Here is a 57,671-nt window from a genome sequence, read left to right on the forward strand (position 1 = left end):
GGATCAGGCAGATGTCGCGACGGTCTTCGCCACGGCTCTGGTGGTACGCACGGATGGCCAGCAGGCCAGCGTACTCACCTTGTGAACCGGCGTTCGGTTGCAGCGAGATCGAGTCGTAACCGGTGGCAGCGCAGAGCATGGCCTCCAGTTCGTCGGTCAGTTGCTGGTAGCCGGCGCTTTGCTCGGCCGGGGCGAACGGGTGCAGCGCACCGAATTCAGCCCAGGTGACCGGGATCATTTCGCTGGCAGCGTTGAGCTTCATGGTGCACGAACCCAGCGGGATCATGGTTCGATCCAGCGCCAGGTCCTTGTCGGCCAGCTTGCGCAGGTAACGCATCAGCTCGGTTTCGGAGTGATAACGGTTGAACACCGGGTGGCTGAGGATCGGCGACTGGCGAACCAGCGAGGCCGGAATCGTGCTGACGATCGACGCGGCGAGGGCGGCGAAGTCCGGCAGAGCCTTGCCGTCGGCCAGCAGCTTCCACAGGGTTTCAACGTCGGCTTGCGAAGTGGTTTCGTCGAGGGACAGGCCCAGACGCTCGCCATCGACCACGCGCAGGTTGATCTGTTGGGCGTGTGCCTGTTCGTGCAGCGCAGCGGTTTGCGCGCCAGTGGCCAGAGTCAGGGTGTCGAAGAAGTTCGCTTGTTCAACCTGCAGACCTAGAGTGCTCAAGCCCTTGGCCAGAATCGCGGTCAGGTGATGAATGCGCTGGGCAATCTGCGTCAGTCCCTTGGGACCGTGGTACACGGCGTACATGCTGGCGATGTTGGCCAGCAGCACCTGCGCGGTGCAGATGTTCGACGTGGCCTTCTCGCGGCGGATATGTTGCTCGCGGGTCTGCATGGCCAGGCGCAAGGCCGGCTTGCCGAAACGGTCCACCGAGACACCGACCAGACGCCCAGGCATGTCGCGCTTGAACGCATCTTTAGTGGAGAAGAACGCAGCGTGCGGGCCACCGAAACCCAGCGGCACGCCGAAGCGTTGTGCGCTGCCGATGGCGACGTCAGCACCGAATTCGCCCGGAGGGGTCAGCACCGTCAGCGCCAACAAGTCAGCCGCGACCGCCACCAGTGCGTTGGCAGCGTGGAAGCGCTCGGTCAGTTCGCGGTAATCGAACAGGTCGCCGTTGCTCGCCGGATACTGCAGCAGGGCGCCGAAGAAGGCGCTGACGTCGGTCAGCTCGCGCTCGTCGCCGACCACGACGTCGATGCCCAATGGCTCGGCGCGGGTACGTAATACATCCAGGGTTTGCGGGTGGCAATGCACGGACGCAAAGAACGCGTGGCTGCCTTTGTTCTTGCTCAGGCGTTTGCAGAAGGTCATGGCTTCGGCAGCGGCGGTGGCTTCATCCAGCAGCGAAGCGTTGGCAATCGGCAGGCCGGTCAGGTCGCTGATCAGGGTCTGGAAGTTCAACAGCGCTTCGAGACGGCCCTGGGAAATTTCCGGCTGGTAGGGGGTGTAAGCGGTGTACCAGGCCGGGTTTTCCAGCAGGTTGCGCAGGATCGGCGACGGCGTGTGTGTGCCGTAGTAACCCTGGCCGATATAGGTTTTGAACAGCTGGTTCTTGGCCGCGATGCCTTTGATCAACGCCAGGGCGTCGGCTTCGCTCAAACCGTCGTCCATGCCCAGGACGCTGGTGCCTTTGATGCTTTCCGGGATCACGCTGGCGCTCAAGGCTTCCAGGGAATCAAAGCCGAGGCTGTTGAGCATGGCTTGCTCATCGCCGGAACGCGGGCCGATGTGGCGGGCGATGAATTCGTTGGCAGTGGTGAGATTGATTTGAGTCATGTCGGCGCTCCTCAGGCTTCGGCGTTGGCTTTGATCAGACGGTCGTAGGCGTCCTGATCCAGCAGTTTGGCAACAGCCGAAGGATCGACTGGCTGGAAGCGGAAGAACCAGCCTTCGCCCATCGGGTCTTCGTTGACCAGCTCAGGGCTGCTGTCGAGCGCCGGGTTCACTTCCAGCACTTCACCGTCCAGCGGCATGTAAACGCCGCTGGCCGCTTTTACCGATTCCACGGTAGAAGCTTCAGCGCCTTTGTCGTAGGACTGCAGCTCGGGCAGTTGTACGAAAACCACGTCGCCCAGGGCGTTTTGCGCGAAAGCGGTGATACCGACTGTGACGGTGCCGTCAGCTTCGGTGCGCAGCCATTCGTGATCTTCAGTAAAACGCAACTCGCTCATGGAAACTCCTAAGGGGGCCAGACTCGTCTGGTGGACGCGATTGAATGCTTGGGCAAAGCCCTGCTTTATGGGGGGTTACTTAGCAATATCGCGGCCAACGTTGTTTAATCCTTATAAATCAGGCGTTTAAAGGGTTTTATAAAACGGTGACGATTGTTCTCTGTAGCGATATCGCTACAGTACAGGCAGAAGAAGAAACGCTATGGGGATCAAAGCTTTGCAATACGGGGGGGTGAGGCGTTTGTAGCGATTTCGTTCCACTGTAGCGCTTTCAGTACAAGTGGAGGTCGTTTTTCAACACGGTTCTAAGACAACCTAAACCTTGTGGGAGCCGAGCTTGCTAGCGATGGCGGTATGTCAGTCGAAATCAATGTTGACTGGCATACCGCCATCGCGAGCAAGCTCGGCTCCCACAGGGACGTTAGCGCCTGCAGAATTGAGTTTCAGCTCAAGCCTCAAGGCTTGTTCGGAATCCCATACTTGCGCAACCGATGGGCAATCGCGGTATGTGAAGTCTGCAGGCGACTGGCCAACTGCCGGGTCGAGGGATAGCTGACGTACAGTTTTTCCAGCAGGGATTTTTCGAACTCGTCGACGGCCTGTTCCAGGCTGTCGATATCGTTGTCGCTCTGACGCGCCACCGAGGTGCCGGCGATGTCCAGATCGCCAATGTCCACCAGACTGCTTTCGCAAATCGCCGCGGCGCGGAAGATCACGTTCTGCAGCTGCCGCACATTGCCCGGCCAGCGGTTGCCCAACAGTGCCGGATAAGTGCCCGGCGCCAGGCGACACACCGGACGCTGGATTTGCGCACACGCTTGCTGCATGAAGTAGCGAGCGAGCAGCAGAATATCCTGACCCCGTTCGCGCAGGGGCGGGACTTCGACATTCAAGACATTGAGGCGATAGAACAGGTCTTCACGGAAGGTGCCTTCGCTGACCATTTTTTCCAGGTCGCGGTGCGTCGCACTGAGGATGCGCACGTTGACCTTGACCTCGCGATCACCGCCCACGCGCCGGAAGCTGCCGTCGTTGAGGAATCGCAGCAGTTTCGCCTGCAGATAAGGCGACATCTCACCGATCTCATCGAGAAATACCGTGCCCTGGTTGGCCAGTTCCATCAGCCCTGGCTTACCCCCGCGTTGCGCGCCGGTAAAGGCGCCAGGGGCATAGCCGAACAGTTCGCTTTCGGCGAGGTTCTCCGGCAGTGCCGCGCAATTCAACGCAAGAAACGGTGAACTGTGCCGGGCACTGATGGCGTGGCAGGCGCGGGCTACCAGTTCTTTACCCGTACCGGTTTCACCTTGAATCAGCAGGGGGGCATCGAGGGCGGCAACTCGTTGGGCGCGCGCCTTGAGCGTACGAATTGCCGGGGACTCGCCGAGTAACGCATCGAAACCTTCGGCGTGATCATGGTGCAATGCCGACAGGCGTTCGCCGATGCGATTGGGTTGATACAGCGTCAGCAGGGCGCCGGCGTCGGTGATAGGCGTGGCGTCCAATAACAGGGTCTGGCCGTTGACGGTGATCTCGCGCAGCGGCAGGCGAAATCCCTGTTCAAGCAACGCATCGAGCAGGGCCGGATCGGCAAACAGCTCGGCGACGCTTTCACCGGCCGGTTCGCGCCCATACAGCGCAATCATTGCCGGATTGGCCAGCAAGACGTTGCCGGCACTGTCGAGGGCCAGCACCGGGTCGGTCATGGCGGCGAGCAGGGCATCGAGCTGCAGGTGCCGGCGCTGGCCGGGCAGAATGTCCACCACGGTCACCGCTTGCACACCGCGCACGCTAAACAGAGCGTCGCGCAGCTCCTCAAGCACTTCCGGACTCAGGGTCGGGGCGTCGATATAGACGTTGGGCGGCACCATTTCCACCGCGTCCAAATTGAGATTGCGCCCACCCAGCAAGGCCAGGACTTCCTGGGTAATGCCGACTCGGTCGATGAAGCTGACGTGGATACGCATGGGGCGGTTTTTGATTCTGGCGTGCGGAGGGACGCAAGTATGCCTTGGGGCGTGCCAATGGTGAAATCCGGCAAGGATTTGCGAAGGAGCAAAGCCTGCTCGCGGTCAGTGATAACTGTTGCTCTTACTGGCCCTATCGCGAGCAGGCTCGCTCCTGCATTGGATCATGTCGTACACAAAATTTGCGTGCGCTGGAGATCTGAATGTGGGAGTGAGCCTGCTCGCGATAGCTATCTCAAGATCACCACCACTGCGCGCGATGTGAGCCTAATTCAGAGGCAGGAAGCTCCCACTGCACCGGCGTACCGGTGATTTTCAGCGGCACCTGCAATCGATGCGCTGGACCCCAAGGCGTCTGCTCGACCAGTATCCCCTGATCGTTCTCGTCTTCCGCGCGCAAGGGTTCATCCGTCCCGGCGCCGGCTTCAATCAACAACTTCGCCGTGCGCGCTAACGACAAGCGTGCTGATCCTCCCGTTCCCAGCAACCGGATCGCACTGGCCGCCATCAAATACCCGGTCGCGTGATCGAGCGCTTGCAAAGGCAGCGGCGTTGGCTTGTCTGCGCGCTTGCAGTGCATGCCCGCCTCGGCGATGCCGCTGCTCATCTGCACCAGGCTGTCGAAACCTCGGCGGTTGCGCCACGGGCCGCTCCAGCCATAAGCATTGAGGCAGACGTCGACCAGGCCTGGCGCCAATCGCTGGCGTTCGGCGATGCCGTAGCCGAGACGTTCCAGGGCATCGGCGCGGTAGCCGTGGAGCAGAATGTCGGTGTCCTTGAGCAGGTGTTCGAAAACGGCGCGATCCGCCGGGTCATGCAGGTCCAGGCGAGCGCAGCGTTTGCCCAAAGTCACTTCCGGAATCACACCCGGTTCATTCCAGGTGAGCGGGTCGATGCGCAATACATCGGCGCCGAGGCCTGCGAGGAAACGGCTGGCAACGGGGCCGGCGAGGACGCGGGTCAGGTCCAGTACCTTGATCCCGGCCAAGGGTCTCGCCACCGAACCACGCCATGGTTTTTCAGGTGAATGACCGTTGTTTTCGAAGTGAACCAGAGGCTCGGCGTTGACTGCCTGACCTTGGGGATGCGCCTGCCATTGAGCCCAGGTTCGCATTTCGGCCGCACAACCACCGGCGTCGACCACCGCCTGTTCCAGATCGGACTTGGCCCATCGCGCCACGTGGCTGGCCATCGCGGCGCGGTTGTCGACGGCGCCGAGCACTGTTTCAGCCGCCGCTCGGTGATGAGGCGCATTGGTGTGCAGGCGGATCCAGCCGTCTTGGGTCGCGTAGTCGCCCGCAACCGGGTCCCACATCGGCGGAACACTCCAGCCCAATGGGCGAATCGAGGTGGCGAACCAGAAGGACGCCAGACGTCGATCGACTTCAAGGTGGGGGAGGCGGCCGGTGTGCTGCTGCAATAGCTCGCTGACAGCTTGGCCTGCGGTGGCAACGCTGGCGCAGGCCAGGTCGGTGACCGCGAACGCCGAGGGCAGCGCGCCGCTCGACGTGAAGGCAATCGGGGTATGAGGCAAGCCGAGTGCGGCTTGAATGGACGTGAGTAAATCAGTCATCGAAGGCCCTCCGGAACGAGAGCCCGATCATAGAACAAATCAGATGACAGGCCGGATGAAACCTGTGGGAGGTAAATCAGGCGTGAAATCCTTGTAGGAGTGAGCCTGCTCGCGATCGCGGTTCATCAGTCGACATCACTGTTGAATGTAAACGCGTTCGCGAGCAGGCTCACTCCTGCAAAGGAACCGCGTCGCGAACTTAAACGCGGAACTGATCCATCAGTTTCATCTGATGGGTCGTCAGCGAATTCAGGTGGCTGCTGATTTGCGCCGATTCGGTGGCTTGCCCGGTCAGGGTTTCGGTGACGGTACGGATGGCCGAGACATTGCGGTTGACCTCTTCGGCCACGGCACTCTGCTGTTCGGCGGCGCTGGCGATTTGCAGGTTCATGTCGCTGATCACGGTGACCGCATCACTGATTTTGCTCAAGGCCTGAACCGCTTGCTGGATCTGTCCGGCGTTGCTGTGGGCCTGGGTCTGGCTCGAATGCATGGTCGCCACCACGCCGCGAGTACCGGTTTGAATGCGCTCGATCACACTGCGAATTTCTTCCACCGAATCCTGCGTCCGTTTGGCCAGGTTGCGCACCTCATCGGCCACCACCGCAAAACCACGACCGCTCTCGCCGGCACGGGCGGCTTCGATGGCTGCGTTGAGGGCCAGCAGGTTGGTTTGTTCGGCAATGCTGCGGATCACTTCCAGCACCGAACCGATCTGCTCACTGTTGACCGCCAAGGCTTCGACTTCAGTCACTGCCTTGCTGACTTCGTCGGCCAGCTGATTGATGTCCCGGGTGCTGCGCTCGATGATCGACATGCCATCGCGGGCCGATTGATCGGCACCCTTTGCTGCATTCGCTGCGTTCGATGCGCTGTTGGCGACATCGTGGGCGGTGGCGCTCATCTCGTTGGAGGCGGTGGCCACCTGGTCGATCTCGCGGAACTGTACTTGCATGCCTTCGCTGGTGCGGCGGGCGATTTCCGAGGACTGATCGGCGGTACCGCGGGCATCGGTGATGCTCTGTTTGATCTGCGCGATCGTCGGTTGCAGCTTGTCGAGGAAACGGTTGAACCAGCTGACCAATTCCCCCAGTTCGTCTTTCTTGCTGTAGTGCAGGCGTTGGGTCAGGTCGCCGTCGCCACTGGCAATGGCCTTGAGCATTTCAGCGACGCTGTTGATCGGGCGAGTCACCCCGGAGGCGGTGAGCCAGATCAGCAGGAGGCCGACCAGCCCGGCCGCCACAGCCACCAGCACGGCTTTGATCGTGCCGCTTTGCTGGGCGTCATCGAGTACGGTTTGCAGTTTCACCGAGTCGGCCAGCAGCACTTGTTTCGGCAGATCGATCACGATGCCCCAGGCCTTGGAATCGTCAATCGGGCTGACCGGATAAACCGCGCGGATCAACTCGCCCTGTTCGAGAATCTTCGGGGTGCCCGCATTGAGCAGTTGCAGCACTTCCTTGCCGTCAGCGCCGAGGGTGTCACCGATGCTTTTACCGACCTTGCTGGCGTCAACACTGAAACCTGCGAGCACACCGGTGCCGGAGACGATCAGCATGTGGCCGGCGCCGTCGAACAGGTCGCGCTGGGAATCAACGGCCGCGGCTTGCAGGGCGTCGAGAGCAATGTCGATACCCACCACGCCGATGGATTTTCCGTCCACCAGCAGCGGCACTGAAATGGTGGTCATCAGCATTTCCTTGCCACCGACCGTATCGGCATACGGGTCCAGCAGGCAGGTGCGTTTGCTGTCACGAGGGCAGGTGTACCAGCTGTTGTAAGGGGTGCCGTTGATGTTCTGCGTGGTCTTGGTCATGTCATCTTCGACCATGATCGTGTTTAACCCGGCGCCGCCGGCACGACTCCAGTAGGTGGCGAAACGTCCGGCTTCGTTGGATTGACGGGCTGCGTCATTGGCGAACTCGCTGTCCTTGCCGTCCAGGCCATTGGGTTCGAACGCGAGCCAGATGCCGAGCACTTTACTGTTGCGTTCGAAGGCGGTTTTCAGGCTCTGATTCAACTCCTCGCGCACCGCGCCGGCGTCAAGCGAACGCTTGGCAGCCATGTTGCGCATGTCCTTGATCTGATCGGCCAACGCCGTCACCACCGTCAGACTTTCGCCGAAGGTCTTCTGCACCCGCACGGCTTGCTCTGCTGCCTTGGCCTGCAGCAGGTCCTGCACGCTGTCAGTGAGCATTTTGCTGCTGGAGGCGCTGATCAGTTCATCGTTCTGATTGGTCTGGTAGATGTTCATGCTGACGATCAGGGCGACCACGCCAAGCAGGCACAGGCCGGACAGCAGAACGATTTTCAGGCGGATGGAAAGAGAGTCGAACATAGGGCGAACTCGCAAATGGATGAAGTGTTGGCTATGAGTCGAGGTCGACCCGGTTCGCCAAGTCCATTCAGCGCCATTGGAGAAACATCGGCGTGGGGGAAGTTTGCATGAGTAAAAGCCGATGAACGGTCGTCGCAAGCGTTTGCGCGGGATTTGCGGGCGGTTGGCGGGCGCGCGTCGGTCTGGGCGAACGGGAATTTGATGTGAGGGAAGCGGGCAAAAGAGGGGCTGCTTCGCCACCCAGCGGGAGTGAACTTCCTCGTTACAGAGGGGTGTGGTTCAGGAGGGTTGTGGTGAGGATTCCGGTCTTGACCAGATCCACAGATTGCCCAGGCTCATGCCGGCGATGGCGAGGTAAACCGGCCAGCCGTGGTCGAGCATGATCAGCATCAAACCAGCGCACAGCAACATGCTGACGGTGGCACTGACCTTGGCCCGGCGCGCGATGATTTTGCCGTTGCGCCAGTTGCTGAGTATCGGTCCGAACAGCCGATGGTTCTCCAGCCAGGCACTGAGACGCGGCGAACTCCTGGTCGCGGCCCAGGCAGCCAGCAGGATGAACTCGGTGGTCGGCAGGCCGGGCACGACAATGGCGATCAAGCCTATGCCCAGGCTGACGTAAGCCAGCAGGCCGAAGAGGACGCGCACGAGTTTTGAGGAGGACGGTTGAGACATTTGGCTCGGAAACGCAGGTGGGACGAAATCGGGATCTTACAGGTTGAGGCAGCTCCTTGTAGGAGTGAGCCTGCTCGCGATTGCGATTGTTCAGTCAACATCACTGTTGGATCTAAAACCGCTATCGTCGGAACGCCGCCCGGAGCAGGCTCACTCCTACAAGGGGATTGGTTGTGTCAGGCGGGTTCGGCTACGTTCGAGTAAGCCTGCTCCAGCAACACAGTAAAGCGGTTGAAGGCGTCTATCGCGCCTTTATCCAGCTCCGCTTCTTCCTGCGCGCTCAGCTCCAGTCCGTCGAGTGTTTTGACGAAGCTTTTCCAGCCTTCAGCGCGGCCGCCAGCCGGTTCGGCGAGGTGGCGAGCGCCAAACGTTTCGCTCAAGCCCAGACCCACTGCGCGCTTGATCAGGAAGGCCGCACCCAGCTTCGACCCTTCGGACACGAACAACCAACCCAGCGCCTCGGCTTTGGACGGTTTTTTCACCGCGCCGGCGACAGGTGCCGGGACTTCGGTGTCCAGATCCGCCAGGTCAGCCTTGGCCGCTTCGGCACGGCAGCGAGCCGGCAGGTCCGGGACGATGGCGGTCAATTCGGTATCGTTGTACAGCGGCACCAGTTCTGACTGGAACAAGTATTGCGCCACCACGAAACGGGCGAAATTGGCCTGGGTTTCGAACGGTGCGTGGGCTTTGACCAGCGCATCGAGTTTGGTGTGAGGCTCGTTGGTGATCTGGTTCAAGCGTTGCGAACGCAGAGCAGGGCGTTGAGTGGTGTCCTGAGTGGTCATGAGAAGTCCTTGAGGGAAAGAGGCGCTTGGTAACGAGACGAACGGGGAGGCGCCGGACAGTAAAAAAACCTCATGACGCCGCCTTTTAAACGACCGCGCCATGAGGTGGACAGGATCAGATGTCCCAGACCAGATTCACCGAGAAGTTGCGACCTGGCTGTGTCAGGCGGTCGAGGTTCGCCGGTTGAGTCACCGAGGCTTCGCCCACGCTGTCGTAGCCGCGTACGTCATCCCACTGCCAGTACTTCTTGTTGGTCAGGTTGTACAAACCGGCGTTGACGGTCACGTCGTCGGTCACTTTGTAGAAGCCCGCCAGGTCGAGCACGCCATAGCCCGGCGTCTTGAACTGGGTGCTGGTGCCGTCAGGCGTATTGAAGTTGGTGCTGTCGACCCGGTCCTTGCGCTTGACCAGTGTCCAGCTCATCAGCGCACCGTATTTGTCCTGGTCGTAACCCAGGCCGAACACGCCGGTCAGCGGGTTGATGCTGTTCAGCGGTTCGCCGCTGTCATCGTCGCGACCGTAGAGGTAGGACAACGAACCCTGCGTGTAGAGGCCGTTTGGCGCCCCGAACGTATCGAGGTTCAGGCGACCCTTGAGCTCCAGCCCCTTGATGGTGGCGTGCTTGATGTTGTTGCTCTGGAAGGTGAGTTCGTTGTAACCGGGGGTGATGGCGTTTTCGTTGATGAAATCGCGGTACTTGTTATAGAACACCGCGACATCGAAGGTGCCTGCTTCAAACTGTCCGCGCAGGCCGGTTTCATAGCTCTTGCTCTTCTCCGGCTCGAGGTCCGGATTAGGCGCGACCTGATAGCCGCCGTTGATGTTTTCGAAACGACCATAAAGGGCTTTGGCGGACGGTGTTCGGAAGCCTTCCGCGTACTGGCCGTACCAGGTGTAGTGATCGTTGAACTGGTAAGTGGTGCCGAACTTCGGCGACAGGCGATGCCAGGTCTTGTTGTCATCGTTCACTTCGCCGTTGCCGCTCTGGTCGGCGGTGGCCAGGAACTCATCGGTCAGGCGTGGCTTGAGCTGGGTGTAGTCGTAGCGCAGGCCGGGCACGAAGGTCCAGTTGTTCCAGCTGATCTGATCCTGGGCGAACAGGCTGTAGGTGTTGATGGTCGGGTCCGGGAAATCGCTGGCCGGGGTCAGGGTATCGGAGGCGCTTGGAGCACCGACGGCGCGGCAGGCACCGAACACGGTCAGGCACGTGCCGCTACCGGTACGCAAGCCCGTAACTTTGTCCTGCTTGATGGTGGTGCCGTAGGTGAAGACGTGATCGGTGTCGGCGATGGCGAACGCCTTGTCAGCCTGAACATCGAAGACCCATTGGCGATCTTTGTAGGTGGTGTCGCGGTTACGCAGAACGGTCCGCGATGGCGCGTAGATTTCCTCGGTGCTCTGATCGGTCTTGGCTATCTGGTAGTTCAGCGACCACTTGATGTTGTCCGCCAGAACGCTGTCGAGGCCGAAGCTGTGATCAAGGCCGAAGCGCTCGCGGGTGACGGTGTCGTTGCCGCTGCGCGCTTTGTAAAAGCCGAAACCGCGCCCCGCATTGAACGGACCACCGACCGCACTCAGCTGATTGGTATCGCGATCGTCCTTGTAGTGTTCATAGGTCAGCCCGAAGCGTGCGTCGTCGGCGTAGTTCCAGCCGAGCTTGGCCAGAATGTTGGTGGTGCGCACGTCTTCAGGGTTGGCTTCGGTGCGGTTGAGGCCGGTGCCGCCGGTTTCACCGTAGGACTCGGTTTCATGGCCGTTGCGCTGGCTCAGGTGCAACAAACCGTCGAAGTCACCGGTACGGCCGGCCACGGTGCCGGACGTCAGCCAGCTCTCGTCAGCCGAGCTGTAACCGGTCTTCAGGCGCGCGCCAACGTCTTCGCCGGCTTTGATGATGTCGTCCGGGTCCAGTGTGTAGTAGCTGACAGCGCCACCGATGGCGTTGCTGCCGTAAAGCACGGATGCCGGGCCGCGCAGGATTTCCACGCGCTTGACGATTTCCGGGTCGACATAGTTGCGGTTGGTCTGAGCATAGGGACCGTTGAAGAAGCCGTCCGGGACTTGTACGCCATCGACCTGGGTCAACACCCGGTCACCGTCGATGCCACGGATGTTGTACCCGGTGATGCCGGAGCGCTGACCCGCGCCGCCCACGGAAACGCCGGGCTCGTAACGCACCAGATCCTTGATGGAATTGACGTTGTTGCGGTCCAGTTCTTCACGGGTGTGCACGGTGACCGTGCTCGGCACGCTGCTCACGTCCTGTTCCTGACGAGTCGCGCTGATGGTCATCTGTTGCAGGTTGAGCGAGCCGGTGTTGGTGCGCAGCTCAAGCACGATGTTGTTGTTACCCAGTTTGCGATAACTCAGGTTGGTCCCCACCAACAGGCGATCAAGGGCTTTTTCCGGCGGCAAGGAACCGCGCACACCCGGGGAGGCCACACCCTGCGCGAGCTCGGCGGAGAACCCGACCTGCCACCCCGTCACAGTGGTAAACGCGTTGAGTGCCGACACCAGCGATTGCTGAGGAATGGCGAACGAGTAATCGCCCATGTTGCGGGTCGATTTCTCGGCGGCGGTGGCGGCCATCAGCGGCGCGCTGCCGGCCATCAGGATGGCTGCGGTCAGCAGCGACAGCACGCGTGAAGGTGAAGAGGACTGGCGGGTAAGGCGAGAGGACATCGATAGCGCTCCGTGTCGCACGAATCTTTATAGGTGCTGATTTGCATTTAGAGATGCGAATCAATTGCATTGGCTATAACGAGACGAACGAGCTTCAGCTATCGAGTAAAAATAATTCTCATTTAGTTCAAGATCACCAACGCAGGGAATTCCTGAAGGCGTGCCGAGGTGATGTGGGCGAGTGAACGCACCACGTCCAGCGGCTGATCGAGCCGGTAATTGCCGGTGACGGCGACGTCGGCCAGTTGCTCATTGTTGTTGATGATCCAGCCGGGGTAGTAACGGCGCAGTTCAGCCAGCACCTGGCTCAGTGGGCAGTTCTCGAAGACCAGCCTGCCCTGGACCCAGGCCAGCTCGGTGGCGACGTCGAGTTTGGCCGGACGATCAAAGCCGTTGGGGCCGATGCGGATACTTTCCCCGGCGGACAAACGAATTCGTGCATCGTCACGGGTGGCGCGCAAATCGACATCCCCGCGCTGCACCTGGACCTGTGCCACGCCGTCGAGGTAGCGCACCGCAAATGCTGTATCGCGCACGCTGGCCTTGACCGGGCCGGCGTCAATTTCCAGCGGTTTGCCCCGATTGGCCGGCACCTCGAAAAACGCCTCGCCCTGATACAAACGAGCCACGCGTTGCTGATCATTAATGGTGCTGGAAAAGGCCGAGTTGGTGTTCAGCAGGACTTTCGAACCGTCCTCCAATTGCAGTCGCTGGCGTTCACCGACCACGGTCAGGTGATCGGCCTGCAGGCGCATGGGCAGGTTGCTGAAACTGAACAGGCCGAGGATCAGGACGGCCGCAGTGGCCAGGGGTTTCCAGTGCGGGCGCAGGCGCGACAGCACCGTCACCTTAGGCGGTCGAGCGGCCAGTGTTTGCGCGCATTGCACCACCTGCGGGCCGTCCCAGATGGCCTGGGCTTTGGCAAACGCTTGGGCATTCAAGGGATCGGCAGCAAGCCAGTCTTGAAACTCTCGGGTCTGATCCTCGCTCGGACTGCCCAGCACGATCAGCCAGTCCAGGGCCTGGTCCATCGCGCTTGCGGAGTCCTGCGCCGGGGCGGGCGGAGGCGGGCGGCGGGTGTCCGTCACGGTGTTTCCTCGGCAGTGTCTGTGCACCGCTGTTTTTTGGATGGAGCATGAAAAGGAGGCAAGGGTAGCAAAGCCTCGCCAACTCAGTCGCCGTTCAGACGTTCGGCAACACCGATGCAGATTGCCATGATCAGCTTCAGTTCCTTTTGCACGGTGCTCAACGACACGTCGAGCTTCTGGGCAATTTCCAGATAGCTGTGCCCGTGCAGACGGCTGAGAATGAAGATCTGCTGCTGGCGGGCGCTGAGTTGGTTGAGGCTCACGTTCAAATGCTCCAGCAACTGTTCGGCATGAGCGGCGTCCTCGGCGCTGCTGACCGGGGCGGCGACACTTTCCACCACGTCCATCGGCACGTCGTCGAGCAGGGTGCGGGACTGAATGCGGCGCGCACGCAAATGATCCAGCGCCAAATTGCGGGCTGTCTGGAAAACAAAGGGTTCAAGGTGATCGATGGCACGCTCACTGAGCGCCCGCGTCACTCGCAGGTAAGTCTCCTGCAAGAGGTCTTCGGCGGTGCTGTGATTGTTGACCATCCGCTCCAGCGTGCGCAGCAGCGAAACCCGCTGGGCGATGAAGACGTGATTGAAGCGCGACTGACTCACGGGAGAACCTGATCCATTTCGAGCGAATGATAATGCTTATCATCCGCTCGAGAGGTCAAGCACAGAATTGTGAAAGACTGCGCGATGCCTGCAGTGGGCCGTGGTGAGTCTGGTTTAGCGGAGCATTACTCCGCGTTACACAACGCCAGGCAGTTATCGAGCATGCGGTTGGAGAAGCCCCATTCGTTGTCGTACCACGCCAGCACCTTGAGCAGCTTGCCGCTGGATTTTGTGTGATTGGCATCGAAGATCGACGACAGCGGGTTGTGATTGAAGTCACTGGAAACCAGCGGCAGGGTGTTGTAGCCCAGAATCTTCGAATGCTGGCTGGCTTCCTTGAGCAGGGCGTTCACTTCGTCAGCCGAGGCTTCGCGCTTGAGCTGTACGGTCAGGTCCACCAGCGACACGTTGATCACGGGAACACGCACTGCCATGCCGGTCAGTTTGCCGGCCAGTTCCGGCAGCACCAGGCCGACCGCTTCTGCGGCGCCGGTCTTGCTCGGGATCATGTTCTGGGTAGCCGAACGAGCGCGATACGGGTCGGTGTGATAGACGTCGGTCAGGTTCTGGTCATTGGTGTAGGCGTGAATCGTGGTCATCAGGCCGCTTTCGATGCCCAGTTCGCGATGCAGCACCTGGGCCACCGGGGCCAGGCAGTTGGTGGTGCACGATGCGTTGGAAATGATCTGGTGGGACTGGCGCAGAATGTCGTGGTTCACCCCATACACCACGGTGGCGTCGGCGCCTTTGGCCGGGGCGGAGATGATGACTTTGCGCGCGCCGGCCGTAATATGCGCGGCGGCTTTGGCCCGGTCTGTGAAAAGACCGGTGCATTCGAACACCACATCAATTTTTTCGGCTGCCCAAGGCAGGTCTGCCGGATTGCGAATGGCACTGACGGCAATACGGTCGCCGTTGACGGTCAGGCTTTCCTGGTCATGCTGAACATCGGCGTCGAACGTGCCGTGAACAGTGTCGTACTTGAGCAAATGCGCATTGATCGAGCTGTCACCCAAGTCGTTGATGGCGACGATCTGCAAATCCTGACGATAGCCTTGGGTATACAGTGCACGAAGGACGTTGCGGCCAATCCGGCCAAAACCATTGATAGCAATTCGTAGAGTCATTTAAATGGGCCGCCGTCGTTTTGTTGTTGGAATTACAAGATTATTCGCATAAAAATAGAAAACAAGCCTTTTTAATGGCAATATTTTGTTCAATCTACAACGAGTGACCTGAATCAACTGGTCCGAATGATCAAGAAAACCGCCTGTCATCCCAATCACAGCGGTGCTTGTTCAGCATAGACAATCAGGTCGCCACATCCGTTAGCCTGGAGTTCTACACATGCATCCCCGCGTCCTTGAGGTCACCGAACGGCTTATCGCCCGTAGCCGCGCCACGCGTGAGGCCTACCTTGCACTGATTCGCGGTGCGGCCAGCGACGGTCCGATGCGCGGCAAGCTGCAATGCGCCAACTTCGCCCACGGCGTCGCCGGTTGCGGCACCGACGACAAGAACAGCTTGCGGATGATGAACTCCGCAAACATTGCAATTGTTTCGTCATATAACGACATGCTGTCGGCGCATCAGCCGTACGAAGTCTTCCCTGAACAGATCAAAAAGGCCCTGCGCGAAATCGGCTCGGTCGGTCAGTTCGCGGGCGGCACACCGGCCATGTGCGACGGCGTGACCCAGGGCGAGCCCGGCATGGAACTGAGCCTGCCGAGCCGTGAAGTGATTGCGATGTCGACGGCCGTGGCGCTGTCGCACAACATGTTTGATGGCGCGCTGATGCTGGGCATCTGCGACAAGATCGTGCCGGGCCTGATGATGGGCGCCCTGCGTTTTGGTCATCTGCCGACGATCTTCGTACCGGGCGGGCCAATGGTCTCGGGCATTTCCAACAAGCAGAAAGCGGATGTGCGCCAGCGCTACGCCGAAGGCAAGGCAACTCGCGAAGAGCTGCTGGAATCGGAGATGAAGTCCTACCACAGCCCTGGCACGTGCACGTTCTACGGCACCGCCAACACCAACCAGCTGCTGATGGAAGTCATGGGCCTGCACCTGCCGGGCGCTTCTTTCGTCAACCCGAACACGCCGCTGCGCGATGCGCTGACCCGTGAAGCCGCTCATCAAGTAACCCGGCTGACCAAGCAAAATGGCGATTTCATGCCCATCGGCGAAATCGTCGATGAGCGTTCGCTGGTCAACTCGATTGTGGCCCTGCACGCCACGGGCGGCTCGACCAACCACACCCTACACATGCCGGCGATCGCCATGGCGGCGGGTATTCAACTGACTTGGCAAGACATGGCCGACCTCTCTGAGGTGGTGCCGACCCTGAGCCACGTTTACCCGAACGGCAAAGCCGACATCAATCACTTCCAGGCGGCGGGCGGCATGTCGTTCCTGATCCGCGAGCTGCTGGAAGCCGGGTTGCTGCATGAAAACGTCAACACCGTGCTCGGCCACGGCCTGAGCCGCTACACCGTGGAACCGTTCCTCGATAACGGCGAGCTGGTCTGGCGCGAAGGACCGACCGACAGCCTCGACGAAGAGATTCTGCGTCCGGTGGCGCGTGCGTTCTCGGCAGAGGGCGGCTTGCGTGTAATGGAAGGCAACCTCGGACGTGGCGTGATGAAAGTCTCCGCCGTAGCGCTGGAAAACCAGATCGTCGAAGCACCGGCAATGGTGTTCCAGGATCAGCAGGACCTGGCCGATGCTTTCAAGGCAGGTTTGCTGGAGAAAGATTTTGTCGCCGTGATGCGCTTCCAGGGGCCGCGCTCCAATGGCATGCCGGAACTGCACAAGATGACGCCGTTCCTCGGTGTGTTGCAGGACCGTGGCTTCAAAGTCGCGCTGGTGACTGACGGGCGCATGTCCGGTGCCTCGGGGAAAATCCCGGCCGCTATCCATGTCAGCCCCGAAGCCTATGTGGGCGGCGCTTTGGCGCGGGTGCAAGAGGGCGATATCATCCGCGTCGATGGCGTCAAAGGCACTCTTGAGCTTAAGGTGGACGCCGACGAATTCGCCAAACGCGAACCGGCCAAGGGCCTTCTGGGCAATAACATCGGCAGCGGTCGCGAATTATTTGGCTTCATGCGCATGGCCTTCAGCTCGGCGGAGCAGGGCGCCAGCGCCTTTACTTCTGCCCTGGAGACGCTTAATTGAAACTGGCTTTGGTCGGTGACATCGGAGGAACCAACGCGCGTTTTGCGTTGTGGAAAAACCAGCAGCTGGAATCTATCCAGGTGCTGCCGACCGCGGACCACACCAGTCCGGAAGAGGCCATTGGCGTCTACCTTAGCGGGCTGGGGTTGAAGCCGGGTTCGATCGGTTCGGTGTGCCTGTCGGTCGCCGGCCCGGTGAGCGGCGATGAATTCAAGTTCACCAACAATCACTGGCGCCTGAGCCGCGAGGAGTTCTGCAAGACCTTGCAGGTGGACCAGCTGCTGCTGGTGAATGACTTCTCCGCCATGGCGCTTGGCATGACCCGTTTGCAGCCGGATGAGTTTCGAGTGGTGTGCGAAGGTACGCCGGAGCCGTTGCGGCCCGCGGTGGTCATTGGTCCGGGCACCGGCCTGGGCGTTGGCACCTTGCTGGACCTGGGAGAGGGCCGTTTCGCCGCATTGCCGGGCGAGGGCGGTCACGTCGATCTGCCTTTGAGCAGTCTGCGGGAAACCCAGCTATGGCAGCACATCTTCAATGAGATCGGGCATGTCAGCGCCGAAACGGCGTTGAGCGGCAGCGGCTTGCCGCGTGTTTACCGGGCGATTTGTGCGGTGGACGGCCATGAAGCGGTGCTCGAAACACCGGAAGCGATCACCGCGGCCGGGTTGGCGGGTGACCCGATTGCGCTGGAAGTGCTTGAACAGTTCTGCTGCTGGCTCGGCCGCGTGGCCGGCAACAACGTCCTCACCACCGGTGGGCGTGGCGGCGTGTACATCGTGGGCGGGGTGATACCGCGGTTTGCCGATTTCTTCGTTGAAAGCGGATTTGCCCGGTGCTTCGCCGACAAGGGTTGCATGAGCGATTATTTCAAAGGCATTCCGGTGTGGCTGGTGACGGCGCCGTATTCCGGATTGATGGGCGCGGGTGTGGCGCTCGACCAGGCTTGAGACCGTAGCGCCCCTATCGCTGGCTTGCCAGCGATGGGGCCCTCACAGATAAATAGAATCATGATCGATCAGGCATAATCCGCCCCATTCAAATAACAAGGACGCCGCCCAGTGAGCTCAGTCAACAAGTCGATTTTGTTGGTCGATGACGATCAGGAGATACGCGAGTTGCTGGACACCTACCTGACCCGCGCCGGGTTCCAGGTGCGTACCACGCCCGACGGTGCAGGCTTTCGCCAGGCCCTGAACGAGGCTCCGAGCGATCTGGTGATCCTCGACGTGATGCTGCCGGACGAAGACGGTTTCAGTCTGTGCCGCTGGATTCGCCAGCACCCGCGCCAGGCGCAGGTGCCGATCATCATGCTCACCGCCAGTTCCGACGAAGCCGACCGCGTGATCGGCCTCGAACTGGGCGCTGACGACTACCTTGGCAAACCTTTCAGCCCCCGTGAATTGCAGGCACGCATCAAGGCCTTGTTGCGCCGTGCGCAGTTCGGTCAGGAGCGCTCCGGCAGTGAAGTGCTGGCCTTCGATGACTGGCGGCTGGACATGGTCAGCCATCGGCTGTTCCACATCGACGGTGAAGAAGTGATCCTCTCCGGCGCTGATTTCGCGTTGCTGAAACTGTTCCTCGATCACCCTCAGGAAATCCTCGACCGCGACACCATCGGCAATGCCACCCGGGGGCGCGACCTGATGCCGCTGGATCGCATCGTCGACATGGCGGTCAGCCGTCTGCGGCAACGCCTGCGCGACACCGAAAAACCCCCTCGACTGATCCGCACCGTGCGCGGCAGTGGCTACCAACTGGCAGCCAACGTGGTTGCCAGCAATGGTCACTGAGTTCTTCCGTAAGCTGGCCGCCCGGGTCCCGGTGCCGCGTTCGCTGCTCGGGCGGATGTTGCTGCTGACCTTGTTGGCGGTGCTGTTCGCTCAAACCTTGTCGAGTGTGATCTGGGTGTCGCAATTGCGCGCCACCCAGCTCGAAGGCCTGGTCACCAGTGCCCGCAGCCTCGCGCATTCGATGACCGCCAGTGTCAGTTACTTTCGCTCGTTGCCGGTGGCGTTCCGGCCACTGGTGCTCGACCAGTTGCGCAGCATGGGCGGTACCCGCTTCGTCGTGACCCTCAACGACAAACCCCTGGGCATGGAAGTGCTGCCGATCACCCCGCGCAAGGAAGCCGTGCTCAAAGCAGTGGACGAAGTGCTGCGCCAGTCCCTGGGCCACGACACCGATATCTCGGTGACCTTCGTCAGCCCCGAAGACCTGCGGATCTTCAACAGTGGGTTGAAACTGGATGAGTTGCCGCGTTCCTGGGCGCATTACGCGTTGACCCTGGAACCGGTAAACCCGCCGGTACTGGTCACGCAGATCCAGATGGCGCCGGGCGAGTGGCTGTACATCGCCTCGCTATTGCCCGAACCCTACACCAGCCTTGAAGAGCAGGGCCTGCCTGCGCAACAGGTCTGGTTCATCGTGCTTACCAGCGGTTTTCTGCTGTTGTTCATTGGCCTGCTGGTGCACTGGCAGAGTCGTCCGCTCAAGCGTCTTGCACGCGCGGCACGGGACATGTCGCTGGGGGCAGAAGTCGAGCCCGTGGCAGAGGGCGGAGGCAGTGAAGTGGTCGAGGTGGGCCGCGCCTTCAATGCCATGCGTGAACGCATCAGCCGTTACCTGACCGAGCGCAGCCAGTTGTTCAGCGCGATTTCCCATGACTTGCGCACACCGATTACCCGGCTGCGGCTGCGGGTTGAATTGCTGGAAGACGAGCAGCTGCAAGCCAAGTTCGGCCGCGATCTCGACGAGCTGGAGCTGTTGGTCAAAGGCGCGCTGCAATGCGTGAAAGACACTGACATCCACGAGAATATCGAGCCGGTGGACCTGAACCACGTACTTGATTGTCTCGTGGAACCGTACCTGGCCCCCAATGGCAATGGCCGGGTCACTCAGCATGGACGGGCGCTGGCGGCGTATCCGGGTAAGCCGTTGGCGCTCAAGCGCTGCATTGGCAACCTGATCGACAACGCGTTGAAGTACGGACAGACCGCGCATTTGCACATCGATGACGATGAAAGTGCGTTCATCCTGCATGTCGATGATGAGGGTCCAGGCGTTCCCGAGCAGCGGCTGGAGCAGGTGTTCGAACCGCATTTTCGGTTGGCGGGACAGCAGCAGGGTTATGGGCTGGGGTTGGGAATTGCGCGCAACATTGCCCATAGCCATGGCGGGGAAGTCAGTTTGCAGAACCTGCGTGAAGGTGGGTTGCGGGTGACGTTGCAGTTACCGCGTCCTATTGATTAACACTAACCCTGTGGCGAGGGGATTTATCCCCGTTGGGTTGCGAAGCGGCCCCAAAAAAAGAGGGCCTGCTGCGCAGTCCAACGGGGATAAATCCCCTCGCCACAGGAGATCGCTTGTCGCAATCACTGGGCGAATGTCACAGGCTGGTGACATTACTCGCCCCCTTCGTTACAAGCCCGTCCCCGCCCGTTGTTTAGACTGCCCCCAGTCATAACAACAAAAAAGGCACCCCATGCACACCTTCCAACCCGCCTTCAGCAGCTGGCTGAATGCACCTGCCCATCAGCAATGGCTCGCCGCAGAAGGCTTGCGTCTGCTGGCGTTTGCCAAGGCATCCAGACTCCCCGAAGGCTTTGGCAACCTCGATGAAAAAGGCTGTCTCGCGGCTGACGCCCACGCTGAAACCATGAACACCGCCCGCATGACCCACAGCTTTGCCATGGCCCATATCCAGGGCTTGCCGGGCTATGCCGAGCTGGTGGATCACGGCGTAAAAGCCCTCAGTGGCCCATTGCGTGATGCTGAGCACGGGGGCTGGTTTGCGGCCGCACATCATCGGGATGGCAACACCGGCAAGGCCGCTTACTTGCATGCTTTCGTCGCGTTGGCGGCGAGCTCTGCGGTCGTCGCCCAGCGTCCCGGCGCCCAGGCGTTGCTCGATGATGCGATCGACATCATCGACAAGTATTTCTGGAGCGAGGAGGAGGGCGCCATGCGCGAGTCCTTCAGCCGTGACTGGGACGAAGAAGAACGTTATCGCGGTGCCAACAGCAACATGCACGCCACCGAAGCGTTCCTCGCCTTGGCCGATGTTACCGAAGACAACCGCTGGCTGTGCCGCGCCCAACGCATCGTCGAGCGTGTCATTCATGGTCACGCGGCGGCCAACGATTACCGCGTGGTCGAGCATTTCGACCGGGACTGGCAGCCGTTGCGCGATTACAACCACGACAATCGCGCCGATGGTTTCCGCCCTTACGGCACAACGCCGGGCCACGGTTTCGAATGGGCGCGGTTGTTGTTACACCTTGAAGCTGCGCGGGTTCAGGCCGGTATGCTCACACCGGGTTGGCTGGTCACGGCTGCGCAGAAGCTCTTCGAGCGAAACTGCCTGTCCGGCTGGGAGGTCGACGGTGCACCGGGCATTGTCTACACCCTCGACTGGGACAATCGCGCGGTGGTGCGTCATCGTCTGCACTGGACGCATTGCGAAGCCAGCGCGGCTGCCAGCGCACTGCTCAAGCGCACCTTCGACGCACAATACGAAACCTGGTACCGACTGTTCTGGGACTTTTGTGACACTCATTTCATCGACCGTGAACAGGGCAGCTGGCACCACGAACTCGACCCGCAAAACCACCCGAGTGCCGACATCTGGGCGGGTAAGCCCGACCTGTATCACGCCTGGCAAGCGGTGTTGATCCCGCGCCTGCCACTGGCGCCGAGCATGGCGACCGCTCTGAAGCAGTTATCCCAGAGCGCTCCTGTGTAACCATGTGGTGACATTCGCACGTCCCTTCGTTACCTGCGAGGGGATCACTCCTGTTTAAAATCCGTGCAGCGCAAGCACCAGACTTGCATGCATAACAACAAGAAAGGTACTTCTAGATGAACGCGATTTCTCGCCTCGCTACGCTCATTTCTCTTGCCTCCCTGTCTGCGCTTCCTCTCAGTGCTCTTGCTGCCGATGCCAAAGGTTCGGTGGAAGTGGTTCACTGGTGGACGTCGGGTGGTGAAAAAGCAGCGGTCGATGTACTCAAGGCCCAAGTCGAAAAAGACGGCTTCACCTGGAAAGACGGCGCAGTCGCCGGCGGTGGCGGTGCTACTGCCATGACCGTACTGAAAAGCCGCGCAGTGGCCGGTAACCCGCCAGGCGTAGCGCAGATCAAAGGTCCGGACATTCAGGAATGGGCGTCCACCGGCCTGCTCGACACCGACGTGTTGAAAGATGCCGCCAAGTCGGAAAAGTGGGACAGCCTGCTCGACAAGAAAGTCTCCGATACCGTGAAGTACGAAGGTGACTACGTGGCTGTGCCGGTGAACATTCACCGCGTCAACTGGCTGTGGATCAATCCGGAAGTCTTCAAGAAAGCCGGCATCGACAAGGCACCTGCCACGCTCGAAGAATTCTACGCAGCGGGCGACAAGCTCAAGGCTGCGGGCTTCATTGCGCTTGCCCACGGCGGCCAGCCTTGGCAGGACAGCACTGTGTTCGAAGCGGTAGTGCTTTCGGTCATGGGTGTCGACGGTTACAAGAAGGCCCTGGTCGACCTCGACAACGCCACCCTGACCGGTCCGGAAATGGTCAAGGCGCTGACCGAACTGAAGAAAGTCTCGACCTACATGGACGCCGACGGCAAGGGTCAGGACTGGAACCTGGAAGCGGCCAAGGTCATCAACGGCAAGGCCGGCATGCAGATAATGGGTGACTGGGCCAAGAGCGAATGGACCGCAGCCAAGAAAGTCGCCGGCAAGGACTACGAGTGCGTAGCCTTCCCGGGCACCGACAAGGCGTTCACCTACAACATCGACTCCCTGGCCGTGTTCAAGCAGAAAGACGCGGGCACTGCGGCCGCTCAGCAGGACATTGCCAAGATCGTGCTGGGTGAAAACTTCCAGAAAGTCTTCAGCATCAACAAAGGCTCGATTCCCGTTCGAATCGACATGCTGAACGACATGGGCAAGTACGGTTTTGACGCCTGCGCCCAGACCGCCGCCAAGGACTTCCTGGCAGACGCCAAGTCCGGCGGCCTGCAACCGAGCATGGCGCACAACATGGCGACCACGCTGGCGGTACAGGGTGCGTTCTTTGATGTCGTGACCAACTTCATCAACGATCCGAAAGCCGATCCGGCCACCGCTGCCAAGCAACTCGGCACTGCCATCAAGGCTGCCAAATAACGGCTAGAGCCGCAGCCCCTCTGTTGGGGGGCGGGCTTTTTGTGGGAGTCGGGCTTGCCCGCGATGCAGACAACTCGGTGTATCAGTTGCACCGGGGTGATGCCATCGCTGGCAAGCCAGCTCCCACAGAAGCCCGCTCCTGCCAGGGAATGCGCTTGTAATCCTTTCTCTACGTACTGGATCTTCCCATGAGTTCTGTTGCTGTGTTCAGCAAAGCCTCGCCGTTCGATGCATTGCAGCGCTGGCTCCCCAAACTGGTGCTGGCGCCGAGCATGTTCATCGTCCTGGTGGGCTTCTATGGCTACATCCTCTGGACGTTCGTTCTGTCGTTCACCAGTTCGACCTTCCTGCCAACCTACAAATGGGCAGGACTGGCGCAATACCAGCGGTTGTTCGACAACGACCGTTGGTGGGTAGCGAGCAAGAACCTGGCGGTGTTCGGCGGCATGTTCATTGGTATCACCCTGGTGATCGGTGTGCTGCTGGCGGTGTTCCTCGACCAGCGCATTCGTCGCGAAGGCTTCATTCGCACCATCTACCTATACCCGATGGCGCTCTCGATGATCGTCACTGGTACTGCGTGGAAGTGGCTGCTCAACCCGGGCATGGGCCTGGACAAATTGTTGCGTGACTGGGGTTGGGAAGGCTTTCGCCTGGACTGGCTGGTCGACCCGGATCGCGTGGTGTATTGCCTGGTGATCGCAGCGGTGTGGCAAGCCTCGGGCTTCATCATGGCGATGTTCCTCGCCGGTTTGCGTGGCGTCGATCAATCGATCATCCGTGCCGCTCAGATCGATGGCGCGAGCATGCCGCGCATCTACCTGAAAGTGGTGCTGCCGAGCCTGCGTCCGGTGTTCTTCAGCGCCGTGATGATCCTGGCCCACATCGCGATCAAGAGCTTTGACCTGGTGGCGGCGATGACGGCCGGCGGCCCGGGTTACTCCTCCGATTTGCCTGCGATGTTCATGTATTCCTTCACCTTCAGTCGCGGCCAGATGGGCATGGGCTCGGCCAGTGCGATTCTGATGCTCGGTGCGATTCTCGCAATCATCGTGCCTTACCTGTACTCCGAGCTGAGGACCAAGCGTCATGACTAGTTTCGCTGCCAAACCTTCCATCAGCCTGAGTCGCATCGCGATCTACGCGGTGCTGATCCTTGCGGTGTTTCTGTACCTGATACCGCTGGTGGTCATGCTGTTGACCAGCTTCAAGACACCGGAAGACATCAACACCGGCAACTTGCTGAGCTGGCCGACCGTGATCACCGGCATTGGCTGGATCAAGGCCTGGGCCACGGTCGACGGGTATTTCTGGAACTCGATCAAGATCACCGTTCCGGCGGTGCTGATCTCCACAGCGATTGGTGCGTTGAACGGCTATGTGCTGTCGATGTGGCGCTTCCGTGGTTCGCAGCTGTTCTTCGGCCTGTTGCTGTTCGGTTGCTTCCTGCCGTTCCAGACCGTCCTGCTGCCAGCCTCGTTCACCCTCGGCAAGATGGGCCTGGCCAGCACCACCACCGGCCTGGTGTTCGTGCACGTGGTTTATGGCCTGGCGTTCACCACACTGTTTTTCCGCAACTACTACGTCAGCGTTCCCGATGCATTGGTGAAAGCGGCGCGGCTGGATGGTGCGGGTTTTTTCACCATCTTCCGCCTGATCATCCTGCCGATGTCCACGCCGATCATCATGGTCTGCCTGATCTGGCAGTTCACCCAGATCTGGAACGACTTCCTGTTCGGCGTGGTGTTCTCCAGCGGTGATTCGCAACCCATCACGGTAGCGCTGAACAACTTGGTCAACACCAGTACCGGGGCCAAGGAATACAACGTTGATATGGCGGCGGCGATGATCGCCGGGCTGCCGACCCTGCTGGTCTATGTGGTCGCAGGCAAGTATTTCGTGCGCGGGCTGACGGCCGGCGCAGTCAAGGGGTAATCATGGCTACGCTCGAACTTCGCAATGTAAACAAGACTTATGGCCCGGGCTTGCCGGACACCCTCAAGGACATCGATCTGTCGATCAAGGACGGCGAGTTCCTGATCCTGGTCGGGCCTTCGGGGTGCGGCAAGTCGACGCTGATGAATTGCATCGCCGGCCTCGAGAGCATCACCGGCGGCGCGATCATGATCGATGACCAGGACGTCAGCGGCATGAGCCCGAAAGATCGCGACATCGCCATGGTGTTCCAGTCCTATGCGCTGTACCCGACCATGAGCGTGCGCGAGAACATCGCCTTCGGTTTGAAGATTCGCAAAATGCCGGCCGCCGACATCGACGCCGAAGTGGCGCGCGTGTCCAAGCTGCTGCAGATCGAGCACCTGCTCAATCGCAAGCCGGGCCAACTCTCCGGCGGTCAGCAACAGCGCGTGGCGATGGGTCGTGCCTTGGCGCGGCGGCCGAAGATCTACCTGTTCGACGAGCCACTGTCCAACCTCGACGCCAAGCTGCGCGTCGAGATGCGCACTGAAATGAAACTGATGCACCAGCGCCTGAAAACCACCACCGTCTACGTGACCCACGACCAGATCGAAGCGATGACCCTGGGTGACAAAGTGGCGGTGATGAAGGACGGGATCATCCAGCAGTTCGGCACGCCGAAAGACATCTATAACAACCCGGCCAATCTGTTCGTGGCGAGCTTCATCGGTTCGCCGCCGATGAACTTCATCCCCCTGCGTTTGCAACGCAAGGACGGCCGTCTGGTGGCGCTGCTCGACAGTGGCCAGGCCCGTTGCGAGTTGCCGTTGGGCATGCAGGACGCCGGCCTGGAAGATCGTGAAGTGATCCTCGGTTTGCGTCCGGAGCAGATCGTACTGGCGGGTAACGAGCCGAACGCGCTGCCGACCATTCGCGCCGAAGTACAGGTCACCGAACCGACCGGTCCGGACACGCTGGTGTTCGTGAATCTCAACGACACCAAAGTCTGCTGCCGCTTGGCGCCGGATGTTGCGCCGGCCGTGGGCGAGACCCTGACCCTGCAATTCGATCCGTCGAAAGTGCTGCTGTTCGATGCCAAGACCGGGGAGCGCCTGGGCGTGGCCGGCGTGCCAAAAGCGGAAGCTCATGCGGGCAACGTGACCCAGTTCAAAGGCCGCTGAAGAACGAAATGTGGGAGCGAGCTTTTGTGGCGAGGGGATTTATCCCCGTTGGACTGCGCAGCAGTCCCTTCTTTTTGGGTCGCTTCGCAACCCAACGGGGATAAATCCCCTCGCCACAGAGCCCGCTCCCACAGGGGATGTAAACCGCGTTAGAAAATAAAAGTTAATAACAATAAAACGAGGATGTAGGGATGAAGAAGAACAACAACGCTCAGCTTATCTGCCAGTTGTCAGCCGTTGCGGCAATGATGCTGGCCGGTAGCGTGCACGCGGCTGACGCGTTTAGCGCCGACTCCGAATGGATGACCGGTGATTGGGGCGGTGAGCGGACCCGGCTGATCGAGCAGGGCGTCGACATCAAGATGGACTACGTCGGTGAAGTCGGCGGTAACCTTCACGGCGGCTACAACAACGACAAGACGGCGCGCTACTCCGACCAGTTTGGCCTGGGCGTGGCACTGGACCTGCAAAAACTGATGGGCTGGGACAACACCCAGGCCAAGATCCAGCTCACCAACCGTAACGGTGAAAACATCTCCAATGACCGTGTCGGCGATCCGCGCGCGGGGACCTTGAGTTCCTCCCAGGAAGTCTACGGCCGTGGTCATATGGTCCGACTGACCCAGTTGTGGATCAAGCATCAGTTCTTCGACAACCAGCTCGACGTTAAAGCCGGTTATTTTGGCGAAGGTGAAGACTTCAACACCTTCCCGTGCGAGTTCCAGAACCTGGCGTTCTGCGGCTCCCAAGTGGGTAACTGGGCCACCAACATCTGGTACAACTGGCCGGTCAGCCAGGCGGCGATCCGCCTGAAGTGGAACATCTCGCCTGAGTTCTATGCGCAGATCGGTGCGTACAACCAGAACCCGTCGCAACTGGAACACGGTAACGGCTTCAAGCTCAGCGGCAGTGGCACGGCGGGCACCGTCTTGCCGGTTGAACTGGTCTGGCTGCCGAACCCGAACAAACTGCCGGGCGAATACCGTGTCGGTTACTACAAGAGCACGGCCAAGGCCGATGACGTTCTTGAAGACGACAATGGCAATAATGCCGCCACCAGCGGCAACGCCTATCGTAGCCACAGCAGCAAGTCCGGCTACTGGTTCGTTGCGCAGCAACAACTCACCAGCCACAACGGTGACGCGACGCGTGGTCTGAACATCGCCGCCAACGCCACGTTCCACGACAAGGACACCAACATCGTCGACAACTACCAGTCGCTGATGTTTGTGTACAAGGGCCCGTTCGACGCACGTCCGAAAGATGACGTCGGTATCGGTGCCGCCCGTATCCACGTCAACGATGACGTGAAGAAAAACGCCGAGTTGGTCAACGCCTCCAACAACGTCACTGACTATCAGGACCCACTGTTCGCACCACTGCGTAACACCGAATACAACTACGAGATCAACTACGGCTTCCACGTGACCAACTGGTTGACCGTGCGTCCGAACCTGCAATACATCACTCACCCGGGCGGTGTGGATGAAGTGGATAACGCGCTGGTGGCCGGCCTGAAAATTCAGTCGGTGTTCTAACGCTGTTGCGATAAGCTCCTCTCTATGTGCGCATATTTGCGGACGGCCAAGGCTGTCCGCTTTTTTTTGTGTGGGGGGCAATGTGGATCTGTGGCGAGGGGATTCATCCCCGTTGGGCTGCGGAGCTGCCCCCAAAAAAGGGACTGCTGCGCAGCCCAACGGGGATAAATCCCCTCGCCACAGGAAACTCTTTCGCCAAGAAGACCAACACTGAGTTCACCCATGATTTCCAGGACCGCGGCACATGCATGAGCATCCGCTACAACGCTTCTTCAAATCCTTGCGCGAACGTCCGGTGTTCGCGTGGGAGCGCTATCAAATGCGCGACGTGTTGGTGATCGACCATCCGTTGTGCCAGGCGGTGTTCAGCCGTCAGGGAGCGCAGCTGTTGCACTTCCAGCCGAAGGGGCAGAAACCCTGGCTCTGGTGTGCAGCGAAGTGGCCGCACGTGGGGGCGATTCGCGGCGGTGTCCCGGTGTGCTGGCCATGGTACGGCCGCCACCCGAGCGAAAACGCCTGGCCGTCCCATGGTTGGGCCCGGCTGCTTGACTGGAAACTGCTCGACAGCAGCACCGATGAACAGGGCGTGCACCTGCACTGGCAATTGCAGTTATGCGATTGGCAGGTGGATTTGCATGCGCACTTGGGCGACCGCATGGACCTGCGCTTGAGCACTGAGCATCAAGACAGCCTGCCGTGCCAGTTGAGCCAGGCTTTGCACGCCTATTGGCGTATTGGCGATGTGGGTGAGGTAGCGCTGTCTGGCCTCGACGGGGCGCACGGTTATGACCAGTTGAATCGCCAGGTGTGCCAGCAGGAAGGAGAGTTGCGAGTGGAGGGCGGTTGTCAGCGGGTGTTCCAGCACGACGGCGAATTGCAGCTCAAGGACCATGCCTGGCAGCGGGAATTGTGTATCGACACGGGCGACGATGCGGACACGGTGGTCTGGCATCCCGGGACGCGGCCGTTGCTGGGGGTGAGCTGGAATGAGGTCTGCGAGTTTGTCTGCGTTGAGGCCACGAGCGGTGGCGGCGAAAGCCGGAGCCTGGCGCCGGGGCAGAAAGCTCATCTGAGTTTGCAGGCGCGGGTGGGGTGATCGTTCCCGCGCTCCGTGTGGGAATGCTTCAAGGGAGGCTCCGCGTCCAGCGATGCGGAGCGTCACGGGCTGCGTTCCCACGCGGGAGCGCGGGAACGATCATGGTGGGTTAGTTGAACTCATCCCCAACCGGATACCGGCTCGCATTCAAACTCTCTTTGATCTTGCGCAGGTGTGGCTGGAAATCCACGCCGCGGCGCAATGTCATGCCGGTCGCCAGCACATCCAGTACGGTCAGCTGAATGATTCGTGACGTCATCGGCATATAGATGTCCGTGTCTTCCGGCAGCGGAATGTTCAGGCTCAAGGTGCTGGCCTTGGCCAATGGCGATCCCTCCGCCGTCAGACCCAATACCGAAGCGCCGTTTTCCCGGGCGATGCGTGCCACTTCCACCAGCTCGCGAGTACGGCCGGTGTAGGAAATGATCACAAACAACTCACCGGTGTGCGCCACGGAAGCAATCATGCGCTGCATCAGCACGTCGGCATGGGCAGTGACGGCCAGGTTGAAGCGGAAGAACTTGTGCTGCGCATCGAGCGCCACCGGGGCCGAGGCGCCGAGGCCGAAGAAGTGGATTTGCCGGGCCTGGATCAACAGGTCGACGGCGCGACTGATCAGGTTCGGGTCCAGGGCCTGCAACGCGCTGTCCAGAGAGGCGATGGCACTGCCGAAGATCTTCTTGGTATAGGCCTCCGGATTGTCATCAGCCTCGACCGCGCGGCTGACGTATGCCGCGCCACTGGCCAGGCTCTGGGCCAATTGAAGCTTGAGTTCGGGATAGCCGCTGACACCGAAGGAACGGCAGAAACGGTTGACCGTCGGCTCGCTGACCTTTGAGGCCTGGGCGAGGGCGGCGATGCTGAAGCGGGTGGCCTGCTGTGGATTAAGCAGAATCACTTCGGCAACTTTGCGTTCGGCCTTGTTCAGGTCTTCAAGGCGATTCTGGATCTGTTCCAGTAAATTTCGCACGCGGTCCATATTGATTCCTTAGCTCCGCAAACAAGAGAGCAATGCAAATTAGGGCCCCGGCTATGCAAATTGGGACTTTGATCGGGCCGGTCACGGTGGCCTATCCTACTGATGGCTCCGACCGACCACCACTCGGAATCCACATTTTGCGAAAATGTTGTGGTTATTACTACATTTTCTCTTGAGCGATACCTTAAAAAAAGGTATTTGTAGCTTAACTTGATAAAAGAACAAACATCATGCCTTCGATTACGGTTGAACCGTGCACCTTTGCCTTGTTCGGCGCCCTCGGCGATCTGGCCTTGCGCAAGCTGTTTCCAGCGCTCTATCAGCTCGATGGCGCGGGCCTGCTGCACGAGGACACACGCATTATCGCCCTGGCCCGTGAGCCTGGCAGCGAGCAGGAGCACCTGGCGCTCATCGCCACCGAGCTGCGCCGTTATGTCGGTGCCGCAGAACTGGACGAAACCGTCGTTGAACGCTTCCTTGCCCGTTTGAGCTACCTGCACGTCGACTTCCTCAAGGCTGACGATTACGTCGCCCTGGCCGAACAGGCCGGCACCGCGCAACGAGTGATTGCTTATTTCGCCACGCCGGCCGCTGTGTATGGCGCGATCTGCGAGAACCTGGCAAGGGTCGGCCTGGCCGAAAACACCCGCGTCGTGCTGGAAAAGCCCATCGGCTCGGACCTGGAATCCTCGCGCAAGGTCAACGACGCCGTGGCGCAGTTCTTCCCGGAGAACCGCACCTACCGCATCGACCACTACCTGGGCAAAGAAACCGTCCAGAACCTCATCGCCCTGCGCTTCGCCAACAGCCTGTTCGAAACCCAGTGGAACCAGAACTACATCTCCCACGTGGAAATCACCGTGGCCGAGAAAGTGGGAATCGAGGGCCGCTGGGGTTATTTCGACAAGGCCGGTCAGCTGCGGGACATGATCCAGAATCACCTGTTGCAGCTGCTTTGCCTGATCGCTATGGACCCGCCGGCCGACCTGTCCGCCGACAGCATTCGCGATGAGAAAGTCAAAGTGCTCAAGGCACTGGCGCCGATCAGTCCGGAAGGCCTGACCACTCAGGTGGTGCGCGGTCAGTACATCGCCGGTTACAGCGAAGGCAAACCGGTACCGGGCTATCTGGAAGAACCGAATTCCAACACCCAGAGCGACACCGAAACGTTCGTCGCGCTGCGTGCCGATATCCGCAACTGGCGTTGGGCCGGCGTGCCGTTTTACCTGCGCACCGGCAAGCGCATGCCGCAAAAGCTCTCGCAGATCGTCATCCACTTCAAGGAACCGTCCCACTACATCTTCGCCCCGGAACAGCGCCTGCAGATCAGCAACAAACTGATCATCCGCCTGCAACCGGACGAAGGTATTTCCTTGCGTGTGATGACCAAGGAACAAGGCCTGGACAAGGGCATGCAGCTGCGCAGTGGTCCGTTGCAGCTGAATTTTTCCGACACCTATCGCAGCGCTCGGATCCCCGATGCCTACGAGCGGTTGTTGCTGGAAGTGATGCGCGGCAATCAGAACCTGTTTGTCCGTAAAGATGAAATCGAAGCCGCGTGGAAGTGGTGTGACCAGTTGATCGCCGGGTGGAAAAAATCCGGTGATGCGCCCAAGCCGTACGCGGCCGGGTCCTGGGGACCGATGAGTTCCATTGCACTGATCACGCGGGATGGGAGGTCGTGGTATGGCGATATCTAAATTGAAACTGCCTCAGGGCGTCAGCGCTCATGAGTTCAAGAGCCCGGTGTTGCTGGCTGAAGGCCTGGCACTGACCGTTGCCAGACAACTGAGCGAAGCCATCGATGCCACTGGCACCGCCACATTGGTGGTCTCGGGTGGGCGCAGCCCGGTGGCGTTTTTCCAGCACCTGGCCAAACAGCCGCTGGACTGGTCCAAGGTTGTCGTGACCCTGGCCGACGAGCGCTGGGTGCCGGTGGAACATGCCGACAGCAATGCCGGTTTGCTCAAGCGTTACCTGTTGCAAGGTCCGGCGGCGAAGGCGAAGTTTCTGAGCCTGTACAGCGCTACCGCCAGCCTTGAACTGGCCGCCGAGCAGGCCGATCGCTTGCTCGCCGAGCTGCCACCCATCGATGTGCTGATTCTGGGCATGGGCGACGACGGCCACACCGCCTCGCTATTCCCCAACAGTCCGAACCTGGCCGACGCGCTGAAAGTCGACGGTACACGTCGTTGCTATCCGATGCTGGCGCCGACTGTTCCGCATCAACGCCTGACCATGAGTCGTGCGTTGCTGGCTTCGGCCAAGAACACTGTTCTATCGATTTCCGGTCAGTCCAAGCTGACCACCCTCAGTGCCGCATTGGCCGGTGACGATGTCGCCGCCATGCCGATTCGCGCGTTTCTGCAACCTACGTTAGAGATTTACTGGTGCCCATGAGCCAAGGATCAGCCGCTATGAAAAACACTTCCCCGACCCTTTCCATGGCGGACAAAGTTGCCCTGATAGACAGCCTCTGCGCCAAAGCGCGGATTCTGCCGGTGATTACCATCGCTCGCGAACAGGACGTTCTGCCCCTGGCCGATGCCCTGGCTGCTGGTGGCCTGACCGCCCTGGAAGTGACCCTGCGTTCGCAGTTCGGCCTCAAAGCCATCCAGATTCTGCGCGAGCAGCGTCCGGAGCTGGTGACCGGTGCCGGTACCGTGCTGGATCGCAGCATGCTGGCAGCGGCCGAAGCGGCCGGTTCGCAGTTCATCGTTACCCCGGGCATCACCCGTGATCTGCTCGAAGCCAGCGTCGACAGCCCGATTCCGCTGTTGCCAGGCATCAGCAACGCCTCGGGCATCATGGAAGGCTACGGCCTGGGTTATCGCCGCTTCAAGCTGTTCCCGGCGGAAGTCAGCGGCGGCGTCGCGGCCATCAAGGCCTTGGGTGGCCCGTTCGGCGAAGTGAAATTCTGCCCGACTGGCGGCGTCAGCCCGGCCAACATCAAGAGCTACATGGCGTTGAAAAACGTGATGTGCGTGGGCGGTAGCTGGATGCTTGATCCGGAATGGATCAAGAACGGCGACTGGGCCCGCATTCAGGAATGCACCGCCGAGGCTTTGGCGCTGCTGGACTGATCAATCCCAAACACTTCGTTGTGTGTTCTACGGCTTTACGGTGCGCTTGGTCGGTGCACCGTTTTTTTTTGCCTTGAATATTGTGGCTGCCGACACGCTTTTTGTAGCAGCTGGCGAAGCCTGCGTCCGGCTGCGTAGCAGCCGTAAAACCAGAATGTAGGATTTACCTGACACACTGCGTGCACTGGATTACGCCTGCTGCGCAGCCGGACGCAGGCTTCGCCAGCTGCTACAGAGGTGGTCACCGGCAGACGTCAGCGCAGTTCATCCAGCGCCCGGACCAGCAACGCCATCTCCGCTGCCGTCGTGGTTAGCCCCGGTGTAATCCGGATACAAGGCCCGCACGCCGCGCCCGTACGCACCACGGTAAACAGGTTGTACTCATTGAGGAGCCGCTCGGCCATGACCTGCTGATCGGTGTGCCGGGTGAAGCGCATCGCGGTGATGCCGCAGTACAGGCGGGGATCATCCGGGGTCATGACTTCGATACCGGGCAGGTCGCGCACGGCCTTCACCCACTGGTTGCGCAAGTAATTCAACCGCGACCCCTTCGCCGGGGAACCGCCCATGGACTGGTGCTCTTCGAACACCAGCGGCAGCGTCATCAGTGCCGGGATGTTGGGCGTGCTGTAGGACGTACGTGCGCGAATGTCGTTGATCGCAAAGTGCATCTCGCCCATGTCCGGATCGATATCGGCCAGACGCTGCTCGGCGATGTACATAAAGCCCAGCGTCAGCGGTGCACCGATCCATTTGTGCAGGTTGAAGCCCGCGAAGGCGATACCCAGCGCTTCGAGATCGAATGCAATCTGCCCGAGCGCATGAGCGCCATCAAGGATCACGTCGATCCCATGCTCCTTGGCCGCGGCGGCGATGGCCTGTACCGGCATGACCAGTCCGGTGCGATGGGTGACGTGCGTCAGGGCCATCAGCTTGAGTCCTGGATGACGCGCGAACGCCTCACGATAGCTGGCCAGTAAGTTGTCAAAGGTGGCCGGGTGAGGGTGGTCAATCTCGATGACTTCAACACCGCGATGGCGCGCCAGCCAACGCATGGCGCCTTTGACGGTGTCGTATTCCAGGTCGCTGATCAGAACCTGATCACCCGGCTGCAGGCGGTTGTAGTTGCGGATCAGCGATTGCAAGCCATCTGTTGCGTTGCGGGTAAGGGCGATGGTTTGCGCACGTACACCCACCATCTCGGCAAGCTGGGCGCGAATGTCCAGGCTCTCGCTCAGTTCAAACCGCCGACGCACGTGCACCGAGTTACTGCGATTGATCAATTCGATGTTGCGCTGATACTCCTCGACCACCGTGCGCGACATGCGACCGAAGTAACCGTTTTCCAGGTTTATCGGGCCAGGTTCGACAGCGTAGCGGTCGGCAAAGGTTTGCCAGAAGTCTTCATCGCGGGCGCGCAGGGTGTTATCGGGCATGGGCTTCTCGATAGGGCGTAGGTCAGGGTATTGCCGGATCAGTGGCGCGGGGCAGGTCTGCCATGCTTGGCGCGCAGCGGTTCGAGCAGGTCTGATAAACCGTTGTGATCAATTTCCTGCATCAAGGCCAGCAAGCCACCCAATTCACCATGAGGAAAACCTTCACGGGCGAACCAGTTCAGGTATTGGCCGGGCAGGTCGGCAATGATCCGGCCTTTGTATTTGCCGAAGGGCATTTCGCGGGTGATCAACAGTTCGAGCTTTTCCGGGTTCATCAATAGGTCGTCTTGATTGAGTCAGTCTGGAAAATACAGGCATTCTGCATGCAGGCCAAATGACAGATCATGCAAAACAAGCGGATGCAGATTTACAGTTAAAACATAACTTATTGATAAATAACGATTAATTTGTAATTCCAAAGCTGGCATGCAGGGTGCAATAGCTATTGCATCTTTCATCAACCCGCAAGGAATTGAAAAATGACCGACATGAATAAAGAAGCCATCTCTGTACTCAACGACCTGATTGAAACCTGCAAAGACGGTCAGGAAGGGTTCAAGACTTGCGCCGAAGACATCAAGCACCCAGAACTCAAAACCCTGTTCGTGACTCGTTCTGCCGATTGTGCAACCGCTGCTGCTGAACTGCAGTCTGCCGTGCGTTCAATGGGTGGCGATCCGGAAACCTCTACCAGTGTGAGTGGTGACCTGCACCGCCGTTGGGTAGACGTGAAGTCGATGTTCACCGGCAAGGACGAAGAAGCCGTGTTGAACGAAGCTGAGCGCGGTGAAGACCATGCACTGAAGGCTTACAAAGAAGCCATCGAAAAAATCAACAAGCACAACCTGGTCGGTATTCGTGATCTGGTTGAACGTCAGTACCACGGCGTGCAACGCAATCATGACCAGGTGAAAGCCCTGCGTAATCAGGCTCGCGCCCGTTCGTAAGGGTTTGTAGCCGATAGAAAAACGCCTGTTAATCAGGCGTTTTTTGCATCAAAAGATCGCAGCTTGCGGCAGCTCCTGCATTGGAATGCGTTTCCTGTAGGAGCTGCCGCAGGCTGCGATCTTTTTGTTGAGTCAGCCGATGCTGATGGCCGGCAGGGTAGGCAGCGTCACGGTTTGCTGTTTACGCGGAGCCAGGATCTCCGCTTCGCCATCCACAACCAACTCATCACGCTGGTTGAAAACGCGGGTCGCAATGCGCACGCGAAACTTCGGCAGTTTCTCCAGAATTTCCAGGCGCACGGTCAGCGTGTCACCAATCTTCACCGGCTTCTGAAAGCTCATTTGCTGGCCGATATAGATAGTGCCTGGCCCAGGCAACTCGCAGGCCACGGCGGCACTGATCAGCGCACCGCTGAACATGCCATGGGCGATGCGCTCCTTGAACATCGTGCCCGCGGCGAATTCGGCGTCCAGATGCACCGGGTTATGGTCGCCAGACATGGCGGCGAACAGCTGGATATCGCGCTCTTCGACCAATTTGCTGTAGCTGGCAGTCTGGCCGACTTCGAGTGCTTCGTACGGGGTGTTGGTAACCTGGGTCATCTGTTTCAATTCCTGTCACGAATAAATAAATGTACAAAAAAACTATTCCGACCTGAGTGGCCGTCGGTGCGCCAATGCCTGCGCGATCCAGTTCAACACGTCGTTGATCACTTCATCGCGGTTGCTCTCGTTAAACAATTCATGCCGAGCCTGCGGGTAGATCGTCAGCTGCAGGTTCTGGCTGCCGGCCTCGCGCAGTGCGTTAGCCAGATCTTTCAGACGTTTACCTTCGCTCACCGGATCACATTCACCGCCAATCACTAACAGCGGCAGGCCCGGATCAATTTGCGCGAGATTGGACGCTTTGCTGATTTGCTGCAAGCCGCCGAGCAAATCGATCCACAGTTGGTTGGTGCAACGAAAGCCGCAAAGCGGGTCGGCGGCATACAGATCGACTTCAGCCGGATCACGACTGAGCCAGTCGAATGATGTGCGCACGGGTTTGAATGACTTGTTGAACGAACCGAATGTCAGCCATTCAATCAGCGCGCTGCGCCCCTTCGGCCCCTGCCGCAGGCGTTCGAGACGAGCTATCTGCCGCGCGGCACGATAAAGCGCCAAGGGCTGGAAATTTGAACCGCTCAGGATTGCGCCATGCAGGCTGGCGCTGTGATGCAGAAGATAAGCCTGGGCGATGTAGCTGCCCATGCTATGGCCGAGCAGCACGATCGGCACGCCCGGATGCTGTTGGCCAATGTGCTGGTTGAGGCTGGCGAGATCACCGACCACCTTGCACCAGCCATCGTCGTCGGCGAAAAACCCCAGCGTCCCGTTTTCGGCAGTTTTGCCATGTCCACGCAAGTCCGGGGCGTAGACGCCGTAGCCCTGATCGCAGAGTTTTTGCGCCAGACGGGCGTAGCGACCGCTGTGTTCCGCCATGCCGTGTGCCAGCAGGATGACTGCTTTCAACGGGGCAGCGGGCAGCCACTGATTGACGTAAAGGCGGCTGCGGTCACTCGCGGTCAGCCAGAAAGTGTCGTGGATCATGGCGATTCCTTTGCTATGGGCTGCCAGGTGGAAAACAGCTCCGATGCATTGTATAGCGCATCGCACGCTTGCCGTCTGATCAGGCTGATCAGGCCGGACCACGGAATCAAGATTCACACGGTCAATGAGAGTCACTGGCGTATTTGCCTGATAGGCCATAACTGCTAGTGTCCGTGAAGCTCCGCCTTCTGCCTTTTGTTTTACAAATGACAGAACAGCGGCCCGGATAGGTTCAGGTAAAGAGGACAAGAACAATGCAACCTGATTTCTGGAATGACAAACGCCCGGCCGGCGTGCCCCTCGACATTGATCTGGGTGTCTACAAGTCGGTGATCGAGGTGTTCGAGCGTTCCTGCAAGAAATTTGCTGACCGCCCGGCATTCAGCAACATGGGCGTAACCCTGACCTACGCCGAACTCGAACGCTACAGCGCCGCGTTCGCCGGCTACCTGCAAGCCCACACCGACCTGGTACCGGGCGATCGCATTGCGGTGCAGATGCCCAACGTTTTGCAATACCCGATTGCCGTGTTCGGCGCCTTGCGCGCCGGCCTGATCGTGGTCAACACCAACCCGCTGTACACCGCGCGGGAGATGCGTCATCAGTTCAAGGATTCCGGTGCCCGGGCGCTGGTCTATCTGAACATGTTCGGACAGAAGGTCCAGGAAGTGCTGCCGGACACCGACATCCAGTACCTGATCGAAGCGAAGATGGGCGACATGTTGCCCGCCGCCAAGGGCTGGCTGATCAACACCGTGGTCAGCAAGGTCAAGAAAATGGTCCCGGCCTATTCATTGCCGCAAGCCATTTCCTTCAAGAGCGCGCTGCGCATGGGCAAAGGGCAGGGCATCAGGCCGCTGAACGCCGGCCTCGACGACATCGCCGTGCTGCAATACACCGGCGGCACGACCGGCCTGGCCAAGGGCGCCATGCTGACCCACGGCAATCTGGTGGCGAACATGCAGCAGGCGCGCGCCTGTCTGGGGCAGTTTGGGACTGACGGTCAGCCGCTGTTACGTGAAGGGCAGGAGGTGATGATTGCGCCGCTGCCGCTGTACCACATCTATGCATTCACAGCGAATTGCATGTGCATGATGGTCACCGGCAACCACAACGTGCTGATCACCAATCCACGGGACATCAAGGGCTTCATCAAGGAGCTGCAGAACTGGCGCTTCTCGGCGCTGCTGGGGCTCAACACGCTGTTCGTCGCGCTGATGGATCACCCGGACTTCAAGACCCTGGATTTCTCCAGCCTCAAGCTGACCAACTCCGGCGGCACCGCGCTGGTCAAGGCCACCGCCGAACGCTGGGAAAAACTGACCGGTTGCCGCATCACCGAAGGCTATGGCCTGACGGAAACGTCGCCAGTCGCCTGCACCAACCCGTACGGCGACAAGTCGCGCATCGGCACGGTGGGCCTGCCGGTGCCGGGCACTACGCTCAAAGTCATCAACGATGACGGCGTCGAGCAGCCTTTGGGCGAGCGTGGCGAGTTGTGCATCAAGGGCCCGCAGATCATGAAGGGTTACTGGCAGAAACCCGAGGCGACGGCTGAAGTGCTGGATGCCGAGGGATGGTTCAAGTCGGGTGACATCGCGGTGATCGATCCGGACGGATTCGTGCGCATTGTCGACCGCAAGAAAGACATGATCATCGTCTCGGGCTTCAACGTGTACCCGAACGAGATCGAAGACGTGGTGATGGCCCACCCCAAAGTGGCCAACTGCGCGGTGATCGGCGTGCCTGACGAGCGATCGGGGGAGGCGGTGAAGTTGTTCGTGGTGGCCCGCGAATCCGGTGTCAGCCTTGAAGAGCTGAAGGCTTACTGCAAGGAAAATTTCACGGCGTACAAAGTGCCCAAGCATATTGTGTTGCGTGATTCGTTGCCGATGACGCCGGTCGGCAAGATTCTGCGGCGGGAGTTGCGGGATATCGCCTGATCGGTGAATGGCCGCGCTTTGCGCGGATCGCGGGCAAGCCTAGCTCACACAAGTCTGCATCGATACTGATGTGAACCTGTGGGAGCAAGGCTTGCCGACGATGCTTTTAACGGGGCCAAAGCCCTATTTTACGGGGCCTTTTACAGCGGTATAGAATTTTTGCTCTAAAACTGACTATTGCACATTCATGAGTCACGAATGTGACCGTAGAGGCCGCTTTTGGCTCTAGTCGACCCTTGGCAAAGCTGCTACTCTCGGCGCGCTTTGTGACCTCTCGGCCTTGAAAAAAGCCAGACTCACCAACAAACAAACACCAATAATAATCGCATCAAATGCGGTGATGAATTCGCGTTGCTGAGGAGTGGGCTTCCATGATCGAAGACTTCTGGAAGGATAAATACCCTGCCGGGATTGCTGCCGACATCAATCCGGACGAGTATCCGAATATTCAGGCAGTGCTCAAGCAGTCCTGCCAACGCTTCGCCGATAAACCGGCATTCAGCAACCTGGGCAAGACAATCACCTACGGTGAACTGTACGAATTGTCCGGTGCCTTTGCCGCTTACCTGCAACAGCATACCGACTTGCAGCCGGGCGATCGAATCGCTGTGCAGCTGCCCAACGTTTTGCAGTACCCGGTCGCCGTCTTCGGGGCGATTCGTGCCGGGCTGATCGTGGTCAACACCAACCCGCTGTACACCGCGCGGGAAATGGAACACCAATTCAACGACTCCGGTGCCAAGGCCCTGATTTGCCTGGCAAACATGGCGCACCTGGCGCAGACCGTGGTGCCGAAAACCGGCGTCAAGCACGTGATCGTCACCGAAGTGGCCGATCTGTTGCCGCCGCTCAAGCGCCTGCTGATCAACAGCGTCATCAAGTACGTGAAGAAGATGGTGCCGGCGTACCACTTGCCCAAAGCCATCAAGTTCAATGACGTGCTGAGCAAGGGCCACGGCCAGCCAGTGGTTGAAGCCAACCCGGCCAGCAGCGACGTGGCGGTCCTGCAGTACACCGGCGGCACCACCGGGGTGGCGAAGGGCGCGATGCTGACTCACCGCAACCTCGTGGCGAACATGCTGCAATGCAAGGCGCTGATGGGTTCCAACCTTAATGAAGGTTGCGAGATCCTGATCACGCCTCTGCCGCTGTACCACATCTATGCCTTCACCTTTCATTGCATGGCGATGATGCTGATCGGCAACCACAACATCCTGATCAGCAACCCGCGCGACTTGCCGGCGATGGTCAAGGAACTGTCGAAGTGGAAGTTCAGCGGCTTTGTCGGCCTGAACACCTTGTTCGTTGCCCTGTGCAACAACGAAGGCTTCCGCAAGCTGGATTTCTCCGCGCTGAAAGTCACCCTGTCGGGCGGCATGGCCCTGCAATTGGCCGCCGCTGAACGCTGGAAAGCGGTCACCGGTTGCTCCATCTGCGAAGGTTACGGCATGACCGAAACCAGCCCGGTGGCGACGGTCAACCCGATCCAGCACATCCAGATCGGCACCATCGGCATTCCGGTTCCGTCGACGCTGTGCAAGATCATCAATGATGCGGGCGTTGAACAGCCGCTGGGGGAAATCGGTGAGCTGTGCGTCAAAGGCCCGCAGGTCATGAAGGGCTATTGGCAGCGCCAGGATGCCACCGACGAAATCCTCGACAGCGAAGGCTGGTTGAAAACCGGTGACATCGCGCTGATCCAGCCCGATGGCTACATGCGTATCGTCGATCGCAAGAAAGACATGATTCTGGTCTCCGGTTTCAACGTGTACCCGAACGAGCTGGAAGACGTGCTCGCGACCTTGCCAGGCGTGCTGCAGTGCGCAGCCATTGGCATCCCGGACGAGAAGTCTGGCGAGGCGATCAAGATCTTCATCGTTGCCAAACCGGGCGTGACGTTGACGAAAGAGCAAGTCATGGAGCACATGCGTGCGAACGTGACGGGCTACAAGGTCCCACGCTCCGTCGAGTTCCGCGACGCACTGCCGACGACTAACGTCGGCAAGATCTTGCGGCGTGAACTGCGGGATGAAGAGCTGAAGAAAATAAACACGAAGAAAGCCACCGCCTAGTCAAAAAAAAGCCCCGCAGATGCGGGGCTTTTTGTTAGTGCATGTATGTAAGTTTCAGCGGCTACAACCTGTGGCGAGGTGATTTATCCCCGTTCGCCTGCGCAGCAGTCTTAAAACCAGCGTACGCAGCGTGCCTGGTACGCCCCGGTCGCAGCTACTGGGGCAGCTTCGCAGCCCAACGGGGTGGTGCGGCATTCCGATCAATCCCCTCGCCACAGGGGATGTGTGGTGTTACAGGCGGAACGGCGCGAAGTTCACGTTGGTGCCCGCCGGACGCATGTCCTGCAAGTACGAATCCTTGTCTGCACTCAGTTCCAGGCTCAATGCCGCCTTGCGCTTGCCCTCATTGCGCACCACCAGCCCTTCAAGCTTTTCGCGCAGGAACACCGTCGGCACTTTCAGGTGCAGCAGTTCGTCGGTGTCCGGCGTGTGCATCAGCAGGTGCACCCATTCGTACTGACCAATGGCCAGGCGAGCTACCGGAATATCGAACCACCAGATATTGCGGTTACGGTTCAATTCGGTGAAATGGCAGTTGTTGACGCCAAGCACAGCACCGCCGAGTTCCTGGTTTCTGCGGGCAATGGCCTGCTTTTTATCGAGTTTCATAACATTCCTACGGGATTGGATCTTCAGCGCCTGAGCCTGAATACGTTGCGCATTCTCGGGGGTTGGTCGGCAAACATAAAGCCCAACCTGCGTCGATCGATGAAATGTCCTGCTGAAAATAAATGAAACTCCCCGCAAACGCCTCCGGTCAATCTTTGTGTAACGACTTTTCTCGTTCAATTGTTCACAGGAGAAACACCATGAGCAGCACTGGCGATAAAGTAAAAGGCATGGCCAACGAAGCCGCTGGTAACGTCAAGCAAGGCGTCGGCAAGGCCACTGGTAACGACAAAATGCGCGCCGAAGGCGTCGTTCAGGAAAAGAAAGGCGAAGCTCAACAAGCGGTTGGCAAAGCCAAAGACGCGGTAAAGAAAGGTGTCGACAAGGCCTGATCCAGGCCGTGACGTGCTTTACGAACGGCCATCCACGGATGGCCGTTTTTGTGTCAGCTTGAACTTGAGTACGGAAATTGTTTCAAAGTCGCCAAGTAGGCTACTTTGATGTAGAAAACGGCCCCTGAGTCGCCTCGACTTCAACCCAATTTTGCGGCGAAAGGAGACGCTAATGATTTTCCCGGACATGAAAGGTCTGCCCATCCATCGCGTGATGGTGCGCACGGTTACTGAGTTCGTTGACGACGAGATGTCGACTTACGCCTCGGCACTGGCCTATCAGATGTTGTTTTCGCTGTTCCCCTTCATCCTGTTCCTGATTGCACTGATCGGTTTCCTGCACCTGCCGGACTTTTTTTCCTGGCTGCGCCTGCAGTCGGAACTGGTGTTGCCGCCCCAGGCTCTGGAGCAGGTGAACCCGGTGATCGACCAGCTTCAGCAGTCCAAAGGCGGGTTGCTGTCGGTCGGTATCGTGATTGCGCTATGGACCGCCTCGGCCGGCGTGCGCTTGATGATGAGCGCGATGAACGCAGCCTACGATGTGGTGGAAGGTCGCCCGGCCTGGAAGCGCTTTCCCCTGTCGATCATCTACACCATTGGCATCGCCGGCATGCTGTTGGTGGCCGCTGCCTTGATGGTGTTGGGGCCGCAACTCATGGGTTGGATCGCCGCGCAGGTCGGCCTCGAGGACTTCATCGTCACCTTGTGGACAATCGTCCGCTGGCCGGTGGTGGTGATCCTGCTGATGGTGGCGGTGGCGCTGATTTATTACGTCATGCCCGACGTCAAGCAGGAGTTTCGCTTCATCACGCCGGGGTCCGTGCTGGCGGTGGTGGTGTGGATTCTGGCCTCCGTGGGCTTCGGCCTGTACGTCAAGGAATTCGCCAACTACAACGCCATGTACGGCAGTATCGGTGCGATCATCGTGTTGCTGCTCTATTTCTATATTTCTGCGGCGGTACTATTGCTCGGCGCAGAAATGAATGCAGTGATCGAGCACATGTCCACCGAAGGCAAGGACCCTGGCGAGAAAGTCCCTGGCGAGCTGGACCACGAGCCTAAACACCACGTTTCCGGACTGGGTCGAGACCACTCGATCAAGTCGCCCACTGACGAAGCCATCTAATGATCCGTGAAATTCTAAAAATGGGTGATGAGCGCTTGCTGCGCATTGCCCCGCCGGTTCCGGCTGAAATGTTCGATAGTCCCGAGCTGTGGCAACTGATCGACGACATGTTCCAGACCATGGAAAGCGTCGGTGGGGTTGGCCTGGCTGCGCCGCAGATCGGCGTCGACCTGCAATTGGTGATCTTCGGTTTCGAGCACAGCGAACGCTATCCGGACGCCGAAGCCGTGCCGCAGACGATTCTGATCAATCCGCTGATAACGCCGCTGAGCCCGACACTGGAAGAGGGTTTCGAAGGCTGCCTGTCGGTACCGGGTCTGCGCGGTGCGGTGGATCGTTATCGGGATATTCGCTACGAAGGTGTCGACCCCAAGGGGCAACCGATCCTGCGCATTGCTTCAGGCTTTCACGCACGGGTCGTGCAGCATGAGTGCGATCACCTGATCGGGCGGCTGTACCCGTCGCGCATCACGGATTTCACCCAATTCGGATTTACCGAGGTGATGTTCCCGGAGCTTGATCCGAACGCTGACGATTAACCCAAGATTTTTGAATCTCCTGATAAACCTGTGGGAGCCGGGCTTGCCCGGCTCCCACATTTGGATCTTCACAAGTGTTTGGATTGCTTCATTTTCCGGGCTTAATAAGCCGCAATGTCATCCGTTAATATCGGTTTCGCACCCCGCTTGAAGAACAGCCCTTCATCGACCGATCACACGTCATCGATGGGCGACCTCACCAACGGTTCTAAACCCATGGCAATCATCGGCTTGCTGCGTGCGTATCGGCTCAGGCGTTCAGCCATGGAGTAGGGCAGTGGCGGATCAAAAGCAAAACCACGCCGCTCATAAAACTCACGCAAGTCCGGATGACAAAACAACCACACAGGGCCGTCGGCGTCCTTGATCGCGTGGGCGATCAGCGTCGCGGCGATGCCCTGTTCACGGCAAGCCGGATCAACGAACAACCCGGTCAACCAATGCCCGTCCGACACCGGTCGCAGGCACAGCGCGCCGACGATCCCATCGCGTCTGGCGACCCAGAGTTGTGCGTCGCGCACGGCTTTCATCGACGATTGATGAGCGCGATAAAACTTGTTCATCAGTGGCCACAAAGGCTCGTCGAGCAAGGTGTACTGGGTGTCGGGCATAGGGTTGGTCTGTCGATACGTAAAACGGGCGATTATAAAAGAACACGCGTGCGGCGATAGGTGTATACCTGATTCCACATCCCGTATGAGTGGAGTACGTATCATGGCCAAAGGCATGGATTCAAAGAAAGCAGCGAAGAAAAAACCGGCAAAAACCGCCGATGAAAAGCGCGCGGACAAGAAGGCCAAGAAGGTGGATGTGTTCGGTCATTGATCCCGCGACAAGGGAGCCCGGCCCTCGGGCTCCTGCTGTCTGTCTAACCTCATAACCAAATAATCTGCAAGAAAACCCGGCGTTCATGCACAGAAGGGGATTGATCCTCGATCTGAGCAACGCCATGCCCACCACTTCGACAATACCCTCCGGGCGCGCTCCAGGGAGGTGTTCCGCGATCCTGAAGACAAGAGTTGCTTGCCGGGTTACATCGCCACGAGGGTTGGCGCCGGTTTGTAGCGAGAAAAAAGGATCAAAACTGTCATTTGTGACAGTAGACAAGATGTCATCAGAAACAGACTCTGCACCTGAACATCACCAATGATCAGCGTGCATTCAGGCGCGGAGTTTTTACATGGTTATCAGATTGATCCTCGTCATCTTTGCGCTGTGTGTTGGCGTCTTCGTACTGTTCTTCTTTTATGCAAAAGACGCCGTAGGTGAAAAAAGTCGTTTCGCCGTCATCAATCCCCCAATGAATGCTGCGCAAACGGTGGCGGTCCAGCAGCGGATCGATGAACAGCTCATTCGCAAAGGGGGTGGCGAGCAAATCAGCTCGACTCAGCTGGTCTACGAAAATGGCGCGGTGATAGTAGCCTTTCCGGTTCCTGGCGACGTCCAGGGGAGCGACGGCATCTGCGACTACGGCTATTTCTGCGTTTGGGAAAATCGGGATTACACCGGGAAAAAGTTGTCGGTGTTGAGCAAAGCCGCCAATCGTCCCATCAACCTGTCTGACTACAACATGAGCAAACAGGTATCGTCCTGGCAGCACAATAATAGAGTTCACACAGTGAAGATCTTTGGCGTAGATGGCCCCGATGCTATTGGTAACATGATGATGAGCAACATCAAGGAAGTGGGATTAGGCAGGGGTTGCTGCCCCTTCAGTTTTCCCGAAAAAGCCGTCACCCCTGTCCAGGTCACCGAGCTCTATTCCCAGAATGAATTGATCGAGCAAAGCGACAGAATGGTCAGTGTCGCGTTTTCTCCGATGTTTATTTTGTTTGCCCAGTAGTAGCCATTCTCATCCCGCGTGACACCTTCCGACGCTGAACCGATTTAGTCCCGGATACTGGCCGACTAGTGGCCTTGCTTCACGATAATGGCTGTCTATGCTGACGCTAGCCAGCAAGGAGTCTTTGCATAAAAGGAATTACCTATGAATACATCAGGGTTGGCCCTGTCCGGGGCTATCAAGAGAAGGATGTCTTGATAAGAGCGTTGCAGTCAGGACTCTCCGATTGAACATCATTTATCACCTGACACTTCCTTCCTTATTGGGGGATGCGTGTGCCTGTTCCATGGAACGTTTTGGTGGATACGTTGAAAGAACGTTGAACTTTCTTCATTCAAACGACCGCGCTTAGGGTGATACAACCATGTTTAACCTACATCACAAGTCTGATCTGCTGGAAATCGAACGCTTCAGCTGCGCATTGACTGAAGCCAACGGCAAGTTGGCGGCTATCAGTCGTTCAATGGCGATCATCGAGTTCACCCCTGAAGGTGTGGTAATAGACGCCAACGACAACTTCTGCAGCGTCATGGGTTACAGCGTTGAAGAAGTGCGCGGCAAGCACCACAGAATGTTCTGCGAGGAGGCGTTTTATCGGAGCGAGGGATACGCGAAATTGTGGCGCGACCTGGCACGTGGCGAACCGGTGACCGGGACTTTTTCACGCTTGAATAAACGGGGCCAAGAGGTCTGGCTTGAAGCCAGTTACATGCCGGTATTGGGTGCCGATCGCCAGGTTAAAAGCGTGATGAAAGTGGCTTCGGACATCACCGATCGAATCAACAAGGAACACGAGAACGACAGCCTGCTCGCCGCCATCGGCCGCTCCATGGCGGTCATCGAATTCACCCCCGATGGCAAGGTCATTACCGCCAACGAGAACTTTCTGAAAACCATGCACTACTCGCTCAACGAAGTAGTGGGGCAGCACCACAGCCTGTTTTGCCATCGCAGCGAAAGTGATTCACAAGCGTATAAGGCGTTCTGGGCGTCACTCAACCGTGGCGAATATCACTCGCACCGTTTCGAGCGCAAAGACAAGTACGGTCATACGGTGTTTCTGGAAGCTTCCTACAACCCGTTGTTCGACGCCAAGGGCCGGTTGTACAAAGTGGTGAAGTTTGCCAGTGACATCACCCAACAGGTCACGACCCTGCAAACCGCTGCAGAGTCCGCTCACAGCACGTCAGTTCAGAACGATGCCTGCGCACAGAAGGGGTCTCAGGTGGTACAGCAAACCGTGCAGATCATCCAGGACATCTCCCGCGATCTGAACGAAGCCGCCCTGAGTATTGATGCGGTCAGCAAGCAATCCGACATCATCGGCACCATCGTCCAGACCATTCGCGGAATCGCCGATCAAACCAACCTGTTGGCACTCAACGCAGCCATCGAGGCGGCTCGGGCGGGCGATCACGGGCGCGGGTTCGCGGTGGTGGCCGACGAAGTCCGCAGCCTCGCGGCGCGAACCAGTCAGGCGACGCTGGAGATTGTCGACGTGGTGCGCAGGAACCACGACCTGTCGCTGAGTGCGGTCACCAGCATGCAATCGAGCTTGAGCCGGACCGGGCTTGGCGTTGAACTGGCGAACGAGGCGGGCGAGGTGATCCTGGAGATCCAGCAAGGCTCGCGGCATGTGGTGGATGCGATCAGCCAGTTCAACTCGACGTTGCAGTTGAACTAGCGCACGCATGTCTAAATGGCATACCCAATCCTTGTAGCAGCTGGCGCAGCCGGACGCAGGCTGCGCCAGCTGCTACAGGGGTTTGTGTGTATTGAGGGATTAGAGCGCGGCCAGGAATTTGTCTACCACTTGGCCATTGTCCTTGTCGGCACTGCTATCGGCGTTCTCGGTTTTCGCCAGTTTCAGCTTGTCTTCCATGCGCTGTGCAAGCTCTTCACCGATCGCCTTTTGCTGCTCCGGTGGCATGGCTTTGACCTCCTCTTCCGTCAGCCCCATCTCTTTCAATAGGCTATCGCGCAGACGCTGTTCCGGTGTCTTGCTCATGTAGTCCTTGAAGTCGCTCATGGCCGTGCTGTCGCTCGACGCAGGTGCTGTCGACGCGTCGGTCGCTTGCAGGTTGATGCGGGTTTTCGCGAACGCTTCATTGACGTTGTCGCTGATCTTTCCGGTGTCGCTGGCCTGCGCGGTGGGCGTAGCGGCATTGTTCTGGACGTTCTGGATCAACCCGCTGTACAGCGCGCTGGCGGCCGCCGTCGTGGGGTCCATGTCCGTGCGTTGCGGGGGTTGAACGACGTGTGTCTGTTTTGCACTGACCAACATGATGGATAAACCTGCAGGTAATGGCTGATCCAACAGTAAGAGCAATTTGCATGCCTTCAGCTGAGCCCCCTGTTTTCAAGGGGCCAGCGCCATGCCGTGCAACCAAGGCGGAGACAGGTTGCCGCTTGGCGGCATCCCTCGTCCGCGTTGCGGTCAACGATGGGCAATGTTCTCCAGGGCCAGGTTGCGGGTCCGTGGGCCGAACCAGCCGATGGTGATCATCACGATCAGCATGCTGCTGACGATGAACGCCAACACACCCGGCGTGCCGAAATGCTCGAGAAATATCCCGATCAGCAGGCTGCTGAACACCGTCGACAATCGACTGAACGAATAACAGAACCCGACCGCCCGGGCGCGGATGTTGGTGGGGAACAGTTCGCTTTGATAAGAGTGATAACTGAAGCTCAACCAGGCGTTGCAGAAAGTGATCATCACCCCACAGAAAATCAGACCGAACGCACTGGTTTGCCACGCGAACAGCGTACCGAACGTCATCGCGCCCAGCGCTGAACCGACGATCTGCCATTTGTTTTCAAAACGGTTGGCGAACTTCACGAACAGCAAAGGCCCGAGCGGGTAGGCAAGGGTAATGATGAACGCATACATCAGACTGTGGGTGACACTCACGCCTTGCCCGGACAGCAACGCCGGCAGCCAGTTGCCAAAGCCGAAGAAGCCGATGGCCTGAAACACATGGAACACGATCAGCATCAGGGCTCGGCGACGAAACGGTGGCTGCCAGATATCGGCGAAACGACCTTTGCCTTGAACGTCCACCTCAGCCGGTTCCGGCTCGTCCAGCGCCTTGCCTTGATCCTTCACGCAGCGCGCTTCGATGTCATCGAGAATCTTGCCGGCCTCGTCGAATCGGCCGTGCTGGGCCAGCCAGCGCGGAGACTCCGGCAAGCGCGAACGCAGCCACCAGATGAACAAGGCAAACACCGCGCTCGCCAACACCACCCAACGCCAGCCCGAGACACCAAAGGGCGCTTGCGGCACCAGCCACCACGACATCAATGCCACTGCTGGCACCGACAGGAACTGTACGAAAAACGCGAAGGCAAACGCGGAACTGCGCATGCGTTTGGGGACCAGTTCCGAGAGATACGCGTCGATGGTCACCAGTTCGATGCCCAGGCCAATGCCCACCAGGAAGCGCATGCAGATAATCCCCAGGGCCGAACTCTGAACCCCCATCGCGACGGTCGCGACGGTGTACCAGATCAAGGCAAAAGTGAAAATCGCGCGGCGACCAAAGCGGTCCGCCAGTGGGCTCAGAAGGCTTGCGCCAAGAAACAACCCGAGGAAGGTCGCCGAGGCAAACGCTGCCTGATCGGAAAAACCGAACACGCCCTGACTGCCTGTCGCGAAGATGCCATCGCGAATCAGGCCAGGGCTGATGTAGGCCGTCTGGAAAAGATCGTACAGCTCGAAAAAACCACCGATAGAAAGCAGCGCCACCAGTTTCCAGATCGTTGAAACGGCAGGTAATCGGTCGATGCGAGCGGAGATTTGAGCGGCGCGGACGGGATCGATACCGTCCGCTTGGCTGAAGGAGGCGAGGGTGCGCGCAGACATATGCTGATCCAATTTTTATTGATGGAGAAGCTTAGCCTGCTATCGGAATCAGGTGTGTGCGAATCCCGGCGCATTTTCACCGGATTTCGCTGGTTTATTGCAGTAACGGTATTCATCTTGGTGGTTTATGGCGCAATGGGGATGTCGAACTGTTGAAACGCGTCATCCATCGGCTCATAGCCAAGCACTCGCGTCGTTTCGCTGAGGTCCAGCCGCTTGAAGCGGTTGTTGGAGATGCCATGGGCAATCAGGTGTTGCACGCCTTCCACTTCCACCGAGCGTTGCAGCAACTGCACCGCATCTCGTGGGCTGAGCCAGGCACTCAGATCACGGGCATTGGTCAGCTCATGACGGTCCGGGAATTCGAACGCGCCGATACGCAAGGCGATGGTCGAAAGCCCGCGTTTGGCGGCGTAGTACCCACACAACGCCTCGCCATAGCACTTGCTAACGCCGTAAAGGTTGGCCGGCATCACCTGCATGCCCGGCGTGATTTGCCGATCCACCGGATAACCTTCAATGGTTTGCGCGCTGCTGGCGAACACCAGTCGCTTGCATCCGGCAGCGACGGCGGCTTCGAACAGGTAGGTGGTGGCGAGAATGTTGTTGGGCAGCAACTCATCGAAGGAGGCGGTGGCATGCGGGATGCCAGCCAGGTGCACGATCACGTCGATGCCTTCCAGGGCATTGCCCACGGCTGAAGCGTCGGCCAGGTCCAGGCGCAGGAAACGGTGAGGGACGTCGACCGCGAAGTCGGGTTCGATGCGATCCGTCACCACAAAGGTGTAGCGGTCCTTCGAGGCTTCAAAAAAGGTTTTGCCGATTCTGCCGCAGGCACCGGTCAGCAGTACGTTGAGTCCGTTCATGTGTCTCTCCTTTCAAGGGGGTACAGAAGGGTATGTCGGGTGCACTAGGGCAACCCGTTGCAGCCATGTTTGAGAAATCCTGGGCGTTGGGCCAGCCGTTGAAAGTACTCGTCGACGGCGGGGTAGTCGGGGCGATCGATCGGTGTCATCAGCCAGCGGTTGACTGAAAGTCCGACGACGATGTCGGCCAGGGTGAAGTGAGGGCCGGCGACATAAGCACCGGTTGCCTTGAGCTGCTGTTCGAGGATGGCCATCTTCTGGTTCCAGGCGCGCACGCCGACGGCGAGACGGTGCGGGTCCTGATATTCCGGATCCTTGCGCACCAGCGCCGTGAACGCATAACTCCAGGAGGGGTTGAGCTCGGTGGCCTGCCAATCCATCCACTGCTCGACCCGGGCGCGGGCTGCAGGCTCCGTGGGCAGCAGATCGGTGTGGTGGTGTTTGCCGACCAGGTAGCGGCAGATGGTGTTGGACTCCCATAACACGCCGGCGTCGTCGATGATCACCGGCACCTGTGCGTTGGGATTGAGCTTGATGAACTCGGGGCTGTGGGTCGATGCAAAACCGCTGCCCCAGTCCTCGCGTTCGTAGGAAACACTCAATTCGTCGCAGGTCCACAGGACCTTTCTGACGTTGATCGAGGATGCTTTACCGAGAATCTTCAGTGCGTGTTCCATTGAGCTACTCCTTTAGCGATTCGACGCTTAAGGAATCTAACAGCGTGTCGGCCAGGATGCGACTCAGGCCGGGTCCGGTAACGCCGAGGCTGGCAAACCAAACGTGCGGTCAAACAGCCAGTTGAACGCGAAGGTGTAGCAGGGAATGAAGATGATCAGTGCCAGATCCAGCAGGAAGGCTTGTATCAGGCTGATGTTCATCCACCAGGCAATCAGCGGGATCAGAAACACTATCAAGGTTAGTTGAAATCCCACTGCATGGGCGATGCGTCGTTTAACCGTGCGGTTGCGCGAAGGCTGGCGGCTTTCCCAGCGTTCGAACAACGAGGTGTAGATGAAATTCCAGGTCACGGCGATGGTGGTAATGACCACGGCCAGCGGGCCGGTGCTACCGGGAGAGGTGCCGGACAACAAGGCCAGGCCCAGCGCCGAGAAGGTCATGCCGATGATTTCGTACAGCGACACATAAACCAGTTTGCGTTTAACACCTTGCATGGGGAACGGCCTCTTTCGGACAACGTGATGCCAGTTTTCTGAAGACTGACTGGCAGAGGCGGCGCAAGATAGCTTCAATGGTATTGACAGAAAAAGTCAGAAGCTTTCAGTTTTGTTGATAGGAAGAGTGATGAATTTCAACAGTGACAGCATCGAACTGTTTCTCGCGGTGATAGAGCGCGGCTCGTTTTCTGCCGCCGCTCGAGCACTGGGCAAAGTGCCGTCGGCGGTGAGCATGGGCATTGGCAACCTCGAAGCAGAATTGGGTTACTCGCTGTTCGATCGCAGCCACCGGGAACCGGTGCCGACTGCCATGGCCCACGCGCTGATGCCCCACGCGCGACTGATCGCCGAGCAGCTCAAGCAGTTGCAGGTGCATGCCATCGAGCTGTCGCTGGGCCTGGAAAGCAAGTTGTCGATTGGCGTGGTGGCAGACATCGACAAGCGTCGACTGATGGCGGCGATCAAGGTCATCACCGAGCGACATCCGCTGGTGGACATCGAGGTGCTCAGCGCACCGCAGGATGATGTGTTGGCCCTGCTGCACAGCGGCAGGGTCAGCGTCTGCCTGGCCTTCGCCGGGTTGAGCATGAACGTGCTTGAGCGTTTCCAGTTTGTCGGCACGGAACGGATGATCGCCACGCTCTCGGCGGACAATCCGCTGTTTCAGGGGCAGGATCTGTATCTGGAGGATTTGGTGAACGTGCGGCAAATCATCGTCGCCAGCCGCGACTTGCCGATCAGCGATACACGGCCCTTGGTGGCTGAGTCGTATTGGCGCACCGACACGCTGGCGATGGCGCTGGACATGGTCGAAGCCGGGTTGGGGTGGGGGAATTTTCCATTGTCAGTGGTGCAGCCCTTACTCGACGCAGGCCGACTCAAACGCCTGAGTTTTCGTAATATCGAGAACGGGTTGGTGTTGCCGGTGCATGCGATATGGCTCAAGAGTCAGCCTTTGCAGAAGGGGGCGTTGGCGGTTGTAGAACTTCTGGCCAACACAAATTCCTGATACCTGATCCGCCCCGACTCCTACACAGCTCCTACACGGCTCCGGCAAGGAAACTACGTACTCTCGCGCACCTTCAATTCAAACCCCATGTCCTGCACCGGTTTGGCCACCGTGTTGCCGGCCAGCAAGGTCAGCATCAACTCTGCCGAACGACGGCCAATGGCCTCGCGTGGAGTGCTGATGCTGCTCAAGCGCGGGACCATGTGGGCCGAAGCCGGCAGATCGTTGAAGCCCAGGATCGCCACTTGTTCGGGAATCTTGATCCTGCAACGCATCGCCTCCAGCAGCGCACCCTGGGCCAGGTCGTCGTTGCCGAAGAAAATCGCATCGACATCCGGGTGACTGGCCATCAGCTGCAGAAACAACTCCCCGCCCAACCCGACAGACGACGCACGCGGGGTCAGGATCTCCAGATCCGGATCGTACAGGCCAGCCTTTTGCAGCGCTTTGCGGAAGCCTTCGCCGCGCAGCAAAGTGCGCTGGTCCAGCTGCGCGCCGATGTAAGCCAGGCGCTTGCGACCACGGGACAGCAAATGTTGCGCCGCGGTTTCGCCCGCCGCGAGTTGCGAAAAGCCCACGCAGTTCAAGCCGGCCGCACTGTCGAGTTCCATCATGTACACGCAAGGTATGTTGCTGGCTTCGATCATCCGTCGCGAGCTTTCGGTGCGGTCGAAACCGGTCAGCAACAAGCCGCGAGGCTGATATGCCATGTAGTTGCGCAGCAGGTTTTCTTCTTCGTCGCGGGAGTAGTGGAAGTTGCCGATCAGCACTTCGAAGCCCTTGGGGCGCAAAACCTGATGAATGGCTTCCAGCGTATCGATGAACAACAGGTTGGACAGCGACGGCACCAGCACGACCACCGAATGACCCTGGGCAGACGCCAGCGCACGGGCGGCAGGGTTGACCACGTAGTTGAGTTCGAGGGCGGCTTTCTGGACTTTTTCCACCAGTTCGGTCGCCACGGTGCTGACTCCTCGCAAGGCGCGGGAGGCCGTGATCGGGCTGACGCCGGCCAGCCGGGCGACTTCGTTCAGGGTAGGGCGGCCAGTGGTGCGCGTATTTTTATCGTTTTTAGGGGAGATCATCGGACGGCTTGCCAAACAAAATTCGAGGCACTAAGGTAGCGCTGTCCCGAAGCAGCTGCAAATGCGTAAGCGAGTTTTGCCTGAACCTCGCTTTTCGGCGTTGGGAACGAAAATGCTGCAACCCACAAAAATGACAAGAAGGCGTCGGCAACTTCTACTTTTAGTCGAGTGTCCTAACTGACAAAGGTAGCGCTGTCTGCGCGCTGAGGTGTTACATGAATCATCCCATCACCGCCCTGGTCATCATGGGTGTTGCCGGTTGCGGCAAAACTTGCGTCAGTGAAGCGTTGTGCCAGCTCAGCGGCGCGACTGCCATTGAAGGCGATACTTTCCACCCTGCCGCCAACATCGAAAAGATGAGCGCGGGTATCCCCCTTAACGATCAAGACCGTGCCGGCTGGCTCGACAGCCTGTGCGTCGAATTGCGCCGCGTCGATGCCAAGGGCGAACGCCCGGTTTTGACCTGCTCGGCCCTCAAACACAGTTATCGCGAAGTGTTGCGCAGTGCCTTGCCGGGCCTGGGTTTCGTGTTCCTCGAGTTAACGCCTGAAGTTGCCGCCGAGCGTGTGTCTCATCGGCCCGGCCACTTCATGCCCTCGACCCTGATCGACAGCCAGTTCGCCACGCTCGAGTCGCCCAAGGGCGAGCCTCTGACCCTGGCACTGGACGCTTCCATTCACAGCGTCGATGAGTTGGCCGTTCAAGCGCACCGCTGGTGGCTCGAACACGGCCTGAAACTCGCCGTATGAGTTTTGCTCAAAAAGACAGCGCTGTCCTGATGGCTTGCGAATTACCCGCTTTAATAACAACAACAACCAGGAGACACCCCTAATGTTTGGCATGTCCCACGAGACGTTCCTGCTGCTCGATGCAGTGGTGACGGTGATCGGGCTTATCGTCCTGATTACCAAGTTCAAGTTCCACCCGTTCATTGCCCTGATTATCGCCGCCGCCTTCCTCGGCCTGACCTCCGGCATGCCGATCGGCACCATCATCAAGGCGTTCCAGGACGGCTTCGGTGGGGTGCTCGGTTTTGTCGGGATCATCCTGGCGCTGGGGACCATGCTCGGCAAAATGATGGCGGAGTCGGGCGGGGCGGATCAGATTGCCCAGACCCTGATTCGTGCGTTCGGCAAGGACAAGGTGCAGTGGGCGATGATGTTCGCCGCTTTCCTGGTCGGCATTCCGCTGTTCTTCGAAATCGGTTTCGTGCTGTTGATTCCACTGGTGTTCATCGTCGCGCGGCGTACCGGCGTGTCGATCATCAAGATCGGTATCCCGCTGCTCGCCGGTCTGTCGGCGGTGCACGGTCTGGTTCCGCCACACCCGGGCCCGTTGCTGGCCATTGGCGTGTTCGGTGCCGACATCGGTAAAACCATTCTGTACGGGCTGATCGTGGCACTGCCAACCGCCATTATTGCCGGGCCGATTTTCGGTACGTTCATCGCCAAGTACATTCCGGGCCATGCCAACCAGGAACTGGTGGATCAACTGGCTCGCGAGCCGGAAGCGACCAACCTGCCAAGCTTCAGCATCACCCTGATCACCGTGTTGCTCCCGGTGTTCCTGATGCTGCTGAAAACATTTGCCGACGTCGCGTTGCCGGATGGCCACTTCTTCCGCACGTGGATGGACATGATCGGTCACCCGATCTCGGCGTTGCTGCTGGCGTTGCTGCTGTCGCTGTATACCTTCGGTCACCGTCAGGGCATCGATTCCAAACGCATTCTCAAATTGCTCGACGCGAGTCTGGCACCGACGGCGGCGATCATTTTGATCATCGGCGCGGGCGGTGGCTTCAAGCAGATGCTGGTTACCAGCGGCGTGGGTGATGTGATCGGCCACATGGCGGTCAACGCACAGATCTCGCCGATCCTGTTGGCGTGGCTGGTAGCAGCAGTGATTCGTGTCGCGACCGGTTCTGCCACTGTGGCGACCATCACTGGCGCGGGCATCGTGGTGCCGGTGGTGGGGATGATTCCAGGTGTGAACCGTGAACTGCTGGTGCTGGCGACCGGTGCCGGTTCGCTGGTGCTGTCCCACGTCAACGACGCCGGTTTCTGGCTGGTGAAGCAGTACTTCAACATGACCGTGGCAGAAACCTTCAAGACCTGGACCGCGATGGAAACCATCCTGTCCGTGGTGGCGCTGGGCTTTATTCTGTTGTTGTCGATGTTCGTTTAAGCACACCACTGCACTGATCATTCCCACGCAGAGCGTGGGAATGATCAGCCACAAAAAAACCGCATCGCTGCGGTTTTTTTGTAGCTGCTTGATCACTCAGATGTTGGTCTTGCTGATCAATCCATCCGCTCTGAACATCCCGCGAATCCCGCGTACCGCCTGGCGAATCCGGTCCTGGTTTTCGATCAGCGCGAAGCGCACGTGATCATCCCCGTACTCCCCGAACCCCACACCCGGCGAGACGCAGACCTTGGCCTCGGCCAGCAGTTTCTTGGCGAACTCCAGCGAACCCATGTGCGCATACGCGTCAGGAATCTTGGCCCACACGTACATCGAGGCTTTCGGGTTTTCGACCATCCAGCCCAGTTCATGCAGGCCTTTGACCAGCACATTGCGGCGCTGGCGATACTGTTCGGCGATGTCTTTGACACACTGCTGATCGCCTTCCAGCGCCGCAATGGCCGCGACCTGCAGCGGGGTAAATGTGCCGTAGTCGTGGTAACTCTTGATCCGCGCCAAGGCGTTGACCAGTTCCGCGTTGCCGACCATGAAACCGATACGCCAGCCCGCCATGTTGTAGCTCTTGGACAGGGTGAAAAACTCCACCGCAATGTCCTTGGCGCCCGGCACCTGCATGATCGACGGGGCTTTCCAGCCGTCATAGACGATGTCGGCGTAGGCCAGGTCGTGCACGACCAACACGTCGTACTGCTTGGCGAGGGCGATCACTCGCTCGAAGAAGTCGAGTTCCACGCACTGGGCTGTCGGGTTGGACGGGAAGCCGAGGATCATCATTTTCGGCTTCGGGATCGACCCTCGAATGGCGCGTTCGAGTTCGGCGAAGAAATCCACACCCGGAATCAGCGGCACCGAACGCACCTGGGCGCCAGCAATCACGGCACCGTAGATGTGAATCGGGTAGCTCGGGTTCGGCACCAGCACGGTGTCGCCCTGATCAAGGGTCGCCAGCATCAGATGCGCCAGGCCTTCCTTGGAACCGATCGTGACGATGGCCTCGGTTTCCGGGTCGATATCGACTTCGTAGCGATCCTTGTACCAGTTGGAAATCGCCCGACGCAGACGCGGTATGCCCTTGGACGTGGAGTAGCCGTGGGTGTCTTCGCGCTGGGCGACGGTGACGAGTTTTTCGACGATATGCGGCGGCGTCGGGCCGTCAGGATTGCCCATGCTGAAGTCGATGATGTCTTCGCCACGACGACGGGCGGCCATCTTCAGCTCGGCAGTGATGTTGAAAACATAAGGGGGGAGTCGATCTATGCGCGCAAAGCGGCGCGGCGAACCTTGTTCGGCCATTGTTGCCTCGGATAACGTAAGCGCCCGGAACCGTCCGAGCGACGCTGGCCACTGCGGTGGCCTGTGGCGGAATGTAAGGGCAGCTGTGGCAAACTGTCCAGCAGGTTTGTAAATAATCTTTTCCCAAGGAAAGCGGTCGATGGAATTCACCAGTGGCTTTTTGCTGAGCCTTTCGCTGTGCCTGGACATTGGCGTGGCCAATATCGCGATGATCACCCTGGCCATGCAACGCGGCTATTTTCAAGGCTTTGCGCTGGGCTTGGGGACCTGTGTCGGCGACCTGATTTACGCGGTGCTGGCGCTGGCGGGCATGACGGTTTTGCTGCAATACGAAACCGTGCGCTGGGTATTGTGGATTGGCGGTTCGGCGCTGTTGGTGTATTTCGCGGCGAAGATGATTTATTCGGCGATTCATCACGAAGCGGTGCTGGCGCAAACGGCGGAGGTGGGGCAGAACTCACATCGCAAAGAGTTTTTCCGCGGGATCTTCCTCGCCATGTCGTCCCCCAGCGCCATTCTCTGGTTCGCGGCGGTGGGCGGCACGTTGATCGCCCGTTCTGGCGCTGCTGGTCCGGTCAGTTCGGCGTTGTTCCTGAGTGGATTCTTCTTTGCCGGGCTGCTCTGGAGTGCGTGCCTGTGCTTCGCGGCGAGTCATGGCGGCAAGTTGCT

Annotated in this window: 50 protein-coding genes and 3 pseudogenes (1 of these 53 running past the window's edge); 27 read left to right on the forward strand and 26 right to left on the reverse strand. The window is 59.1% G+C overall.

Annotated elements, in window-relative coordinates; all coding sequences use genetic code 11:
- From gcvP to gap, 12 genes and pseudogenes are all read right to left on the reverse strand, one after another.
- Positions 1 to 1,789, reverse strand: a 1,789-nt coding sequence (gcvP, locus tag H7698_RS29055; protein WP_194693718.1) for an aminomethyl-transferring glycine dehydrogenase, incomplete at its 3' end; no start/stop codon positions are given.
- An 11-nt stretch (positions 1,790 to 1,800) separates the two neighbouring features.
- Positions 1,801 to 2,184 carry a glycine cleavage system protein GcvH gene (gcvH, locus tag H7698_RS29060; RefSeq protein WP_162440200.1) on the reverse strand — a complete coding sequence of 128 codons (384 nt, stop codon included), beginning with the start codon at positions 2,182 to 2,184 and terminating at the stop codon, positions 1,801 to 1,803.
- Positions 2,185 to 2,639: 455 nt separating this feature from the next.
- Entirely contained in the window at positions 2,640 to 4,148 is a 1,509-nt protein-coding gene (locus tag H7698_RS29065; RefSeq protein WP_162440201.1) for a sigma-54-dependent transcriptional regulator, read from the reverse strand.
- A gap of 241 nt (positions 4,149 to 4,389) precedes the next feature.
- Complete coding sequence (locus tag H7698_RS29070; RefSeq protein ID WP_194693719.1) at positions 4,390 to 5,721, reverse strand: CoA transferase; 1,332 nt, start codon at positions 5,719 to 5,721, stop codon at positions 4,390 to 4,392.
- Positions 5,722 to 5,920: 199 nt separating this feature from the next.
- Positions 5,921 to 6,676, reverse strand: a complete 756-nt coding sequence (locus tag H7698_RS31995) for a methyl-accepting chemotaxis protein (protein ID WP_442966346.1) — start codon at positions 6,674 to 6,676, stop codon at positions 5,921 to 5,923.
- Positions 6,677 to 6,778: 102 nt separating this feature from the next.
- Positions 6,779 to 8,059 (reverse strand): annotated as a pseudogene (locus H7698_RS32000) (PDC sensor domain-containing protein); the annotation flags it as partial.
- Positions 8,060 to 8,338: 279 nt separating this feature from the next.
- Positions 8,339 to 8,734 (reverse strand): YbaN family protein, encoded by a 396-nt coding sequence (locus tag H7698_RS29080; RefSeq protein WP_162440224.1) that lies wholly within the window; start codon positions 8,732 to 8,734, stop codon positions 8,339 to 8,341.
- Between the two features lie 176 nt (positions 8,735 to 8,910).
- Positions 8,911 to 9,519 (reverse strand): biliverdin-producing heme oxygenase, encoded by a 609-nt coding sequence (locus H7698_RS29085; protein ID WP_194693721.1) that lies wholly within the window; start codon positions 9,517 to 9,519, stop codon positions 8,911 to 8,913.
- Between the two features lie 115 nt (positions 9,520 to 9,634).
- The gene (locus H7698_RS29090) at positions 9,635 to 12,199 is read right to left on the reverse strand and encodes a TonB-dependent receptor (RefSeq protein ID WP_194693722.1); all 2,565 of its coding nucleotides are present in this window, start codon (positions 12,197 to 12,199) and stop codon (positions 9,635 to 9,637) included.
- A 122-nt stretch (positions 12,200 to 12,321) separates the two neighbouring features.
- Positions 12,322 to 13,287, reverse strand: coding sequence for a FecR family protein (locus H7698_RS29095; RefSeq protein WP_194693723.1), 966 nt, complete (start codon positions 13,285 to 13,287; stop codon positions 12,322 to 12,324).
- An 83-nt stretch (positions 13,288 to 13,370) separates the two neighbouring features.
- Complete coding sequence (locus tag H7698_RS29100; RefSeq protein WP_194693724.1) at positions 13,371 to 13,889, reverse strand: RNA polymerase sigma factor; 519 nt, start codon at positions 13,887 to 13,889, stop codon at positions 13,371 to 13,373.
- A 125-nt stretch (positions 13,890 to 14,014) separates the two neighbouring features.
- Positions 14,015 to 15,016 (reverse strand): type I glyceraldehyde-3-phosphate dehydrogenase, encoded by a 1,002-nt coding sequence (gene gap, locus H7698_RS29105; protein ID WP_162440207.1) that lies wholly within the window; start codon positions 15,014 to 15,016, stop codon positions 14,015 to 14,017.
- A 220-nt stretch (positions 15,017 to 15,236) separates the two neighbouring features.
- Here gap and edd point away from each other — a divergent pair, with 220 nt between their 5' ends.
- From edd to H7698_RS29160, 11 genes are all read left to right on the forward strand, one after another.
- Positions 15,237 to 17,063, forward strand: a complete 1,827-nt coding sequence (edd, locus tag H7698_RS29110; protein ID WP_162440208.1) for a phosphogluconate dehydratase — start codon at positions 15,237 to 15,239, stop codon at positions 17,061 to 17,063.
- Positions 17,060 to 18,010 carry a glucokinase gene (locus H7698_RS29115; protein ID WP_194693725.1) on the forward strand — a complete coding sequence of 317 codons (951 nt, stop codon included), beginning with the start codon at positions 17,060 to 17,062 and terminating at the stop codon, positions 18,008 to 18,010. Before edd ends, H7698_RS29115 begins: the two co-directional genes overlap by 4 nt.
- 111 nt (positions 18,011 to 18,121) lie before the next feature.
- On the forward strand, positions 18,122 to 18,853 hold the full coding sequence (locus tag H7698_RS29120) for a response regulator (protein WP_007903365.1): 732 nt from the start codon (positions 18,122 to 18,124) through the stop codon (positions 18,851 to 18,853).
- Complete coding sequence (locus tag H7698_RS29125; RefSeq protein ID WP_194693726.1) at positions 18,843 to 20,312, forward strand: ATP-binding protein; 1,470 nt, start codon at positions 18,843 to 18,845, stop codon at positions 20,310 to 20,312. Before H7698_RS29120 ends, H7698_RS29125 begins: the two co-directional genes overlap by 11 nt.
- 232 nt (positions 20,313 to 20,544) lie before the next feature.
- Positions 20,545 to 21,804, forward strand: coding sequence for a D-mannose isomerase (locus H7698_RS29130; protein WP_194693727.1), 1,260 nt, complete (start codon positions 20,545 to 20,547; stop codon positions 21,802 to 21,804).
- A 116-nt stretch (positions 21,805 to 21,920) separates the two neighbouring features.
- Positions 21,921 to 23,213 carry an ABC transporter substrate-binding protein gene (locus tag H7698_RS29135; RefSeq protein WP_194693728.1) on the forward strand — a complete coding sequence of 431 codons (1,293 nt, stop codon included), beginning with the start codon at positions 21,921 to 21,923 and terminating at the stop codon, positions 23,211 to 23,213.
- Between the two features lie 188 nt (positions 23,214 to 23,401).
- On the forward strand, positions 23,402 to 24,310 hold the full coding sequence (locus tag H7698_RS29140) for a carbohydrate ABC transporter permease (protein ID WP_162440213.1): 909 nt from the start codon (positions 23,402 to 23,404) through the stop codon (positions 24,308 to 24,310).
- On the forward strand, positions 24,303 to 25,148 hold the full coding sequence (locus H7698_RS29145) for a carbohydrate ABC transporter permease (RefSeq protein WP_162440214.1): 846 nt from the start codon (positions 24,303 to 24,305) through the stop codon (positions 25,146 to 25,148). Before H7698_RS29140 ends, H7698_RS29145 begins: the two co-directional genes overlap by 8 nt.
- A gap of 2 nt (positions 25,149 to 25,150) precedes the next feature.
- Entirely contained in the window at positions 25,151 to 26,311 is a 1,161-nt protein-coding gene (locus H7698_RS29150) for an ABC transporter ATP-binding protein (RefSeq protein WP_162440215.1), read from the forward strand.
- Between the two features lie 191 nt (positions 26,312 to 26,502).
- A complete protein-coding gene (locus tag H7698_RS29155; RefSeq protein WP_162440216.1) occupies positions 26,503 to 27,849 on the forward strand; it encodes a carbohydrate porin in 1,347 nt (448 codons plus the stop codon).
- Positions 27,850 to 28,093: 244 nt separating this feature from the next.
- Entirely contained in the window at positions 28,094 to 28,945 is an 852-nt protein-coding gene (locus H7698_RS29160) for a D-hexose-6-phosphate mutarotase (RefSeq protein ID WP_194693729.1), read from the forward strand.
- Positions 28,946 to 29,054: 109 nt separating this feature from the next.
- On the opposite strand, the gene H7698_RS29165 is transcribed toward H7698_RS29160, so the two are convergent.
- Positions 29,055 to 29,915: a MurR/RpiR family transcriptional regulator gene (locus H7698_RS29165; RefSeq protein WP_175649041.1), complete on the reverse strand. Its 861-nt coding sequence runs from the start codon at positions 29,913 to 29,915 to the stop codon at positions 29,055 to 29,057.
- Positions 29,916 to 30,154: 239 nt separating this feature from the next.
- On the opposite strand from H7698_RS29165, the gene zwf reads away from it, so the two are divergent.
- Genes zwf through H7698_RS29180 form a run of 3 tightly spaced genes read left to right on the forward strand, consistent with a single transcriptional unit; the run spans position 30,155 to position 33,007 of the window.
- The gene (gene zwf, locus H7698_RS29170) at positions 30,155 to 31,624 is read left to right on the forward strand and encodes a glucose-6-phosphate dehydrogenase (RefSeq protein ID WP_162440218.1); all 1,470 of its coding nucleotides are present in this window, start codon (positions 30,155 to 30,157) and stop codon (positions 31,622 to 31,624) included.
- Positions 31,611 to 32,324 (forward strand): 6-phosphogluconolactonase, encoded by a 714-nt coding sequence (gene pgl, locus H7698_RS29175; protein ID WP_194693730.1) that lies wholly within the window; start codon positions 31,611 to 31,613, stop codon positions 32,322 to 32,324. Before zwf ends, pgl begins: the two co-directional genes overlap by 14 nt.
- A gap of 17 nt (positions 32,325 to 32,341) precedes the next feature.
- The gene (locus H7698_RS29180; RefSeq protein WP_162440220.1) at positions 32,342 to 33,007 is read left to right on the forward strand and encodes a bifunctional 4-hydroxy-2-oxoglutarate aldolase/2-dehydro-3-deoxy-phosphogluconate aldolase; all 666 of its coding nucleotides are present in this window, start codon (positions 32,342 to 32,344) and stop codon (positions 33,005 to 33,007) included.
- 254 nt (positions 33,008 to 33,261) lie between these two features.
- Here the strand turns inward: H7698_RS29180 and H7698_RS29185 are convergent, their stop codons facing one another.
- Together H7698_RS29185 and H7698_RS29190 are read right to left on the reverse strand one after the other, a co-directional pair.
- Positions 33,262 to 34,443, reverse strand: coding sequence for an aminotransferase class V-fold PLP-dependent enzyme (locus H7698_RS29185; protein ID WP_194693731.1), 1,182 nt, complete (start codon positions 34,441 to 34,443; stop codon positions 33,262 to 33,264).
- Positions 34,444 to 34,481: 38 nt separating this feature from the next.
- A complete protein-coding gene (locus H7698_RS29190; RefSeq protein WP_162440222.1) occupies positions 34,482 to 34,718 on the reverse strand; it encodes a DUF3820 family protein in 237 nt (78 codons plus the stop codon).
- Between the two features lie 204 nt (positions 34,719 to 34,922).
- On the opposite strand from H7698_RS29190, the gene H7698_RS29195 reads away from it, so the two are divergent.
- The gene (locus H7698_RS29195; RefSeq protein ID WP_162440223.1) at positions 34,923 to 35,390 is read left to right on the forward strand and encodes a ferritin-like domain-containing protein; all 468 of its coding nucleotides are present in this window, start codon (positions 34,923 to 34,925) and stop codon (positions 35,388 to 35,390) included.
- A gap of 132 nt (positions 35,391 to 35,522) precedes the next feature.
- Here the strand turns inward: H7698_RS29195 and H7698_RS29200 are convergent, their stop codons facing one another.
- Both H7698_RS29200 and H7698_RS29205 read right to left on the reverse strand, forming a co-directional pair.
- On the reverse strand, positions 35,523 to 35,993 hold the full coding sequence (locus tag H7698_RS29200; RefSeq protein WP_162438644.1) for a MaoC family dehydratase: 471 nt from the start codon (positions 35,991 to 35,993) through the stop codon (positions 35,523 to 35,525).
- A gap of 42 nt (positions 35,994 to 36,035) precedes the next feature.
- Positions 36,036 to 36,980: an alpha/beta hydrolase gene (locus tag H7698_RS29205; protein ID WP_162438645.1), complete on the reverse strand. Its 945-nt coding sequence runs from the start codon at positions 36,978 to 36,980 to the stop codon at positions 36,036 to 36,038.
- 254 nt (positions 36,981 to 37,234) lie between these two features.
- Between H7698_RS29205 and fadD2 the strand changes: the two genes are divergently transcribed.
- Positions 37,235 to 38,923, forward strand: coding sequence for a long-chain-fatty-acid--CoA ligase FadD2 (fadD2, locus tag H7698_RS29210; RefSeq protein ID WP_194693732.1), 1,689 nt, complete (start codon positions 37,235 to 37,237; stop codon positions 38,921 to 38,923).
- 371 nt (positions 38,924 to 39,294) lie between these two features.
- The gene (gene fadD1 / locus H7698_RS29215; protein ID WP_194693733.1) at positions 39,295 to 40,995 is read left to right on the forward strand and encodes a long-chain-fatty-acid--CoA ligase FadD1; all 1,701 of its coding nucleotides are present in this window, start codon (positions 39,295 to 39,297) and stop codon (positions 40,993 to 40,995) included.
- A 231-nt stretch (positions 40,996 to 41,226) separates the two neighbouring features.
- Here fadD1 and H7698_RS29220 read toward each other — a convergent pair whose 3' ends face one another.
- Entirely contained in the window at positions 41,227 to 41,604 is a 378-nt protein-coding gene (locus H7698_RS29220; protein WP_109634211.1) for a hypothetical protein, read from the reverse strand.
- A 200-nt stretch (positions 41,605 to 41,804) separates the two neighbouring features.
- On the opposite strand from H7698_RS29220, the gene H7698_RS29225 reads away from it, so the two are divergent.
- The 3 genes from H7698_RS29225 (at position 41,805) to def (ending at position 43,661) form a co-directional block, all read left to right on the forward strand.
- On the forward strand, positions 41,805 to 41,996 hold the full coding sequence (locus tag H7698_RS29225; RefSeq protein ID WP_020798093.1) for a CsbD family protein: 192 nt from the start codon (positions 41,805 to 41,807) through the stop codon (positions 41,994 to 41,996).
- Positions 41,997 to 42,168: 172 nt separating this feature from the next.
- Positions 42,169 to 43,122, forward strand: a complete 954-nt coding sequence (locus tag H7698_RS29230; protein ID WP_162438649.1) for a YihY/virulence factor BrkB family protein — start codon at positions 42,169 to 42,171, stop codon at positions 43,120 to 43,122.
- The gene (gene def / locus H7698_RS29235; protein ID WP_162438650.1) at positions 43,122 to 43,661 is read left to right on the forward strand and encodes a peptide deformylase; all 540 of its coding nucleotides are present in this window, start codon (positions 43,122 to 43,124) and stop codon (positions 43,659 to 43,661) included. The genes H7698_RS29230 and def overlap by 1 nt, the downstream gene beginning before the upstream one ends.
- Before the next feature lie 173 nt (positions 43,662 to 43,834).
- Here def and H7698_RS29240 read toward each other — a convergent pair whose 3' ends face one another.
- The gene (locus H7698_RS29240; RefSeq protein ID WP_194693734.1) at positions 43,835 to 44,272 is read right to left on the reverse strand and encodes a GNAT family N-acetyltransferase; all 438 of its coding nucleotides are present in this window, start codon (positions 44,270 to 44,272) and stop codon (positions 43,835 to 43,837) included.
- Positions 44,273 to 44,841: 569 nt separating this feature from the next.
- Here H7698_RS29240 and H7698_RS29245 point away from each other — a divergent pair.
- From H7698_RS29245 to H7698_RS32010, 3 genes and pseudogenes are all read left to right on the forward strand, one after another.
- Complete coding sequence (locus tag H7698_RS29245; RefSeq protein ID WP_194693735.1) at positions 44,842 to 45,504, forward strand: peptidase inhibitor family I36 protein; 663 nt, start codon at positions 44,842 to 44,844, stop codon at positions 45,502 to 45,504.
- 463 nt (positions 45,505 to 45,967) lie between these two features.
- Positions 45,968 to 46,645, forward strand: a pseudogene (locus tag H7698_RS32005) (PAS domain-containing protein); the annotation flags it as partial.
- A gap of 111 nt (positions 46,646 to 46,756) precedes the next feature.
- A pseudogene (locus tag H7698_RS32010) lies at positions 46,757 to 47,188 on the forward strand (methyl-accepting chemotaxis protein); the annotation flags it as partial.
- Between the two features lie 99 nt (positions 47,189 to 47,287).
- Here the strand turns inward: H7698_RS32010 and H7698_RS29255 are convergent.
- The 5 genes from H7698_RS29255 to H7698_RS29275 all read right to left on the reverse strand — a co-directional run bounded on the left by H7698_RS29255 (position 47,288) and on the right by H7698_RS29275 (position 51,407).
- Positions 47,288 to 47,788 (reverse strand): hypothetical protein, encoded by a 501-nt coding sequence (locus H7698_RS29255; protein WP_194693737.1) that lies wholly within the window; start codon positions 47,786 to 47,788, stop codon positions 47,288 to 47,290.
- A gap of 153 nt (positions 47,789 to 47,941) precedes the next feature.
- Positions 47,942 to 49,369: an MFS transporter gene (locus H7698_RS29260; protein WP_162438655.1), complete on the reverse strand. Its 1,428-nt coding sequence runs from the start codon at positions 49,367 to 49,369 to the stop codon at positions 47,942 to 47,944.
- A gap of 125 nt (positions 49,370 to 49,494) precedes the next feature.
- Positions 49,495 to 50,235 carry an NAD-dependent epimerase/dehydratase family protein gene (locus H7698_RS29265; RefSeq protein WP_194693738.1) on the reverse strand — a complete coding sequence of 247 codons (741 nt, stop codon included), beginning with the start codon at positions 50,233 to 50,235 and terminating at the stop codon, positions 49,495 to 49,497.
- Between the two features lie 44 nt (positions 50,236 to 50,279).
- Positions 50,280 to 50,912, reverse strand: coding sequence for a glutathione S-transferase family protein (locus tag H7698_RS29270; RefSeq protein ID WP_162438657.1), 633 nt, complete (start codon positions 50,910 to 50,912; stop codon positions 50,280 to 50,282).
- Between the two features lie 63 nt (positions 50,913 to 50,975).
- A complete protein-coding gene (locus tag H7698_RS29275) occupies positions 50,976 to 51,407 on the reverse strand; it encodes a PACE efflux transporter (protein WP_194693739.1) in 432 nt (143 codons plus the stop codon).
- Between the two features lie 130 nt (positions 51,408 to 51,537).
- On the opposite strand from H7698_RS29275, the gene H7698_RS29280 reads away from it, so the two are divergent.
- The gene (locus H7698_RS29280) at positions 51,538 to 52,419 is read left to right on the forward strand and encodes a LysR family transcriptional regulator (RefSeq protein WP_194693740.1); all 882 of its coding nucleotides are present in this window, start codon (positions 51,538 to 51,540) and stop codon (positions 52,417 to 52,419) included.
- 53 nt (positions 52,420 to 52,472) lie between these two features.
- Here H7698_RS29280 and H7698_RS29285 read toward each other — a convergent pair whose 3' ends face one another.
- A complete protein-coding gene (locus H7698_RS29285; RefSeq protein ID WP_194693741.1) occupies positions 52,473 to 53,504 on the reverse strand; it encodes a LacI family DNA-binding transcriptional regulator in 1,032 nt (343 codons plus the stop codon).
- Between the two features lie 215 nt (positions 53,505 to 53,719).
- Between H7698_RS29285 and H7698_RS29290 the strand changes: the two genes are divergently transcribed.
- Together H7698_RS29290 and H7698_RS29295 are read left to right on the forward strand one after the other, a co-directional pair.
- Positions 53,720 to 54,253, forward strand: a complete 534-nt coding sequence (locus H7698_RS29290; protein WP_162438661.1) for a gluconokinase — start codon at positions 53,720 to 53,722, stop codon at positions 54,251 to 54,253.
- A gap of 82 nt (positions 54,254 to 54,335) precedes the next feature.
- A complete protein-coding gene (locus tag H7698_RS29295; protein WP_162438662.1) occupies positions 54,336 to 55,688 on the forward strand; it encodes a GntP family permease in 1,353 nt (450 codons plus the stop codon).
- A gap of 96 nt (positions 55,689 to 55,784) precedes the next feature.
- Here H7698_RS29295 and alaC read toward each other — a convergent pair whose 3' ends face one another.
- Entirely contained in the window at positions 55,785 to 57,002 is a 1,218-nt protein-coding gene (alaC, locus tag H7698_RS29300; RefSeq protein WP_162438663.1) for an alanine transaminase, read from the reverse strand.
- A 139-nt stretch (positions 57,003 to 57,141) separates the two neighbouring features.
- Between alaC and H7698_RS29305 the strand changes: the two genes are divergently transcribed.
- A protein-coding gene (locus H7698_RS29305; protein WP_194693742.1) for a LysE family translocator crosses the window boundary here: on the forward strand, positions 57,142 to 57,671 show its 5' portion. The gene runs 133 nt beyond the window's last position; only the first 530 of its 663 coding nucleotides appear in the window; its start codon is at positions 57,142 to 57,144; its stop codon lies beyond the right edge, outside the window.

The organism is Pseudomonas sp. p50(2008) (genome assembly GCF_015351605.1).
Taxonomy (GTDB): Bacteria; Pseudomonadota; Gammaproteobacteria; order Pseudomonadales; family Pseudomonadaceae; genus Aquipseudomonas.

Bases quoted from the DNA above. Each gene is read 5' to 3' on its own strand.
- gcvH (WP_162440200.1), bottom strand. From the start codon at position 2,184: ATGAGCGAGTTGCGTTTTACTGAAGATCACGAATGGCTGCGCACCGAA.
- H7698_RS29065 (WP_162440201.1), bottom strand. From the start codon at position 4,148: ATGCGTATCCACGTCAGCTTCATCGACCGAGTCGGCATTACCCAGGAA.
- H7698_RS29070 (WP_194693719.1), bottom strand. From the start codon at position 5,721: ATGACTGATTTACTCACGTCCATTCAAGCCGCACTCGGCTTGCCTCAT.
- H7698_RS31995 (WP_442966346.1), bottom strand. From the start codon at position 6,676: ATGCAAGTACAGTTCCGCGAGATCGACCAGGTGGCCACCGCCTCCAAC.
- H7698_RS29080 (WP_162440224.1), bottom strand. From the start codon at position 8,734: ATGTCTCAACCGTCCTCCTCAAAACTCGTGCGCGTCCTCTTCGGCCTG.
- H7698_RS29085 (WP_194693721.1), bottom strand. From the start codon at position 9,519: ATGACCACTCAGGACACCACTCAACGCCCTGCTCTGCGTTCGCAACGC.
- H7698_RS29090 (WP_194693722.1), bottom strand. From the start codon at position 12,199: ATGTCCTCTCGCCTTACCCGCCAGTCCTCTTCACCTTCACGCGTGCTG.
- gap (WP_162440207.1), bottom strand. From the start codon at position 15,016: ATGACTCTACGAATTGCTATCAATGGTTTTGGCCGGATTGGCCGCAAC.
- edd (WP_162440208.1), top strand. From the start codon at position 15,237: ATGCATCCCCGCGTCCTTGAGGTCACCGAACGGCTTATCGCCCGTAGC.
- H7698_RS29125 (WP_194693726.1), top strand. From the start codon at position 18,843: ATGGTCACTGAGTTCTTCCGTAAGCTGGCCGCCCGGGTCCCGGTGCCG.
- H7698_RS29130 (WP_194693727.1), top strand. From the start codon at position 20,545: ATGCACACCTTCCAACCCGCCTTCAGCAGCTGGCTGAATGCACCTGCC.
- H7698_RS29135 (WP_194693728.1), top strand. From the start codon at position 21,921: ATGAACGCGATTTCTCGCCTCGCTACGCTCATTTCTCTTGCCTCCCTG.
- H7698_RS29140 (WP_162440213.1), top strand. From the start codon at position 23,402: ATGAGTTCTGTTGCTGTGTTCAGCAAAGCCTCGCCGTTCGATGCATTG.
- H7698_RS29145 (WP_162440214.1), top strand. From the start codon at position 24,303: ATGACTAGTTTCGCTGCCAAACCTTCCATCAGCCTGAGTCGCATCGCG.
- H7698_RS29150 (WP_162440215.1), top strand. From the start codon at position 25,151: ATGGCTACGCTCGAACTTCGCAATGTAAACAAGACTTATGGCCCGGGC.
- H7698_RS29155 (WP_162440216.1), top strand. From the start codon at position 26,503: ATGAAGAAGAACAACAACGCTCAGCTTATCTGCCAGTTGTCAGCCGTT.
- H7698_RS29160 (WP_194693729.1), top strand. From the start codon at position 28,094: ATGCATGAGCATCCGCTACAACGCTTCTTCAAATCCTTGCGCGAACGT.
- zwf (WP_162440218.1), top strand. From the start codon at position 30,155: ATGCCTTCGATTACGGTTGAACCGTGCACCTTTGCCTTGTTCGGCGCC.
- pgl (WP_194693730.1), top strand. From the start codon at position 31,611: ATGGCGATATCTAAATTGAAACTGCCTCAGGGCGTCAGCGCTCATGAG.
- H7698_RS29180 (WP_162440220.1), top strand. From the start codon at position 32,342: ATGAAAAACACTTCCCCGACCCTTTCCATGGCGGACAAAGTTGCCCTG.
- H7698_RS29185 (WP_194693731.1), bottom strand. From the start codon at position 34,443: ATGCCCGATAACACCCTGCGCGCCCGCGATGAAGACTTCTGGCAAACC.
- H7698_RS29190 (WP_162440222.1), bottom strand. From the start codon at position 34,718: ATGAACCCGGAAAAGCTCGAACTGTTGATCACCCGCGAAATGCCCTTC.
- H7698_RS29195 (WP_162440223.1), top strand. From the start codon at position 34,923: ATGACCGACATGAATAAAGAAGCCATCTCTGTACTCAACGACCTGATT.
- H7698_RS29200 (WP_162438644.1), bottom strand. From the start codon at position 35,993: ATGACCCAGGTTACCAACACCCCGTACGAAGCACTCGAAGTCGGCCAG.
- H7698_RS29205 (WP_162438645.1), bottom strand. From the start codon at position 36,980: ATGATCCACGACACTTTCTGGCTGACCGCGAGTGACCGCAGCCGCCTT.
- fadD2 (WP_194693732.1), top strand. From the start codon at position 37,235: ATGCAACCTGATTTCTGGAATGACAAACGCCCGGCCGGCGTGCCCCTC.
- fadD1 (WP_194693733.1), top strand. From the start codon at position 39,295: ATGATCGAAGACTTCTGGAAGGATAAATACCCTGCCGGGATTGCTGCC.
- H7698_RS29220 (WP_109634211.1), bottom strand. From the start codon at position 41,604: ATGAAACTCGATAAAAAGCAGGCCATTGCCCGCAGAAACCAGGAACTC.
- H7698_RS29225 (WP_020798093.1), top strand. From the start codon at position 41,805: ATGAGCAGCACTGGCGATAAAGTAAAAGGCATGGCCAACGAAGCCGCT.
- H7698_RS29230 (WP_162438649.1), top strand. From the start codon at position 42,169: ATGATTTTCCCGGACATGAAAGGTCTGCCCATCCATCGCGTGATGGTG.
- def (WP_162438650.1), top strand. From the start codon at position 43,122: ATGATCCGTGAAATTCTAAAAATGGGTGATGAGCGCTTGCTGCGCATT.
- H7698_RS29240 (WP_194693734.1), bottom strand. From the start codon at position 44,272: ATGCCCGACACCCAGTACACCTTGCTCGACGAGCCTTTGTGGCCACTG.
- H7698_RS29245 (WP_194693735.1), top strand. From the start codon at position 44,842: ATGGTTATCAGATTGATCCTCGTCATCTTTGCGCTGTGTGTTGGCGTC.
- H7698_RS29255 (WP_194693737.1), bottom strand. From the start codon at position 47,788: ATGTTGGTCAGTGCAAAACAGACACACGTCGTTCAACCCCCGCAACGC.
- H7698_RS29260 (WP_162438655.1), bottom strand. From the start codon at position 49,369: ATGTCTGCGCGCACCCTCGCCTCCTTCAGCCAAGCGGACGGTATCGAT.
- H7698_RS29265 (WP_194693738.1), bottom strand. From the start codon at position 50,235: ATGAACGGACTCAACGTACTGCTGACCGGTGCCTGCGGCAGAATCGGC.
- H7698_RS29270 (WP_162438657.1), bottom strand. From the start codon at position 50,912: ATGGAACACGCACTGAAGATTCTCGGTAAAGCATCCTCGATCAACGTC.
- H7698_RS29275 (WP_194693739.1), bottom strand. From the start codon at position 51,407: ATGCAAGGTGTTAAACGCAAACTGGTTTATGTGTCGCTGTACGAAATC.
- H7698_RS29280 (WP_194693740.1), top strand. From the start codon at position 51,538: ATGAATTTCAACAGTGACAGCATCGAACTGTTTCTCGCGGTGATAGAG.
- H7698_RS29285 (WP_194693741.1), bottom strand. From the start codon at position 53,504: ATGATCTCCCCTAAAAACGATAAAAATACGCGCACCACTGGCCGCCCT.
- H7698_RS29290 (WP_162438661.1), top strand. From the start codon at position 53,720: ATGAATCATCCCATCACCGCCCTGGTCATCATGGGTGTTGCCGGTTGC.
- H7698_RS29295 (WP_162438662.1), top strand. From the start codon at position 54,336: ATGTTTGGCATGTCCCACGAGACGTTCCTGCTGCTCGATGCAGTGGTG.
- alaC (WP_162438663.1), bottom strand. From the start codon at position 57,002: ATGGCCGAACAAGGTTCGCCGCGCCGCTTTGCGCGCATAGATCGACTC.